The following is a 54,739-nucleotide window of genomic DNA, read 5'->3' on the forward strand; positions in this document are numbered from 1 at the left end:
GTCCATCCAGGCCTTCCAGCTGCCTGCGTGGGCGGCCTGGGAGGAGCTGTTGTCGACCACGCCGCTGGAGGTGGTCCACGGGGCGGCGGTGCCGGTCTCGAAGCCGCCGTTGCCGACCAGCTGGGTGGCGGTGCAGCCGCCGGGCGGGGTGGTGGTGCCGCCGCCGCCGAGCAGGGCGGTGGTCAGCGCGTCGGCGACCGGGGAGCCCCAGCCGGTGACCTGGTCGTAGCCGGCCTTGGCGGGGAAGTCCTGGTTGGAGCCGGTGGACACGTCGTGGAAGACGCTGCCGGAGCTGCTGCTGTTCGCGACCGTGTACAGCCGCGGGCTCGCCTCGCCGAGGGCCGGCTGCCCGGCGGCCTTGGCCTTCTGGTTGAACTGGGCCGCGTAGCCCGACCAGAGCGGCGCGGCCGCGCTGGTGCCGCCGTAGACCTGCCAGCCGCCGGCCGTGTAGATCGCGAAGCCGCTCTGCGGGTCGGCGTTGGACGCGACGTCCGGGACGGTGCGCATGGTGCCGCTGACGCCGGTGCCGGTCTGCCAGCTCGGCTTGCTGAACACGGTGGAGACGCCGCCGCCGGCGGTGCTCCAGGCGCTCTCCGAGGAGTAGGTGTTGCTGCTGCTCACCTTGAGGTTGGTGCCGCCGACACCGGTCTGGTGCGGGCTGGACGCCGGGAAGTCGACCGCCTTGACGGTCGAGCCGCTGGTGGAGCGGGTGCAGTCGCGCGAGCCGTCGTCACCGGAGGCGGAGAAGATCGAGATGCCCTGGGCGGCGGCCTGCTTGAAGGCGTTGTCGACGGCCGTCATCGAGGCGGCGGTGGTGTCCGGCTCGCAGGAGCCCCAGGAGATCGAGATGACCGAGGCGCGGTTGTCGGCCACGATCTTGTTGGCCATGTCGATCTCGCCCTGGTCGCTGTTCGGGGCCTCGTAGACCAGCTGGGTGGCCTTGGGCGCCGCGCCGCGGACGATCTCGCTGTCCAGCTCGACCTCGCCCTGGCCCTGGCCGGGCTTCGAGTCGTAGTTGGCGCCGTCGACCGAGACCGTCGAGACGGCCGGGCCGGTCAGGCCGTACTGCGAGTCGTAGGTGGTCAGGTTGGTCTTGCTGTAGCCGTCGAACTCCCAGAGGGCGACGGTCGTGCCGGTGCCGTCGGCGCCGGTCTTGTTCAGGTTGTACGCGCCGGTGTACTGCGCCGGGGCCATGCCGTTCGGGGTGGCGGTGGCGGCGTTCGGGGCGATCGCGTTCGGCGTGGCCAGGCGGTTCTTGCGCACCGCGTGGTTGTCCAGGCCGCTGACGCCCTGCACCACGCCGGCCAGGTCGGCCGGGATCGAGGCGGCGGCGTCGTTGGCGAAGAAGGCGCGCTGCAGCTGCGGGTCGACGTAGGAGCTCTCGTGCGTGCCGAAGGCCTGCGAGACCTGCGCGGCGGTGCCGTGGGCGTTGACGACCTGGCGGTTGGCGCTCACGTCGGAGACGGTCAGGCCCTGGGCGGCCAGGTAGGTCTTGACCTGGGCGACGTCGGCCTGGGTCGGGCCGAACTGGGCGGTGAACTGCTCCGGCGTCAGGTACTTGCCGAACTCCGGGGTTCCCGGGGTGGCCACCGCGGTGAGGAAGCGGTCCAGGGCGTCGGCGTTGCGCAGCTTCAGGCTGACGGCCACCGAGATCTGCTGCTCGGCCGGGACGTCGCCCTTCTTGTCCGAGTGGGCCACCGCCGGGTTGACGGTGTTCGGCAGGGCGACGCGCGGGGCGGCGTTGGGGGTGGCGGCCTGCGCGGCGGAGACGCCGAGCGAGACGGCGGTCAGCGGAAGCACGGCTATCGCGGCGGCGAGAGCAAGGGAACGGGGGCGCAACGGATCCTCCTCTGGCCGGCTGTGGGGGCCGGCAAGGGGCCAGGCGTTCCGGGGTCGAGAACGCTGGCTCGAACATGACAGAACCGGTGTGCGAAGTGGTTCATGATCAAGCAATTCGTTGCTAAAAAACAGTCAAGTGTGGAGGGCCGGAAACTCCGGGAGTCCATACAGTGAATGACCGGAATTCACGGGACGGTCCATACCAATTCCCGGTGCACGGCACGGACGTAGAATCGGGTGGAGCCGAGGGAGAACGATGACTGACGTGATGGCAGACCCGAGGGACCCGCGACCGCTGATCGGCGAGCCGCTCGCGCTCGACCTGCTCAACACGCGCTGGGCCGGGATACCCGTCAACGACCTGCTCGCCGGGGTCGAAGGGTACGGGATCTGGCTCTCCTCCGCCGGACTGGGCGGCCGCTGCGAGGCCGACGACGCGGGCCTGGCGGCGATCCGGCAGGCCCGCGAGGCGATCCTGGTGGCAGCCCAGGACGCCCGTGAGCAAGGCGAGTTGAGCACCGGGGCGCGGGACGGGCTGGACGCGGTGCTGGCGCACGGGCGGATCCGGCGGACGGCCGGACCGGGCGGGGCCGAGGACCGGGTCGAGGCCGACCGGCCGGAGTGGCTGGCGCCCTGGCTGGCCGCGGACGACTTCCTCACGCTGCTCGGGCAGGGGGCGCCGCGGGTGAAGCAGTGCGCGCACGAGGCGTGCATTCTGCATTTCTTCGACGCCTCACAGAACGGGCGTCGGCGGTGGTGCCGGATGGCGGTGTGCGGGAATCGCGCGAAGGCGGCGCGGCACTATGTGAAGGCCCGGGGTTAACGGACGACCGAACGAATGGTCGGGGCGGCGGGGTTCGGGCGGCGGGGCCCCGGCGTTCGAACGGCGTGGTCCGGGCGGGCGCGCGGAGGAAGGTGCGCGCCCGCCCGGACCGGGGGTCAGGCCGGGGTGCCGAGCCAGGTGGTGAGGGCGGCGCGCAGTTCGCCCTGGCCGGGGTCGACGGCGCCCCAGGCGACGTAGCCGTCCGGGCGGATCAGCAGGACGGTGTCGCGCAGCTTGCCGTGCGGGTCGGCGGGGGCGGCGGAGACCATGCGGTCGGCCCAGGGCTCGGCGGCGGCCAGCTCGTCGTTGCTGACGAGGACGAACCTTCCGGCGCGCAGCGCCTCGTAGAGCCGCTCGGGCGCGGCCGGGCCGCCCTCGACGGGCTGGCTGAGGGCGGTCAGCCGCAGGTCCGGGACGCGCTTGCCGACCTGCGGGTGGGCGTCCTTGGGCGCGGGGTAGGAGATGCCGATGCCGGAGACCAGCCGGGCGCCGCGCTCGCTGACCAGGTCGAGGTGGCCGCCCAGCGCGGTGAGCGCCCCGCGCAGGGCGCGGGTGGGGGCGGACTCGGCGAGGGCGAGCCGGATCAGCGCGCCGGAGGTGCGCAGGACCGTCTTGCCGACCGGGTGCCGCTCGGTCTGGTAGGTGTCCAGCAGGGCGTCGGTGGCCTGCCCGCGGAGGGCGGCGGCGAGCTTCCAGGAGAGGTTGGCGGCGTCCTGGAGGCCGGTGTTCATGCCCTGGCCGCCGGCCGGGGAGTGGCAGTGGGCGGCGTCGCCGGCCAGGAAGACCCGGCCGGAGCGGTAGTTGGGGGCCTGGCGCTCGTCGCTGTGGAAGGTCGAGCTCCAGCGCACGTCCTGCAGGCCGTAGTCCTCGCCGAGGATGGCCCGGGCGAGGGCGGTGAGCTGCTCGGACGTGGGGGCGGTGCCGTCCGGGAAGCGCTCGTTGCGGTCCCAGGCGATCATCCGGAACCAGCCGTCGCCGAACGGGGCGAGGAAGGCGAATCCGGTCTCGTTGGCGCCGACGGTGATCGCCTCGGCGGGTTCGCGGTCCAGCCGGACGTCGGCCAGCACCACGGAGTCGACCACCGATTCGCCGGGGAACGGGATGCCGAGCAGGTCGCGGACAGCGGAGTGGACGCCGTCGGTGCCGACCGCGTACGCGGCGCGGTGGGTCCGGCCGTCGGCGGTCTCCAGGGTCACGCCGTCGGCGTCCTGGCGCAGTCCGGTGACCTCGGCGCCGCGCAGCAGGGTGGCGCCGGCCTTCTCCGCGCGCTCCAGGAGCAGCCGTTCGACGTTGTACTGCGGGGTGATCAGGACGAACGGGAAGCGGGTCTGCAGCGAGCCGAGGTCGACGGTGAAGCGGTCGAACATCTTCAGCGAGCCGAGCGGGCGGCCGGTGGCGATGAGGTCCTCGGCGAGGCCCCGGGCGTCCAGCAGCTCCAGGCTGCGGGCGTGCACGGCGAAGGCCCGGGTGAGGTTGGACTCGGCGGCCCGCTTCTCCAGCACGGTGACGCCGACGCCGGCGGCGGCGAGGTCGCCGGCGAGCAGCAGCCCGGTGGGTCCGGCACCGACGATCAGGACGTCGGTTTCGGTCGTCGGCTTCACGGCCATGTATCAGCTCCCGTTGTTCGGAGGGCGGTTGGACGCCGTTCCCGGCGTTCTCCCAGCCTCCATCATCGCTGGCCCGGCGGGAGCTGTGAACCGCCGGGCCCCGGCGGTGGGTGACCGCCGGGGCCCGGCGGGTGCCGGTGCGAACGCTCAGCTGTGCCGGCGGATCTCCACCGTGCGGAACCGGTTGGCGACGAACGCGCCGTCGCAGTAGGCGGAGTTGGCGGCCGGGTTGGCGCCGGTGCCGTGCAGGTCGGAGAAGGCGGCGGTCTGGTTGGGGTAGACGCCGCCGGTCAGGTTGAGGGAGAGCGAGACACCGGAGTCCAGCGCGGCCTCGACCAGCAGCGCCTCCACCTCGGGGGAGGTGGTGTAGCCGGAGGCCGTCATGGCGCCCTTCTCGCGGACGGTGGTGCGCAGCAGTTCGATGCCGGCGGCGGTGGACTCGACGGCGACCGCGAAGGAGACCGGGCCGAAGCACTCGCTGCGGAAGACCGAGCGGTCGTCCGGCTTGTCGGCGTTCAGCTTGACCAGGGCGGGGGTGCGGAGGGTCGCGCCGGGGAACTCCGGCGAGGTCACCGCGCGCGGGGCGAGGGCGAGCTCGCCGTACTCGCCGCCGGCCGCGGCGGCCGAGCGCTGCAGCACGCCCGGGTTGACCACGGCGCCGAGGATGGCGGCGGCGCGGGCGTCGTCGGAGAGCAGGCCCTCGATCGCGCCGGCCAGGTCGGCGACCACCTCGTCGTAGGTCTTGTCGCCCTGGTCGGTGCCGATGCCACCGCGCGGGATCAGGACGTTCTGCGGGGTGGTGCACATCTGGCCGCTGTAGAGCGAGAGCGCGAAGGCCAGGTTGCCCAGCATGCCCTTGTAGTCGTCGGTGGAGTCGATGACGACCGCGTTGACGCCGGCCTTCTCGGTGTACACCTGGGCCTGCTTGGCGTTCTCCTCCAGCCAGTCGCCGAAGGTGGTCGAGCCGGTGTAGTCGATCATCTTGATCTCGGGGCGGACCGCGAGGGTCGCGGCGACGGTGCCGCCCTCGTGCTCGGCGGCCAGGCAGACCAGGTTGGGGTCGAAGCCGGCCTCGGCGAGCACCTCGCGGGCGGTCCGGACGGTCAGCGCGAGCGGCAGCACGGCCCGCGGGTGCGGCTTGACCAGCACCGGGTTGCCGGTGGCCAGCGAGGCGAACAGGCCGGGGTAGCCGTTCCAGGTGGGGAAGGTGTTGCAGCCGATCAGCAGCGCGAGGCCGCGCGGGACGACGGTGAACTCCTTGGTCATCACCAGCGGCTCGCGCTTGCCCTGGGGCTTGGTCCAGCCGGCCTGCCGGGGCAGCCGGGTCTGCTCGGCGTACGCGTAGGTGACGGCCTCCAGACCGCGGTCCTGGGCGTGCGGGCCGCCGGCCTGGAAGGCCATGCCGTAGGCCTGGCCGGTGGTGTGCATGACGGCCTGGGCGAACTCGTGGGAGCGGGCGTTGATCCGGTGCAGGATCTCCAGGCAGACGGCGGCGCGCTCCAGCGGGGAGGCGGCGGCCCAGCCGGGGCGGGCCGCGGAGAGCGCGGCGATCAGCCCGTCCGGGTCGGCGTGCGGGTAGGTGATGCCCAGCTCGACGCCGTACGGGGAGGCCTCGCCGCCGACCTGGTCGCCGTCGGTGGGGTGGCCCTCGAGGGCGAAGGGCTTGCCGAGCAGGGCGTCGAAGGCGGCCTTGCCGTCCGCCGGGCCGCTCTCGCCGTACGCCTTCGGGAACTCGGGGTAGGGCGACCAGTAGTCGCGCTTGGCGGCGGCGGTGAGCGCGGCGTCCAGGGTGGCCTGGTGGCGCTCGACCAGCTCGCTGACGAGGGGGTGGGTGACCGCTGCGGACATCTGTGCGCTCCTCAGAGGGGAGGACGGGACACGTCACAGAGTAACCGAACGATCGGTCGGCTCAAGAGGGTGCAGCGGTGGGAATCCGCCGGAACGGACGGAGGGCGCGTCCGTGGCGGACGCGCCCTCCGTGGGCCCGGACGAACCGGCCTGTCGGTCGGGGCCGGTTTACGGCACACCCAGCTCGAACAGCACGTACCCCCCGTACCAGCCCGAAGCGATCGCGCCGGTACCCAGCACGGCGGCCAGCACCGGCCAGCTCAGCTTGCGCATCCCGATCGCCGGCGCGACGAACAGCGGGAACGCGGGCAGCAGGTAGCGCGAGGTGTTGCCGAAGATGCCGAGGCTGCCCAGCACCGAGACGATCGTGGCCAGCGTGTAGGCGGTCACCACCAGCGGCGGGCGCAGCCGGATCATCAACACGATCAGCACCGGCAGGCTGAGCACGATCAGGGTCGCCAGCAGATCCGGCACCGGGAACGCGAACGGGTAGTCGCCGCGGCCCAGCAGCACGCCGCGGATCGCGTGCCAGGTGCCCTGGCCCCCGTCGAAGTAGTGCAGCCAGGCGTCGTGCTGCAGCCGGAAGTACCCACCCCACTCGCCCATCCGCCAGCCCACCCAGCCGACGTAGCCGAGCAGACCGAGCGGGGCCAGCAGCATCGCGGCCAGCGGGCGCAGCACACCGCTCTCCCGCCGGTACAGCTCGACCAGCGCCGCCAGGCCCACCGCGCCGATCAGCGCCGCCGCGGTCGGCCGGTTCAGCCCCGCGACCAGGGTGACCACCCCGGCCGTGACCCACTGCTTGGTCATCACGAAGTAGCAGGCCCAGGCGGCCAGCGCGACGAACGTGGAGTCCGAGTACACCGCCCACTCGGCCCCCGAGCCCGGGGCGATCGCCCAGATCCCGGCCGCGATCACGCCCGCCCGGACGTCCCCGGACAGCTTCTCCACCACGGCGTAGATCCCGGCGGCGGCGAACAGCGAGGCCACCACCGACACCAGCATCCCGGCGCCGTACAGGCCGAGGCCGGTGACGTCCGAGGTCAGCCGCATCAGGCCCGGGTAGAGCGGGAAGAAGGCGGCCGAGTTCTGCTCGACGTTGAAGCCCTCGGGCCCCGGGATCGCGACCAGCGCCGGGTGGTAGCCGAACTGGGCCACCTGCTGGTACCACCAGCCGTCCCAGCTGGCCAGCACGTCCCACGGGTTGGCGCCGCCGCCGAACCGGGCGGGCTTCTTGGCGTAGTCACCGGCGAAGGAGAGCAGCTTCATGAACACGGTGAAGCCGATCAGCTTCAGCACCGCGTAGCACCACACGGCCGGGCCGAAGCGGATCACCAGGGCGCGGCCGCGCTCCTGCCAGGTGCGCGGGTCCTCCGGCTCCCCGCTGCGCTGCTCGGGCACGTCGGAGGCGACTGCCGGTATTACGTTCATCAGCCGTGGACCCCAGCCTGCTGGACGTGGACGGATCGTCCGCAGAGTCTAGGGCCTGCCTTCGAACCCCCGCCTGCGTGGCGACGCTCCCCCAACCTCCGGCCGGGGCCAGTGCGGAGCGGGACGACCCGATCGCGTACCGCGCGGGGCGGCCGGGGATACTCGGAGGATGGCCGATCACACCACGCGCACCGCCTACACCGTGGAGTCACTGCTCGCGGTGACCGTCGACGTCTTCAACGAGCGCGGTTACGACGGCACCTCGATGGAGGACCTGTCCCGGGCGGCCGGGATCTCCAAGTCCTCCATCTACCACCACGTCCGCGGCAAGGAGGAGCTGCTGCGGCTGGCCGTCGGGCGGGCGCTGGACGGGCTGTTCGCGATCCTGGCCGAGCCGGCGGCGGTCGAGGGCCCGGCGGTGGAGCGGCTGGAGCACGTGGTGCGGCGCACCGCCGAGGTGCTGCTGGCGGAGCTGCCGTACGTGACGCTGCTGCTGCGGGTGCGCGGCAACACGGCCACCGAGCTGTGGGCGCTGGAGCGGCGGCGGGACTTCGACCACCAGGTCGCGGAGCTGCTGCGGGCGGCGGTCGCGGACGGCTCGCTGCGCGCGGACGTGGAGCCGCGGCTGGCCACCCGGCTGCTGTTCGGGATGATCAACTCGATCGTGGAGTGGTACCGGCCGGGGCTGAAGTCCGCCGACGGGGTCGCGGACGCGGTGGTGCACCTGGCCTTCGACGGGCTGCGGGCGCGGTAGCCCCTGCCCCCCGACCTCGGCCCCTACCCCTGCCCACGCTCCAGCTCCCCGCCCCAGCCCCCGCCCGCGAGCCGAAGGGGCGCGCCGGTGCCGAAAGGGAGAAGCGAGGAAGCCCTGAGGAACGAAGGGCATTGGAGCGCCGACCGTCGGCACCGGGCCCGAGCGCCCCGGAGGCGAGTGGGCGCAGAAATCAGAGCGCCGGATCCGGGGGGACCTGGTCGGTCTCCTCGAAGACCAGCATGGTGCGGGTGCCGAGCACCTGGGGGATGGACTGGATGCGGTTGAGCACGAGCTCCCGCAGGGCCCGGTTGTCGGCGGTGTGCACCAGCAGCAGGACGTCGAAGTCCCCGCCGACCAGCGCGATGTGTGCCACCCCGGGCAGCTCCAGCAGCTGCTCGCGGACCGTGCGCCAGGAGTTCTGGACGATCTTCAGGGTGAGGTACGCGGACGCGGCCTGGCCGGCCCGTTCGTGGTCCACCCTGGCCGTGAAGCCGCGAATGATGCCGTCCTCGACCATCCTGGAGATCCGGGCGTACGCATTGGCCCGGGACACGTGCACCCGCTCGGCCACCGAGCGGATCGAGGCGCGACCGTCCTGCTGCAGTAGCCGCAGGATCGACCGGTCGACCCGGTCGAGCCTGGACATCTGTTCAGCCGACATGACCCCCCACCCTCACCGTTTGGACGTACTGCCACCAGTCGACCGCCACTCAGGCCGAATGTCCACCACCTTGTCACGCTTCTGGTCAAGATGAACAGACGACCGAACAATCGGTAGGGAGCCCCGCAACCCCTGGAGGTGCCCCGAGATGACCGTTCTCGACCACAGACACCACACAGGCGTGCCCGGCTGGTCGCCCGGGGCCACCGCCCCGCGCACCGACCCGGCCCCCCTACTCCCGGACCTCTCCCCCGTCCGGGTGCTCGGCACCCCCGCGCTGGAGAAGTACGAGCCGGCGCTGCTGCGCGAGCTCTACCGACGTCTGGTCGTCGGCCGCCGCTACAACCAGCAGGCGACCACCCTGACCAAGCAGGGCCGTCTCGCCGTCTACCCGGCGTCCACCGGCCAGGAGGCCTGCCAGGTCGCCGCCGCGCTGGTGCTCGGCGAGCGCGACTGGCTGTTCCCCAGCTACCGCGACACCCTCGCCGTGGTCTCCCGGGGCGTCGACCCGCTGGAGGCGCTGACCCTGCTGCGCGGCAACGCCCACACCGGCTACGACCCGCGCGCCACCCGCACCGCCCCGCTCTGCACCCCGCTCGCCACCCAGGCCCCGCACGCCGTCGGGCTGGCGCACGCCGCCCGGCTGAGTGGCGAGCCGGCCGTCGCGCTGGCGATGCTCGGCGACGGCGGCACCAGCGAGGGCGACTTCCACGAGGCGCTGAACTTCGCGGCCGTGCTCAACGCGCCGGTGGTCTTCCTGGTGCAGAACAACGGCTACGCGATCTCCGTCCCGCTCAGCGCGCAGTCCGCCGCGCCCAGCCTGGCCCACAAGGCCGTCGGCTACGGCATGCCGGGCCGGCTGGTGGACGGCAACGACGCCCCTGCCGTGCACTCCGTGCTGGCCGAGGCCGTCGAGCGGGCCCGCACCGGCGGCGGCCCGACCCTGGTCGAGGCGCTGACCTACCGGATCGAGGCGCACACCAACGCCGACGACGCCACCCGCTACCGCACCGAGCCCGAGGTCGCCGCCTGGCGGGAGCACGACCCGATCCTGCTGATGGAGCGCGCGCTGCGCGAACTCGGCGCACTGGACGACCGGCTGGTGCAGGACGCGGCGGACGAGGCGGAGGCCCTGGCGGCCCGGATGCGGGCCGAGTTCCACGCGGACCCGGAACTCGACCCGATGTCGCTGTTCGCCCACGTCTACGCCGAGCCGACCCCGCAGCTGCGGGAGCAGGCCGCCCAGTTGTCCGCCGAGCTGGCCGCCGAGGCCGAGGTGCAGCACTGATGTCCACAGCTGTCTCTTCCCGTACCGCCTCCATGGCGCAGGCGCTGAACTCCGCGCTGCGGGACGCCATGCGCGAGGACCCGGCGGTGCACGTCCTCGGCGAGGACGTCGGCGCGCTCGGCGGCGTCTTCCGGATCACCGACGGCCTGACCGCCGAGTTCGGCCCGGACCGCTGCCTGGACACCCCGCTGGCCGAGGCCGGCATCCTCGGCACCGCGATCGGCATGGCGATGTACGGGCTGCGCCCGGTGGTCGAGATGCAGTTCGACGCCTTCGCCTACCCGGCGCTGGAGCAGCTGTTCTCGCACGTCGCCAAGATGCGCAACCGCACGGCGGGCCGGCTCCCGCTGCCGATCACCGTCCGCGTCCCGTACGGCGGCGGCATCGGCGGGGTCGAGCACCACAGCGACGCCTCCGAGGCGTACTACACCAGCACCCCCGGCCTGCACGTGGTCACGCCCGCGACGGTGGCCGACGCGTACGGGCTGCTGCGCGCCTCGATCGCCTCCGACGACCCGGTGATCTTCCTGGAGCCCAAGCGGCTCTACTGGGGCAAGACCGAGTTCGACCCGGCGGCGCCGGTCGAACCGGTCGGCCGAGCAGTGCTGCGGCGCACCGGGACGTCCGCCGTGCTGATCACCTACGGACCCTCGCTGCCGGTCTGCCTGGAGGCGGCCGAGACGGCGAAGGCCGAGGGCTGGGACCTCGCGGTGCTCGACCTGCGCACCCTGGTGCCGTTCGACGACGAGACGGTCTGCCGGGTGGTGCGCTCGATCGGCCGGGCCGTGGTGGTGCACGAGGCGAGCGGCTTCGGCGGCACCGGCGCGGAGATCGCCGCGCGGGTCACCGAGCGCTGCTTCCACCACCTGGCCGCGCCCGTGCTGCGGGTCACCGGCTTCGACATCCCGTACCCGCCGCCGATGCTGGAGCACCACCACCTGCCCGGGGTGGACCGGATCCTGGACGCGGTCGCCCGGCTGCAGTGGGAGGACTGAGCATGATGCCCGTCGTGCGGGAGTTCCGGTTGCCCGACCTCGGTGAGGGACTCACCGGGGCCGAGGTGGTGCGCTGGATGGTCGAGGTCGGCGAGGTCATCGCGGTCGACCAGCCGGTGGTGGAGGTGGAGACCGCCAAGGCCGTGGTGGAGGTGCCCTGCCCGTACGGCGGGGTGGTCACCGCGCGGTACGGCGAGGAGGGCGAGGAGATCGCCGTGGGCGCGCCGCTGGTGACGGTCGCGGTGGCGTCGGCGGGCGGGGACTCGGAGGTGCCTGCTGTCGAGTCGCCTGCCAGGTCGACTGCCGGGTCCTCCGCCGGGTCCTCAGCCGGGCTTTCCGCCGAGGTCGAGCGGCCGCTGGTCGGGTACGGCGTCGCGGAGACCGGGAAGGGCGGTCGCCGGCGCCGGGTCGGCGTGGGTTCGGCGGTAGCCGCTCCGGTTGCTCCCGTTGCTCCGGCTGCTCCGGTCGTGGTCGCGGCGGTCCCCGCCGGTCCGGTCGTGGTGCCGGTGATCTCGCCGCTGGTGCGGCGGCTGGCCCGGGAGCAGGGGGTCGACCTGGCCGCGCTCACCGGGAGCGGGCCGGACGGGCTGATCATGCGGTCGGACGTCGAACGGGCGGTCGCCGCCAAGGTGGCCGCGCCGGCGGCTCCCGCCGCGGTGCTCCCGGCGGCCGTCCAGGAGGGTGTCGTCCCGCTGCGCGGGCTGCGCAAGGCGGTGGCCGAGAAGCTCAGCCGCAGCCACCGGGAGATCCCGGCCGCGACCTGCTGGGTGGACGCCGATGCCACCGAACTGATGGCTCTGCGGCGGCAGTTGAACGCGACGCCGGGACCGAAGGTGAGCGTGCTGGCGCTGCTGGCGCGGATCTGCACGGTCGCGCTGGCGCGCTTCCCCGAACTCAACTCCTCGGTGACCGAGGACGGTTCGGGGATCGTCCGGCACTCGGCGGTGCACCTGGGCTTCGCCGCGCAGGGCGAGCGCGGCCTGGTCGTCCCGGTGGTGCGGGACGCGCAGGCCCGCAGCACCGAGCAACTCGGCGAGGAGCTGGGCCGGTTGACCGAGGCGGCGCGCAGTGGCTCGGCCACGCTGGCCGAACTGACCGGCGGTACCTTCACGTTGAACAACTACGGGGTGTTCGGCGTGGACGGCTCCACCCCGATCCTCAACCACCCCGAGGCGGCGATGCTCGGGGTCGGCCGGATCGTCGCCAAGCCCTGGGTCCACAACGGGGAGTTGGCGGTGCGCGAGGTGACGCAGCTGTCGTTCACCTTCGATCACCGGGTCTGCGACGGCGGAACGGCGGGCGGCTTCCTGCGGTTCGTCGCGGACTGCGTGGAGCAGCCGGGGATGCTGCTGCGGCAGCTCTGAGGGCGCCCGCCGCGAGCAGACGGCGGTTGCCCAGGGTGGACGGGGGGCCACCCAGGGCAACCGCGATCGAGTGAGAGTAGCGCGTTCCCGGACCGGGTGTCCGGGCTTCGCGTGATTTGTCGGATGAGCAGTTCGGGCGTGCCACGCTGCCTAGGCGTCAGCAGAGACAAGCCAGGTGGTGGCGCAGGCCGGCCGGAGGCGAAACGATTCTCTTGGGTACTCGAAACGTAGCGGTGAAGTCCCGCAGAACACTTCTGGTCCGCACCGGGCACGGCTCGGCGGGGGTCGCCTCCGTCCCGGGCCTGCCGGAGCTCCCGCCCGAGGGAGTGATGGTGACGGACGCGCCGTCGACGGAGGCGCTGTCGACGGAGGGAACCGTACGGCCGCCGATGCCGCTGGACCCGCCGGACCTGCCGCCGGTGGCGGAACCGGTGGGAAACCTGGAGGCCGTCCGCCCGCTGAACCCGGCGATCCCGGCGATCCCGGCCATGCCCTCCGTGCCGCCGGCCGTGCCGTTCGAACCGCCGGCCGTCCCGTTCCAGCAGTCGGCCGTGCCGTTCGAACCGTCGGCCGTCCCGGCGCCGACCTACCCGGAGGCGGTCTCGACCACCGGCACCTCGCCCGCCTTCCGTCCCTTGTTCGCCGATGCGCCCGGGCTCAACTGGTCAGGTCCGGGCGATAGTTGGAGCGACGCCTGGGGGGCGGTGCCGACGTCCGCCGAGCACCGACCGCCCGCCGTCCCCGCGTTCGGGCACTCCGTCCCCGCCGTCGAAGTCCCCGCCGTCGAACTGCCGCTCACCGCCCGGGACATCGAGCTGATCAGGGCCAGCCTCGCCGCCGTCGAGCCGGTCGCCGACCGGGCCACCGCGCACTTCTACGCGCTGCTCTTCCTGCACCACCCCGAGGTCCGCTCGCTCTTCCCCGCCGCCATGGACGTCCAGCGCGACCGGCTGTTCCGTGCCCTGCTGGCCGCCGCGCGCGGCGCCGAGGACCCGGTGGCCCTGCGCGCCAGGCTGGGCGGGCTCGGCCGTGGCCACCGCCGGTACGGCACGCTGACCGGCCACTACGCCCCGGTGGGGGAGTGCCTGGTGCAGGCGCTGGCCCGGTACGCGGGCGGCCGCTGGGACGCCGACACCGAGCTGGCCTGGCGCCGCGCCTACCGGCTGATCTCCTCGATCATGATCGAGGCCGCTGAGGAGGCCGCCCGCACCTCGCCGCCCTGGTGGCAGGGCGAGGTGGTCCGGCACGAGCGCCGCACCCGGGACATCGCGGTGATCACCGTGTGCCCGGACCAGGCGTACCCGTTCCGCGCCGGGCAGTACACCAGCCTGGAGACGCCCTGGTGGCCCCGGGTCTGGCGGCACTACTCCTTCGCCTCCGCCCCCCGCCCGGACGGGCTGCTGACCTTCCACGTCAAGGCCGTCCAGGCGGGCTGGGTGAGCAACGCGCTGGTCCACCGGGCCGCGCCCGGGGACGTCCTGCGGCTGGGACCGGCGGCCGGCTCGATGACCGTCGACCACACCGCTGGCGCGGACCTGCTCTGCCTCGGCGGCGGCACCGGCATCGCGCCGATCCGCGCACTGGTCGAGGAGGTCGCCGAGCGCGGCGCGTCCGGCCGCCGGGTCGAGGTGTTCTACGGCGCCCGCCGCGCCGCCGAGCTGTACGAGCTGGACGGGCTGCGCGAGCTGGCCCGGGCCCACCCCTGGCTGACGGTGCGCCCGGTGCTGTCCGGCACCGGTCCGGCCGAGGGCGCGCTGACCGGTGAACTGCCCGAGGTGGTGAGCCGGTTCGGCCCGTGGACGGGCCGGGACGCGCTGCTCAGCGGACCGCCCGCGATGGTGCGCCGGGGCGTCGGGGTGCTGCTGCGGTCGGGCGTGCCGGCCGAGCGGATCCGGCACGACCTGGTCGGCGACCTGGCGGCGGGCTGAGGACCCGGGTGATCACCCGAGATCGGGTGCGAGGAGCGCGCGGATGCCCTCGATGTTGGCCGCCAGGTACGACCGCAGCCGGGGTGGGACGACGTTGACCGAGGTGACCCCCTCGCGGGTGAACGGCAGCCGGACCACCTCGTACTCGCCGTTCGGCTCCGTCACCTCCGGCCCGTGCCGCCGGCTGAGGTCCATCGAGGCGAGCCGGCAGACGAAGAAGTGCTGCACCTTGACCCCGTGCGGGTGCAGGAGCGTGCCGTCGTCGTGGTGGGTGTGGCTGATGGTGTCGACGAAGGCGGGCACCACGTCCACGATCTTGCCGCCGAGTTCCTCGTCCACCTCGCGGTGCAGCGCCTCGACCACCGTCCGGTCGCCGCGCTCGACCCCGCCGCCGGGGGTGATCCAGTACGGGTGCGGCGCGCCCGGCCGGACCCGCCGGATCAGCACGATCGAGGCCGGGCCGTACGGATCGTCCGGGTCCAGCTCCAGCAGGATCGCCCGCGCGGTGCGCTTCACGACCGGGCGCGGTGGCGGGGTGCGGTTCTCGGGGTCCATGGCCACCTCCGGGGCAGGAGCGTTGTGCGGAAGTCTCCCGCGCCGGGAATGCGTCGAAACCCGGGGAATGGGTCGAAACGCCGTCGCGAAACCGTCGTAAAACCGTCGAACCGTGTCCGGCCGCCATCGGACCCGGCGTACCGGCCGTCCGGGCAGAACGAGAGGTACTGGCGCCATGCAGCACAGCACAGTCCAGGGTCACCTGGTGATGAACCTCGTGGTCTCGCACGAGCTCTCCGTCCGCATCCCGGCGGAGGTGACGTACCGGGCCGACGATCCGTACGCGGTCCGGTTCGCCTTCCACCTGCCCGGTGACGCGCCGGTCACCTGGTTCTTCGCGCGGGAGCTGCTGCTCGACGGGATCGGCGGCCCGGCGGGCGAGGGCGACGTGCACGTCCACCCGGTCGGCGAGGAGCTCTCGGAGGTCCGCATCGTGCTGAGCTCCCCCCACGGCGAGGCGGTGCTGCGGACCCCGTCGGCGCCGCTGACCGCCTTCCTGGCGCGCACCGACCGGCTGGTGCCGATGGGGCAGGAGCTCACCGGGCGGGAGCTCGACGCCGAGCTCGCGGAGATCCTCAGAGGGCGCGAGAACGCGGGGTGAGCGGCCGAGGGTGCGGTCGCCGCAACGACGGAGGGGCCCGTACCCGGTCGGTCCACCGGGTGCGGGCCCCTCGCGCGTACGCGCACGACGGCGGTCAGTCGTCGTCCAGGGCCAGGTGCAGGCCCCAGGCCACCAGGCTGATGATCAGCGAACCGACCAGTGCGGCCCCGAAGTTGGTCACATGGAAGTCCAGCTCCAGCCGCCCTGACGCCCACGAGGTCAGCATCAGCATCAGAGCGTTGATCACGAAGGTGATCAGGCCCAGCGTGAGGATGAACAGCGGGAACGAGAACAGCTTGACCACCGGCTTGATCAGCCAGTTGACGACGCCGAAAACGACGGCGACGCCGAGCACCGTGAGTGCCTTGTGCTGCCAGTCGGCCTTGCCCTGGGCGAGTTGGATGCCGCTGACGATCCAGGCGGCGACCCAGATGGCCGCCGCGTTGATCAGTGTCTTGATGACGAAACCCTTCATGCCGCCCAAGCCTGGCAGGCACCACCCTCCCGGGGGAACCACCCCACGGCGGGTTGGTGTTGAATGCCCCTGGTTCCGGAGGTGGACGAACGAGGAAGGACGGCGCCGGTGAAGCTGTTCCGGCTGGACGAACTGGACGCCGAACGGGCGGCCAACGACGGCGCGTACCTGCGGTTCCTGCGCGAACCACAGATGTCCGCCGGGCTGTACGCGCTCTCCCCCGGCGACACCGACCCGCAGACCGCGCACGACCAGGACGAGATCTACCAGGTGATCAGCGGCCGGGCCGAGCTGACCGTCGGCACCGAGACCGCGACCGTCGCGCGCGGCACCGTGGCGTACGTCCCGGCCGGCACCCCGCACCGGTTCCACCACATCACCGAGGAACTGCGGGTCCTGGTCGTGTTCTCGCCGCCCGAGGCCTGAACCCCGGGGACTGAACACCGGGGCCTGGGCTTCGGCCCGGCCGTCTAGGGTCGTTCGTATGACCCGCAGCCTCACCGAAGAACTCTGGGCGGCCATCGAGCCGGTCTACGCCGAGATCCTGGCCCACCCCTTCCTCGCCGGCCTCACCGACGGCACCCTGCCGCGCGAGGCCTTCCGCCACTTCGTCGTCCAGGACTCGCACTACCTGCGCGACTACGCCCGCGCCCTCGCCGTCTGCGCCGCCAAGGCGCCCGGCGAGGAGGACGTCCGGGCCTTCGCCGACGACGCGGTCGGCGCGCTGGCCGCCGAGCAGGGCATGCACGCCGAGTTCCTGACCGCCTTCGGCGGCACCGCCGCGCAGGCCGCCGCCGAACCGGTGCTGCCCACCACCCGGGCCTACACCAGTTACCTGCTGGCCACCGTCTACGGCGGCTCCTTCGCCGAGGCCGTCGGCGCGGTACTGCCCTGCTACTGGATCTACGCCCGGGTCGGCGAGGCGCTGCTCGCCCAGGGCTCCCCCGACCCGCTCTACGCCCAGTGGATCGCCACCTACGGCGACGAGGCGTTCCAGTCGGTGGTCCGCCGGGTGCTGGCGCTCACCGACCGGCTCGGCGAGGAGCTCTCCCCGGTCGAACGCCGCAAGGTGGTCGAGCACTTCGTGACCACCTCGCGCTACGAGTGGATGTTCTGGGACGCCGCCTGGCGCGGCGAGCGCTGGCCGGTCTGACCGGCGTCCGACCGGCGTCTGACCGGCCGCCGACCAGCGGCGGACCGGCGGTGGACCGGTTCCCGGCCGGTGCGGCGCGGGCCACCTCGGGGGCCTTCTAGGGGATCTCCCCGGAGGTCGGCGGAGGGTGTCCCCGGGGGTCGGGGTCGGGGTGATCTCGGGGTTCTCTCCGGGCCGTTGGGCCTCGTTCCGGCACTCGGGCCCCCGTACGATCGAAGTATCGAAAGCAAGCGGGATGCGGCACCGGACGGCGGCCGACCCAAGGGGAGAAGAGGAACGGACATGGCTGAGCTCTGGAAGTCGCTGCCCTCGTGGGTGCGCAACATCGTCATCCCGGTGCTGGTCCTGGTGCTGGCCTGGAACGTCGTCGCCTTCGTCTTCGGCGTCGTCGGGGCGCTGCTGAGCATCGCGATCAAGCTGCTGGTGGTGGTCGGCATCGCGGCCGCCGTGGTGATCCTGGTGAAGAAGGCCGCCAAGAGCTGACCCCGCTCCTCCATCGCCGCCCTGAGGCCCGGTCCCCGTCACGGGGAGCCGGGCCTCGGGCGTTCCCCGAGCCGAGGGGATCCGCCGGTGGGCGTGCCCGTCGCTCCGCCCGTGGCGTCACCCGTGGACCCCCTCTGGACCTGCGGCGATCGGCTCGCTACGGTGTTGGGCGTCATGTGCAGGCAACACCGCCTGCGACGCGGGAGCTCGGAGCACCGGGCTGAGAGGACGCTGACCGGACCGTCGACGGACGGACCGACGGCTGCGTCGACCGCAGGAACCTGGACCGGGTAATGCCGGCGTAGGGAGTAGAGGTCAGATGACCACGTTCGAAGCACAGCCGCAGCCTGCCCAGAGCACCCCCAGCAGTGAGCGCACCGGCTACCCGACCCCGGCCTGGCGCAAGGCCTACCGCGAGGGATCCCGCCCCGACCTGCGGGTCCCCTACCGCGAGGTGCGGCTCACCAACGGCAAGGCCGTCCCGCTGTACGACACCTCCGGCCCGTACACCGACGCGTCGTACGAGCCCGACGTCCGACGCGGCCTGCCCGCGCTGCGCGACGCCTGGATCCGCCAGCGCGGCGACGTCGAGGAGTACGACGGCCGCGAGGCGCGCCCCGAGGACGACGGGATCAAGCACACCGCGCCGCGCGGCGGAAACCTGCGCAACCTGGACGCCGTCTTCCCCGGCCGCCCGCGCCGCCCGCTGCGTGGCCGCGGCGGTGTCGCCGTCACCCAACTCGCCTACGCCAAGGGGGGCGTGGTGACCCCCGAGATGGAATACGTGGCACTGCGCGAGGGCCTGGCGCCCGAGTTCGTGCGCGCCGAGGTGGCCCGCGGCCGGGCCGTCATCCCGGTCAACGTGAACCACCCGGAGGTGGAGCCGGCCATCATCGGCACCAACTTCCTGGTGAAGATCAACGCCAACATCGGCAACTCCGCCGTCACCTCCTCGATCGAGGAGGAGGTGGAGAAGATGACCTGGGCCACCCGCTGGGGTGCCGACACCGTCATGGACCTCTCCACCGGCCGCAACATCCACACCACCCGCGAGTGGATCCTGCGCAACTCCCCCGTGCCGATCGGCACCGTGCCGCTCTACCAGGCCCTGGAGAAGGTGGACGGCAAGGCCGAGGAGCTGAGCTGGGAGGTCTACCGGGACACCATCATCGAGCAGTGCGAGCAGGGCGTCGACTACATGACCGTCCACGCCGGCGTGCTGCTGCGCTACGTCCCCCTCACCGCCCGCCGCAAGACCGGCATCGTCTCCCGCGGCGGCTCGATCATGGCCGCCTGGTGCCTGGCGCACCACCAGGAGAACTTCCTCTACACCAACTTCGAGGAACTCTGCGACATCCTGGCCACCTACGACGTCACCTTCTCGCTCGGTGACGGCCTGCGCCCCGGCTCGATCGCCGACGCCAACGACGAGGCGCAGTTCGCCGAGCTGCAGACCCTCGGCGAGCTCGGCCGGATCGCCCGCGAGCGCGACGTCCAGGTCATGATCGAGGGCCCGGGCCACGTCCCGATGCACAAGATCAAGGAGAACATGGATCTCCAGAAGGAGATCTGCGACGAGGCGCCGTTCTACACCCTCGGCCCGCTCACCACCGACGTCGCCCCCGGCTACGACCACATCACCTCCGGCATCGGCGCCGCGATGATCGCCTGGTGGGGCACCGCCATGCTCTGCTACGTCACGCCCAAGGAGCACCTGGGCCTGCCCAACCGGGACGACGTCAAGACCGGCGTGATCACCTACAAGATCGCCGCCCACGCCGCCGACCTGGCCAAGGGCCACCCCGGTGCCCAGGAATGGGACGACGCCCTCTCCGACGCCCGCTTCGAATTCCGCTGGGAGGACCAGTTCAACCTGGCCCTCGACCCGGAGACCGCCCGCGCCTTCCACGACGAGACCCTCCCCGCCGAACCCGCCAAGACGGCCCACTTCTGCTCCATGTGCGGCCCGAAGTTCTGCTCGATGAAGATCAGCAAAACCATCAATGAGAAGTTCGGCAACGGCCAGGCCTCGCCGGAGTACGACGAGACGGCTGTCGAGGGCATGAAGGCCATGTCCGAGGAGTTCAAGGCCCACGGCAACAAGGTCTACCTGCCGATGGCCGACTGACCCAGGACACCTGAGCGCCGCCCCGATCACCTCGGGGCGGCGCTCCGCTGTTTCCGGGGCTGCCTCCGGGCACCCGAAATCCCGTGGACGAGGCGGGCGGCCGGGTGCTGCCATGGTGGGACGGTTCTCCGTGCTGGAAATGGGAAACCTGTCGTACCGTCATAGTGGCTGCGCAGAGCTGGTTTTGGGGGAAGCGCATGGTCGGATCAGTGGCGAAGGCGGGAGCGTTCGTGACGCTCGCGGCACTCTCACTCACCGCGTGTGGAGGTTCGTCGGGTCCAGGTGATCCCAAGGAGTCCCGGACGCAGACCTCGGCTGCCGTGCCGTCCCAGTCTGCCGTGCCGTCCCGGTCTGCCGCGCCGGCCCGGTCTGCCGCGCCGGCCAAACCGATTCCGGCGGCGTTCGACAGTACAAGGGGATGGGAGGTCGAGGCGGGCAAGGACGGGAACCTGCGTGGTCCGGCTGTCGCATCCGACGCGGGACTGATCCTGTTCCGTTCGATCTCCGAGGACAAGAAGACCGCGAGCGTCCTCGCCTACGACGCGAAGACCGGCGCGATCCGCTGGCGGAGCAAGCCGGTCGCGAATCCCACGCGCGACAGCCTGGACGCCGACGCCATGGTGTTCGTCACGCACAAGGCCGGTAAGGAATACGTGGTCCTCGCGGTCACGGGTACCGAAGGCGGGGACGGTGTGAACCGGGCGAGCGGCGTCACACGGCTTGCCGCGTACGACACGGCGTCCAGCGGTGAGGCGGCGCCGGTCAAGGAGACCACGGTCCCGGACAAGGCCACCGGTTACGGCGTTCAGCGCGACGGCGGCCTCACCGCGGTGCAACTGGGCCGGTCCACGGCCGTGGTGGACGTGCTCTCGGGCCAGGTCACCACGTACGACCGGAACAACGCCGCCCTGAACGCCCCCAAGCCCTGCGAGCTGGCCTTCGGCTCCTGCAACACCAGTACGGGCGTCACAGCGCTGACCCCGGCCGGCCCGCTGGTTCAGGGCCGGGGCGCCTTCTGGGCGCTCGGCGGCTGGTTCAGCGGCGACGTGGTACCCGCAGGGGCGAGCGCCATCGTGGGCTCCAGCACAGTGACGGCCTACGGATCACCCGATGGCCATGTCGTGGCCGCGTGGCCGTCCACCGGGCACGACAACGACAGGTCCGTCTGGGCCGTGCACGACGGCGGGACCGGCCAAGTGCTCGCCACGGTCGAGTGCACGGGGAAGAAGGCCACGCCCCGACTGTCGTCCGACGGCCGCTACCTGATCGCCGACTTCGCGGTCTTCGACCTTCAGGCGAAGAAGGGCTACTGCTTCGAGGCGACCGGCGCCCGCAACCCCGTTCAACTGACCACGGTGGACAAGGACGGAACGGCGTACGGCAACGCCAAGACACCCGACCAGAACACCGGCGGCCTGAGCGATACACCGACCTCGGTCGTCCTGGCCACCGGCCAGGCATCCGCGCTCCCGGCCGGGACACTCGTCCCGGACCTGATCGGTGCGGACGCCGCGGTCTTCGGCACCGACACCGGCATCGGCCCCGTCCTCGTCTACCCGCGGCGCTGACCCTGCCACGGCACGCCGAGCCGTCCCCGAGTCGCGCCCCGATGCCGCCCAGAAGGCATCACGTCGGCGCATTCAGACGCGATGTGCTGGTTTCGGACTGAAGTTGTCGTCGATGAAGATCTCGCAGAAGATCCGCGACGAGCACGGCGACGGCGCGACGGCCGTCGGCACCGAGTTCGACGCCGAGGCGCTGGCCGGCATGCAGGCCATGTCCGAGGAGTTCAAGGCCCACGGCAACAAGGTCTACCTGCCGATGGCGGACTGACCGCAGGTACCGAGGCGCTGCGCTGGGATCCCGGAAGGGGCGTCCGGCGCAGCGCCTCGAACATGCGGGTGCGCAGGTGGAGTCGGCCGGCGGACTTCTCGGGTGTGCGTCAGAGTCCGAGGATTTCGCGGATGAGGCCGAGCTTGTGCTCCGGGGAGAGGTCCTGGGGACGGCCGACGAGCAGGCCGTTCATGACGGTGGGGACGTCGGAGCCGTCGGGGGCCTGGATGGCGTCGATGACCTGGCAGCGCAGGCCGCCGTCCCGGAGGAATACCCATACGTCGTGTTCCTGCCGCGGCTCCCTGTTCTCTCCCGGGGAGAGCCGCCAGGTCGGGAACCAGCCGAGCCCCTCCTCGGTAAGACTCTCGGCCAGTTCCTCCAGGACGTACTTGCCGAGTCTTCGGCAGCCGAGTTCCTCGCGCAGTTCGCCGAGTGTGACCCTGAGCAGACCGCCTGCGGCGCGGCAGCGCCTGGCCACGGTGCTGGCGCCATTGTCGGCGGACGCGAGCACTTCGTCGTGCGAATTCGTTAGGTCGTTCATGATCGGGCCAACGATTGGGATGACGGGGCGATACGTGATTCACCGGCCCGGACGCGCCCAAGAGGAAAAACGGTACTGCTATGGCGCCGGTGGCGACCTGGGCAGCGGACGCGAAGTATGCCCCCGTCGCTCGGTCACAGGCGAACGACATGCCGGGGCGGGGGGAATCTCCCCGATCGGCGCTGGTGCGTCACTCCGTTGCATCTTTATCGGTCTCTTCTTTCTATGTTGTTGTTGCACGGTGTAGTTAGTCGGTGACTCCTCATCACCTCGCCTGGCCGGCAGCCGCTCTTCGTGGCGCCTCCGGCGCGAGTGCGAGGGGTGGGGCCGGACCGAAAGCTCACCAGCGGCGCTCCGAATCCCCCCTTCGGGTGACGGAGTTCAGCGGCGACAAGAAAGGTCTTTGTCCTATGGCAGTCGATGCCATGTTGTCCGCTCCACCAGAACGAGGGCGTAGACGATCTCGACTCGCGGGAACGTTCGTCCTGCTGTCCGGATTGACGTTGCTTGCGTCGGCCGGTCTGGCCACGATTCCCGCGAATGCCGCAACGGCACAAGTGGGGTTGGGGACCGACACCAGCTATGCGGTCCTCGCGGGCTCAACCGTCACCAACACCGGCTCCAGCGTCATCAACGGCGACCTGGGGCTCTTCCCGGGCACCAGCGTGACGGGCTTCCCCCCTGGAGCCGTGAACGGGGTTCAGCACGTCAACGATGCGCAGGCGGCGCAGGCCCAGTCCGACCTTGTCATCGCCTACAACGACGCCGCCGGTCGGGCCCCCACGGCCATCCTGACCTCTCCCGGCGACATCGGCGGACTGACGCTGACGCCTGGCGTCTACAAGGCGAGCTCGTCGCTCAACCTCACCGGAACCGTCACTCTCGACGCCATGGGCGACCCGAATGCCGTCTTCATCTTCCAGATCGGCTCCACCCTCATCACGGCTCCGTCGAGTGTCGTCAGCCTGGTCAACGGAGCACAGCCCTGCAATGTGTTCTGGCAGGTCGGTAGCTCCGCCACCATCGACGTCAACTCCTTCTTCAAGGGCAACATCCTGGCCCTCACGTCCATCAGCGTGAACCACGCCTCGGTGATCGAAGGCCGCGCCCTGGCGCGCAACGGCGCCGTCACTCTGGACGACAACACCATCACGAGGGCGGCCTGCACTGTCGGCCCCCCTGGGCCGAGTGGCCCGGCTGGGCCGAGTGGCCCGGCTGGGCCTCCTGGTGCTGCCGGTTCTCCGGGTGCGCCTGGTCCCAACGGTGCGCCTGGTCCTAACGGTTCGCCGGGTGCTCCGGGTGCTCCCGGTCCCAATGGCGCGCCTGGTCCTAACGGTTCGCCGGGTGCTCCGGGTGCTCCCGGTCCCAACGGTGCGCCTGGTCCTAACGGTTTGCCGGGTGCTGCGGGTGCTCCGGGTGCTCCGGGTGCTCCCGGTCCCAATGGCGCGCCTGGTCCTAACGGTTCGCCGGGTGCTCCGGGTGCTCCCGGTCCCAACGGCGCGCCTGGTCCTAACGGTTCGCCGGGTGCTCCGGGTGCTCCCGGTCCCAACGGCGCGCCTGGTGCTCCGGGTGCCAATGGTTCGCCTGGCGCCAACGGTTTGCCCGGCGCCAATGGTTCGCCTGGCGCCAACGGTTTGCCCGGCGCCAATGGTTCGCCTGGCGCCAATGGTTCGCCCGGTGCCAACGGTTTGCCCGGCGCCAATGGTTCGCCCGGTCCTGCCGGTCCTGCCGGCCCTGCCGGTCCTGCCGGCCCTCCTGGCCCCGCCGGGCCCACCGGCCCCGTCGCTCCCGTTGGTCCGGCTGGGCCGCCTCATCATCCAGGTGGTCACGGCGGTCAGGAGCACGGCGGCCACGAGCAAGGTGATCACGGCAACGGCCAGGGCGGTCACGAGCAGGGTGGACCGGCCGAACACCCGAAGGGGGCGGGACAAGCACTGGCCGCCACTGGCTCCGGCAAATCGATTGGCATCGCGGTTGGCTCGGCGGCCGCCATCGCCCTCGGAGGCTCGGTCCTCATCCTCGTGAGGCGTAGCGGACGAGCCGCAGCCCGCCGCCGGCACTAGCCCTCGCAGGGAAGCCGACAGGTCTCCCGGAGCGGCGCCCCGGCGGCGCGACGTTCAGGCGGGCTCGGCGGCCGTTGACGGCGTGCTCCGGGAGGCTGACAGGTCTCCCGGAGCGGCGCCCCGGCGGCGCGACGTTCAGGCGGGCTCGGCGGCGAGCAGGCGGTTGGCGGCGAGCAGGTGGTTGGCTCGGTCCGCGGTGAGGACGCCGAGGATGTAACCGTCCTCGTCGATCACGGGCCAGACGGCCAGGCGCTTGATCCGCATCGCGAGCGCGGCCAGGGTCAGACCCATGGTCGGCCACGTGAACGGGCCGCGCTGGTGCGTGGTGGCGCTGATCACGGTCCGCTCGGTGCACCGGGAGCGCGTCAGGAACGGGTGAAGCCCGGCGCGGGTGACCAGTCCCTCGCACCGGCCGTTGTGGTCGCGGACGAGCAGGAAGTCGATGCGGGCGCTGTGGAGGATGTCGTCGGCCTGGTCGACGGTGCTGTCGTCGGCTATCTGGTAGGCGCAGGGGTCCATGGCGTCGGCGACCGTGAGGCCGTGGCCCGGCCGTGCCGACTGCGGGGAGTGAGTGGTCACGGCGTACACCGGTCCCGCCTCCGGGCCGGCCTGGGGCTGCCCGGAACGTCCTTCACCCAGAACGAAGCCGGAACGGGTACCGGAATGCGCGATGCCCTGGATGCCTTCGAGCGTACTCCTGCGGGCCGGACGGCACCTGGGAGACCTCCGCGGAGTACCGTGGGAGACAGCCGAGGACATTCCGAATATCGGCATTCGCGCTGGTGTCGCCCTGGGTCATGATTGGTCCCTCGTGGACCAGACGGGCGGCCTCACATGATGCCGGTCCCTCTCCCCACGCCTTCCTCCCCCGGGCCGTGGTCCGTGCCCGGTGCTCCGCTCCTGCCACGCCTGGTGCTGGAGCCGACGATGACTCGGGAGGGGATCTTCGACGGCGCGTGGTGGCCCCGCTCGAACCACATCCTGGCCGAGCTGCCGGACCTGATCACCGCGCTCGGCGCCCACCTCGGGCCGATCGTTCGGGTCGGCCTCGACACCTCGGCTTGGGGCGAGGTACCCCGGTCCCTCATGGTGAACGGCCTCATGGTCAAGATCAACTGGTTCGCCGGCAGTGACGCGACGATCAGTGTCACCCGGGGCTTCCAGGACCACTTCCTCCTCCTGGTGGTACCGCCCCGCACCGATCCGGAGAACGCTTCCTCGGCGATGGCAGGTGCCTCGGCAACCGGAAACCACACCCCGGCGGCCGAACTCCTGCGTTGAGCCGGCTGCCTGTGGCTTTCCCTGTGCTGGTTCAAGGCCCAGGGCAACCGGATCTGCCTCCCGCCGGCGGACTGACGACGCACCAACGCGGGCGCTGCTCCGGGAGGACTTCCCGGAGCAGCGCTTCGGCTGCGCAGAAATCTGCTCGGTGACCTGGGGCCGTGCCTGGGATGATCCATGCCATGCAGCCTTGGAACGCTTTGAGCCCGACCGTTCGGTTGATCTGCCCTTGACGGCTGTTCGGCTGTTGGCGGGTTGAAGTGCCGCCCCGGCCCTCCCCTGTGGGGTCGGGGCGGCACCCGTCACCGGGGGTACCAGCGGAGTTCGACGGTGTTGCCGTCGGGGTCCTGGACGTAGACGGAGGTGGCGGTGCCGCGGGCGCCGTAGCGGGAGACGGGTCCTTCGAGGACGGTGAAGGTGCCGGAGTCGATGACCTCCTGCCAGTCGAGGGGTTCGACGGTGAGGCAGATGTGGTCGACGTTGGACTCGTTCCGGGGGCGGCTGGTCAGGTCGATGATGGTCTCGGCGGTGACGCGGACGGACGGGAAGGGCGCCTTCCCGGCGCGCCATTCGTCGACGCGGACGGGCTCCAGGCCCAGGAGGCCCGAGTAGAAGGCCAGGGAGCGTTCGACGTCCGAGACGTTGAGGACGAGGTGGTCGAAGGCGACGACGCGCATGGGTGGGTTCCTTCGGTGGGTGGGGGAGGGGAGGGTGGGGGTCAGGCCTGCTGGTAGTGCAGGTGGACCACGCCGGTGCTGAAGGTGGCCGAGTGGGCGAGTCGCAGGGGGATCCGGTCCTGCTCGGTGAACAGGCGGATGCCGGGGCCCAGGACGATCGGGTGGACGAGCAGGTGGAGGTCGTCGATCAGCCCGGCGCGCAGCAGGGTGCGGGTGAGCATGATGCTGCCGGAGAGGCTGATGTTACGGCCCGGCTGCCGCTTGAGCTCGGTCAGTTCGGCGACGAGGTCGCCGCCGAGGACGGTGGAGTTGTTCCACTCGGCCTTGCCGAGCGTGGTGGAGACGACCAGCTTGGGGATCGCGTTGAGGGCGTCCGCCATGTCGCCGCTCTGGAGCGGCCAGGTGGCGGCGAAGGCCTCGTAGGTGCGGCGGCCGAGCAGCAGGGTGTCGGCCGCGGCGGCGAGGCCGCCGACGACGGCGCCCATCTCCTCGTTGAGATAGGGGAAGTGCCAGGTCTCGGGGGCCTCGACGACGCCGTCGAGGGACATGAAGAGGCCTGCGGTGATCCGACGGCCGGTGGCGGCAGTGGCGGCAGTGGCGGCGGCGGTGTCGGCGGGGGTGCTGGGGGCGGTGCTGGTCATGGGGGCCTTCGGGTTCGGCGGTGGTACTGCCGCGGGCGGTTCGGCGCGGCTGGTGACGGGTTCTACGATCCTCCGGGCCGGACCAGCCATCAATGTCTGATGAACGTACGATCGTTGAGCCGGATTCAACGATCGAGGGGTGGCGCGGGATGCTGGAACGGTTGGAGATCGATGTCCTCCTCGCGCTCGCCGAGGAGCTGCACTTCGGCCGGACCGCCGAGCGCTTGCACCTGACCACCGGGCGGGTCAGTCAGGTGGTGAAGAAGCTGGAGCGCCGGATCGGCGGCCAGCTGTTCGAGCGCACCAGTCGGTCGGTCCGACTCACCGCCGTGGGTCGGCAGTTGGTCGATGACCTGGTCCCGGTGGTGGAGGCGACGGCGGCGGCCCTGCGTCGGGCGGAGGACGCCAGCCGGGGGGTCACCGGGCGGCTGCGGGTGGCGTTCCTCGGCGAGTGGACGGCGCCGCTGCTGCTCAAGGCGGCCGCGCTGTTCGGCGAGCGGCACCCCGACTGCCGGGTCGACGTCTGCGAGGTCCAGCTCTCCAACTCCCGGGCGAGTCTGGTGGACGGTTCGGTGGACGTGCTGATCGCCTCCTACCCGTTCGACGGCATGGCCCGCGGCCCGGTCCTGCTGACCGAGCAGCGGGTCCTCGCGGTGGCCGCCGGGCATCCGCTGGCCGGGGAACGGTCGGTGTCGATCGAGGTGCTCGCCGACCACCCCGTGGTGCAGTACCCGGCGGTCACCTCGGTGGGCTTCAAGCGGGACCGCACCCCTGGCCACACCCCGGCCGGCCGCCCGGTGCCCAAGGGACCGGCCGGCGGCACGTTCTCCGAGATGCTCAGCCTGGTCGCCATGGGCCGCGGCGTCCTGCCGGTCGGCGAGCACTCGCGCCGCTACTACCCCCGCCCGGACGTCGCCTACGTGCCGATCCACGACGCGCCCCCGATCGAGCGCGGCCCGGTGTGGCGGGAGGGGAACACGACGGCGCGGGTGCTGGCGTTCGTGCGGGCGGCGGCGGACGCCGCCGGGGTGGCGGGGGCCGGGTGACGGAGGGTGCGCCGGCCCTCAGGAGATGCCGGTCCTCACGAGATGCCGCTCCTCAGGAGATGGCGCGCAGGCGGGGCGGGGCCGGGGTGAGGAGGCGGTCGAGGTGGGCGGCGGTCTCGTCGTCGGCGGGGAGGAGGACCAGGAGCTGCTGGGAGTCGGCGGGGAGGTCCAGGGTCTCCCGGTGGAGGCGGAGTTCGGGGCCGGCGGGGTGGTGGAGGCGGAGCGGGCCGCGGCGGGGGACGAGGTGGTTGCCGAGACGGCGGGTGAACTCGGGGCCGGCGACGGGGGCGAGTTCGGTGCTGAGCCATTCGGAGGCCTCGGCGGAGGGGCCGAGCCAGAGGTCGAAGGCCTGCTCGTCGGCGATGTCGTGCCAGTCGGCGAAGAGGTCGTGGGCGCGCGGGTCGGTGAAGACGTAGCGGGTGAGGTTGGGGGCCGGGTCGTCGAGCAGGCCGGCCGCGCCGAGGACGGCCGCGTAGCCGCTGGTGTGGCCGAGGACGTCGCCGAGCCGGTTGGTGACGGCGGCGATGCCGGGTTCGAGCAGCCGTAGGGTTTCGCGGACGGTGGAGCGGATCTCGCGGGGCGCGGGGGCGGGCCGGGTGCGTCCGGCGCACGCGCCGCCGGTGATCTTCGTGAGGTAGCGCAGGTGGTTGCGTTCGGCGTGGTCGAGGCTGAGGGCGTCGGCCAGCGCGTTGACGACGGCGGTGGACGGGTTGCGGTCGCGGCCCTGTTCCAGCCTCGTCAGGTACTCGACGCTGATGCCGGCGCGGATGGCGAGGTCGGAGCGGCGCAGCCCGGGTGAGCGGCGGCGGCCGTGGTCGGGCAGGCCCAGTGTCTCCGGCTGGATGCTGTCGCGCTTGGCGCGGATGAAGTCCCCCAGTGGTGTGCCCATATGACGAGCGTAGGTCGCGTGGCGGCGCGGAGCCTGGCCCTGCTGGGGCCAGCCTGAGCGCAGCCTGGGCGGGGACTCGCCCGCTCGCCTGAGTCTCCGTCAGGAAAGCAGGAGTCCCCAGGACAGGGCCGGATGGTTGAGCCGTACGGGTGAGCCTGGGGAAGATCGGGGCGGTGTCGGCGGTTGGGGCCGGGGACAGGGCAGGACTCGACGGACGGGGGCGGAATGACCGAGCGGATCACGGCGATCGCGAGGCTGCGGGCGAAGGCCGGGCGCGAGGCGGAGATGCGGGAGCAGGCAGGGACGATGGTGGGGGCGAGCCTGGCGGAGCCGGGCTGTCTGTCGTACCGGAACTACGTGGACCCGGAGGATCCGGCGGTGCTGGTGGTCGTGGAGGAGTGGGAGTCCCGGGAGGCGTTCGACGCGCACCTGGCCAGCCCGCATCTGGCGCGGTCGCTGGACCGCACGGCGGAGCTGCTGGACGGCCCACCGCAGTTGCGGGTGCTGACGGACGTGCCGGAGCCGACGCCGTAGTGCCGGGGGCGGCGGCGGATCCGGCTCCTCGGTGTGAGGACCGGGCGGGCGAGGTTGTCGCCCGGGTGGCGCCGTCGGAGGGGAGTTCGGCGGCCGACGGCTCAGGTGACGTCGTCGGGGCCGGTGAAGGCGGGCGGGGTGTAGCCGGGGCCGGTGAAGTCGGGGGTGGTGAACGCGGCGGGGCGGGACGTGCGGCCCTCGGGGTCGGTGAGGCCGTCGGGGCCGGGGCTGGTGAAGGCGGGGGAGGTGTAGCCCGGGCTGCTGAAGTCGGGGCTGCTGAAGTCGGGCCCTTCGCCGGTGTCGGGCCCTTCGCCGGTGCCGGGATCAGGAGCGGGTTCGGAGGCGGGTTCGGAAGCGGGTTCGCGCCCGGGTACCGGCGGGAGTGCGGCGTGCAGGTAGGGCAGGAGGCCGCGGTCGCGCAGGGCGGTGCGCCATTCGGTGCGGGCGGCGGCGAGTTCGGCGGCGAGTTCCGGGTCGGTGCCGGCCGGGGCGGCGGTGCCGTCGCGTATGGCGGTGAGGAGGAGTCCGACGATGCCGATGGCCATCGCGGCGACCCCGGCGGCGAGGGCGACCCAGCCGGCGGTGACGAGGGACCGGGCGAGGGCGAGGTCCGGCTCGGCGGCGCGCAGCAGGTAGCCGACCAGCAGCAGGAAGAGGGCGGCGGCCCAGGCGAGGATCGGGGTGAGCACGGTGAGGACGGGGAAGAGTCCGGCGCCGCCGTTCGCGGAGCGCAGTTGGGTGAGCAGGCCGGGGGCGGTGGGTTCGGTGCCGGGTGGGGGTGGGGGTGTGGCGCGCAGGCTGTCGCGCAGCCGGGTGTAGTGCGCGTATTCGGTGGCGGCTGCGGCGTTGATGCCGTCGGCGTCGCGCAGCGCGCGGATGCGCAGTTGGTCGGTGGTGTGCGCGCCGGGCGCGCGCAGGGCGGCGAGGACGGTGCGGTCGCGCAGGGCTTCGGCGAGGAGGCGCTCGTACTCCGGGCGGTCCTCGGCGAGCAGCGGCGGGGGGTTGGACATGGGGACCCCGTTCGTGCGGACTCCGGTTCGCTCCGCCCCGGGGGCGCGGGCGCCCTCAGGACGCCGAAACGGGCGCGGAGGCGGGCCGCCGGACGGGCGGCCGGGTGTGGTGTGCCTCATGGTAGGGGCGGGTGTGCCCGGGCTGACAGTCGGTTTCCGGAATTTCGCGCCCCGGGCCGCGCGCGTGCGACGGCCCGAGCGCTGGGAACAACTGCTCGATGACGGCTGTCAGTTGATGGGCAGTCGGGCGACCAGCAGGCGCCCCTCCATGGTGACGCCGCCGTCCATCGCCACCGCGAGGTCGTCCGCGTACACGTACGGTCCGGGGATGTGCGGGGGCTGGCCGTCGTCCGCGTGCACCGCGCCGGTGAGGTACGGGATGGGGCTGTGCCCGTGCACGATCCGGGTGCCGCCGTAGGTGTCCAGCAGTTCGTGGACGGCCGTGGGCCCGGCGTCGCCGCGGAAGGCGAAGCGCTTGGTGAAGCGGCGGAAGCAGTCCCACCACTCGTCGACGCTGCCGTCGGCGAGCAGGCTGTGCACGGCGTCGTTGACGTCGGGGATGGACTCGCCGTACTCCAGGTACGCGGTGGTGTCGGAGTGCAGCAGCAGGTGGTCGTCCTCCAGCGCGACGGCGGGGAGCCGGGACAGCCAGCTGATGTGGTGCGCCTCCAGGCGGTCCAGGTCGTTCTGCTGGCCGCCGTTGAGCCGCCAGGCGGCCAGGAAGGAGGCGGTGCCGGCGGTGGACTGGACCGGCTCGTCGCCGTACTTGGCGGCGCCGAGGAAGAGCAGTTCGTGATTGCCCATCAGGGCGCGGCAGTAGCCGCCGGCCGCGGCGGCCTCGGCGGCGAGCTGCATGACCAGGTCGATGACGCCGATGCCGTCGGGGCCGCGGTCGGTGAAGTCGCCGAGGAACCAGATCCGGGCACGGCCGGCCGACCAGTGGCCGTCGGCGTCGATCAGGCCCTGGTGGTGCAGCTCGGCGCGCAGCTCCTCGAGGTAGCCGTGCACGTCGCCGACGACGTACACCGGGCCGGGGGGCTCGCCGGGGCCGGGGGCCGGGTACGGGTAGGTCGGGGCGGCGGGGTCGGGCAGCGGCGGGCCGAGTTCGATGGTCGGCGGGTCGTCGCGGCCGGCGAGCTGGAGGGCCGGGGAGGGCTGGTCGGGGAGGGTCGGCTCGTAGCCGGCGCGGTCGTCGTAGCCGCTGTTGTCCTGGCTGTCGTACGCGGCGTGCTCCTGACCTTCGTAGGCCGTGTGCTCCTGGCCGTCGTAGGCCGGGCGCTCCTCGTATCCGGTTCGTTCCTCGTATCCGGGCCGGTCGTCGTAGCCCGCGTGGTCCTGGTGCGAGAACGCCGCGGACTGGTCCACCGCGTTGCCCTGGGCGTCCACCGCGTTGCTCTGGGCGTGCACGGTGTGGCCCTGGCCGTCGGTGGTCCAGTGCTGTTCGAGGTAGCGGGCGCCGCCGTAGCCGCTGTAGGTCTCGGCGTCGTACGGGGTGCTCGGGTAGCCCTGGGCGGGGTCGGGTTCGTAATAGGTGCCGTACGGCAGCACGTCGAGGTCCGGCTGGTGGCGGGGGCCCGAGTGGGGGTACTCGGGCCCGGGGAAGCGGTCCTCGGGTGTCATTCGCCCATCATAGGAAGACCACTCTCCCGCCGTCGTCACCTGGTGGGCATCCAATCCTCCGGAGCGTCAGCCGGGCGGCCCCTGGGGGTCCGTTTTGTCCTGGCTCGGTATGGTCTCATCAGCTCTGGCCGGGCTTCCTTCGTGCTCGCCCGGCTCCGGTCGGTACCCGTTCGGGGGCTGTTCGGCGTGCCGGGGCGGCGTCTTGTGGACGCCCCGACCGAGGCCCTGATCGACGCCCCGACGGACACCCCGATCGACGCCCCGCCGACGTCGATCGTGTCGGCGGTCTAGACCTCGCCCGGCGGTCGGGGCGGGCTGACGGTGGTGCGCGGACTCCGGCGTTGGGAGGACGCGCGGACGATCAGTTCGGTCGGCATCAGGGTGCCCGGCGGCGGTCCGGTGCCGGCGGTGCGGAACCGGGGCGGGAAGAGCCGGGCGATGTCGACGCCCGTGCCGGAGTCCACGCCCTCGATGGCGTCGATGAGCAGGTTGACGACGGTGGTGCCGATCTTGCGCGGTTTGAGCGAGAGGGTGGTGATCGGCGGCTCGGTGGTCGCGTAGACGTCGCTCTCGCTGCAGCAGACCAGCAGCAGGTCGTCCGGGACCCGCAGGCCGTACCGGCGGGCGGCGGCGAGCAGGTCGGTCCCGTTGGGGTCGAACAGTCCGTAGACGGCGTCCGGCCGGTCGGGGCGGGCGAGCAGCCGGTCGGCGGCGACCGCGCCGGCTGCCGGGTCGTGCGCCGGGTAGGTCTCGTAGACCGGTTCCTGTCCGACCTTGGCGCACCAGCCGAGGTAGGCCTCGGTGGAGAGCCGGGTGTAGGTGTCGGTGCTGGTGCCGGTGAGCAGGCCGATCCGGCGGGCGCCGGCTTCGGAGAGGTGGTCGAGGATGCCGAGCACGGCGGCCTCGTGGTCGTTGTCGACCCAGGCGGTGACCGGGCAGTTGCCCGGTTTGCCGTCGCTGACCACCGGGACGCCGGACCGGTACAGCTCGCTGACCAGGGGGTCCTGGTCGGGCGGGTCGATCACCACGGTGCCGTCCAGGGCGATGTTGCCCCAGACGTCGTGGCGTGAGGAGGCGGGCAGGACCACCAGCGCGTAGCCGCGGCCGAGGGCGGCGCTGGTGGCGGCCCGGGCCATCTCGGCGAAGTACGCGAACTCGGTGAAGGTGAAGGGTTCTTCGCCGTAGGTCGTGACGGTCAGCCCGATCAGGCCGGAGCGTCCGGTCCGTAGGGTGCGGGCGGCCGCCGAGGGGCGGTAGCCGAGGCGCTCGGCGACTTCGCGCACCCGGCTGCGGGTCTCGTCGGGCAGGCGGCCCTTACCGTTCAGCGCGTCGGAGACGGTGGTGATCGACACTCCGGCGGCTGCCGCCACGTCCCGGATGCCGGCCCGCTCCAAGCGACGTGAGGTGGTGGGGCGCCGACCGCTCTGGTTGGCTGCTGCTGTCATGGCGGACCGATCGTATGGCTCCTGACAAGGTGCTGTGACCGGCGCATCGGGAGCCTTCGGAGATACGTTTCTCCAAGAGTGAGCCGGGGTGCGCCCCTTCGATACCCGCCCGAAACCTGGCTTCTTACCTCTGACATGTGCCAAAGGAACCGGGCAGAATGGCTGATCTGCGCCTGTAACCCGACCGGGCATCTCACTCCTACGGGTGAGAGGCGGTCGGTATCGTGCAAGGCACCCGACCGGGGTGGTCCGGGCGCGTCAGGAGATCCCGGGCACGGCGGCGAACCCGTCCGTGGCGGGCGAGCGCACCGGACAGTGTTGCAACTTCTGGAAACGGAGTACGACCGTGAGCAGTGGTACGTCAGCGCAGGGCCCGCGGCTGCGGCCGACCCTGGACGGCATCCCCACCTACAAGCCCGGCAAGCCGGCCGGCGCCGACGCCTACAAGCTGTCCTCGAACGAGAACCCCTACGACCCGCTGCCCGGCGTGCTGGAGGCGGCGGTCCAGGCGGCCGGCTCGCTCAACCGCTACCCCGACATGGGGGTCAGCGAGCTGACCGAGGTGCTCGCCGAGCGCTTCGGCGTGCCCGCCGAGCACATCGCCACCGGCACCGGCTCGGTCGGCGTCGCCCAGTCGCTGATCCTCGCCACGGCCGGCCCGGGCGACGAGGTGATCTTCGCCTGGCGCTCCTTCGAGGCCTACCCGATCATCACCCAGATCGCCGGCGCCACGCCCGTCCCGGTGCCGATCACCGCGACCGGCGACCACGATCTGGACGCGATGCTCGCCGCGATCACCCCGAACACCCGGCTGATCTTCGTCTGCAACCCCAACAACCCCACCGGCAACGTGATCCACCGCGCCGAGCTGGAGCGCTTCCTGGACGCCGTCCCCGCCGACGTCCTGGTGGTCGTCGACGAGGCCTACATCGAGTTCATCCGCGACGCCGAGGTGCCCAACGGCATCGACCTCTACCGCGACCGCCCCAACGTCTGCGTGCTGCGCACCTTCTCCAAGGCGTACGGCCTGGCCGGCATGCGGGTCGGCTTCGCGATCGCGCACGAGCCGGTCGCGGCCGCGCTGCGCAAGACCGCCGTCCCGTTCGGTGTGAACCAGCTCGCCCAGAACGCCGCCGTCGCCTCCCTGCGCGCCGAGGAGGCGCTGCTGGAGCGGGTCGACGCGCTGGTCGAGGAGCGCAACCGGGTGGTGGCCGGGCTGCGCGCCCAGGGCTGGGAGATCCCGGACTCGCAGGCCAACTTCGTCTGGCTGTGGCTCGGCGAGCGCTCGGCGGAGTTCGCCGCGGCCTGCACCGAGGCGGGCGTGATCGTCCGGCCGTTCCCGGAGGGCGTGCGGGTGTCGATCGGGGAGGCCGAGGGCAACTCGATCTTCTTGGCGGTGGCGGAGGCGTTCCGCAAGTCGCTCTGACGTTCCGACGCTCTGCCTTTCACCGCAGCCGCAGGGGCGCGCCGGTCGTCGGCGCGCCCCTGCGGCGTTCCGGGCCGGCCTCCGTCAGTTCCCGCCCTGTTCCCGGCCTGTTCCCGGCCCGTTCCCGGCCTGTTCCCGGCTCGCTCCCGGATGGCTGTGGATCGCTGGGAGTGCGCTGGGAGTTCGGCCAACGCTTGGCCACGGACCGGCCAAGCAGGACGCGCAGGTCGGCTGTTCTGTCCGCAATGCCCGGATCCGACCGGTCAGGCTTCTCCCAGCGGGCGCTCAGGGCTCCGCAAGAGCTCCCCGCGAAGCTGTCCGGCATGAAGGTGCTACCACGGCGGCGCGGTGCCGTCCTCCTCAACTCCGCGCTCGGTGTGGCCCTGCTGGGCGGCGTGGCCCTGGTGTACACCACGGTCAGTGGCAGCTCCGGCCCGGCCGCGGCCAAGCCGGCGGCCCGGACCGCGACGGTCGCCAAGGGCACGGTCCTGGCCACCGTGTCCGGAACCGGCACGCTGGTGTCTCCCACCGACGCGGCCCAGGATTTCACCACGGGCGGCCGACTCACCGCGGTCAAGGTCGCGGTCGGGGACGCCGTGAAGAAGGGCCAGGTGCTCGCCACCGTCGACACCACGGCGGCCCAGCAGCAGGTGGACGCGGCCCGGGTGGCCCTCACCACGGCCAACGCCAACCTCACCAAGGCGCAGGCCGGGGTCACCACCACGACCACCGAGCCGCTGCCCGGTGCGACCGTCGGGGGGTCCGGCGGAGGTACCGGTAGCGGCAGTGGTGGACGCGGGGCGGGCGAGAGCAGTACGCCCGCCCCGCAGACCACCACCATCACCACCACCAAGGTCGACGACGCGGCCGTGGCCCAGGCCCAGCAGCAGGTCTCCACCGCGCAGACCACCCTCTCCAACGCCCAGGCGGCGCTGGCCGGGACCACCCTGACCGCCTCGGTGGACGGGACGGTCGCCTCGATCACGGGCAAGGTCGGCGACACCGTGGGGGCGAGCGCCGCGGGCTCCTCGACCTCCTCCTCGGCCGGCAAGACCTCCGGCACGAGCGCGAGTTCGGGCACCCCGAGCGGCTTCATCGTGCTCACCAACCCGTCCGGCATGCAGGTCACCGCGAACTTCTCCGAGCTCGACTCGCTCAAGCTGAAGAAGGGCGAGGCGGCCACCGTCACGCTGAACGCGCAGTCCGACACCAAGCTCAACGCGACCGTCCTGTCGGTCAGTTCGCTGCCGAGCAGCAGCGGCTCCGGTGGTGCGGCCGGCTCCTCCGCCGTCCAGTACGCGGCCACGCTGCAGCTGTCCGGCGACACCAGCACGCTGCGCACCGGCCTCAGCGCCACCGTCCAGGTGATCACCGGCGAGGCCGACAACGCGCTCTCGCTGCCCACCTCCGCCCTGTCGGGCACCGGCACCTCCCGGACCGCGTCCGTGGTGCACGAGGACGGTGCCACCGAGCGGGTCACCGTCGGGGTCGGCGTCGAGGGCGACAGCACGGTGCAGGTCGTCTCCGGGCTGAAGGAGGGCGACAAGGTCGAACTCCCCACCACCAGCGGCAGCAACGGCTTCCCGAACGGCTCCTTCCCGGGTGCGGGCGGGGGCCGGGGCGGCAGCGGCGGCGCGGGCGGTGCGGTCTTCCCGGGCGGCGGTGCCGGCGGTGCCGGTGGCGGCGGTGGCGGCGGCCGCGGCGGCAGGGGCTGATCGTGCGTCACGTCATCGACAAGCGCGTCCCCGCGACGCCCGTGCCGGTGATCCGGATCCGCCGGCTCACCAAGGCGTACGGGCACGGCGACGCCACCGTGCACGCGCTGCGCGGCCCGGACGACCCGGAGACCGGCGAACCGCAGGGCGTCAGCCTGGACATCGAGCAGGGCGACTTCGTCGCCGTGATGGGCAGCTCGGGCTCCGGCAAGTCGACCCTGATGAACATCCTCGGCTGCCTCGACGTCCCGACCGCCGGCCGCTACCTGCTGGACGGCGTCGACGTCGGCCACCTGGACGAGGGGCAGCTCTCGCTGGTGCGCAACCGCAAGATCGGCTTCGTCTTCCAGTCCTTCAACCTGATCCCGCGCACCACCGCCCTCGCCCAGGTCGAGCTGCCGCTCGCCTACGCGGGTGTCGGGGCGGCGGAGCGGCGGCGCCGGGCGCTGGCCGCGCTCTCCCTGGTCGGCCTCGGCGAGCGGTCCGGGCACAAGCCCAACCAGCTCTCCGGCGGCCAGCAGCAGCGCGTCGCGGTGGCGCGGGCGCTGGTCACCGCGCCGGCGATGCTGCTCGCCGACGAGCCGACCGGGAACCTGGACAGCCGGTCGACGGAGGAGGTGTTGGCCCTGATCGACGGGCTCAACGCCACCGGCCGCACGGTCGTGCTGATCACCCACGAGGACGAGGTCGCCCGGCACGCCAAGCGGGTGCTGCGGCTGGTCGACGGCCAGATCGTGAGCGACGTCCGGCAGGCCCCGGTCGACGGACCGCCGCCGGCCCTGCGAGACCTCGAGGTACTGGCATGATCCTCTGGCAGACGCTCCGCTTCGCGGTCGGCGGCCTCGCCGCCAACAAGGTGCGCTCGGCGCTGACCATGCTCGGCGTGCTGATCGGGGTCGCCTCGGTGATCCTGCTGCTGGCGGTCGGCAACGGCTCGTCGGTCGCGGTCAAGGACTCGATCACCTCGCTCGGCACCAACTCGCTCACCGTCAGCGCCGGTTCGGCGGCCGGTGGCGCGCGGGCGGCCTCCTCGGTGAAGAAGCTGACGGTGGCGGACGCCAAGGCGCTCGCGAGCGACGCCGGCGCCTCCGCCGTGATCAAGTCGGTGGCCCCGATCGTCACGACCAGCGGCACGGCGCTGTACGGGAACATCTCGTACAGCCCGGGCTCGGTCGTCGGCACCTACCCGGCGTACTTCGAGACCTCCAACCAGAAGGTCGCGCACGGCGAGTACTTCACCAACGACGACGTGCTCGGCTCGCGCAAGGTCGTGGTGCTCGGCGCCACGACGGCGAAGCAGCTGTTCGACACGGTGGACCCGGTCGGCAAGCAGATCGTCCTCGGCGGCACGCCGTTCACGGTGGTCGGTGTGCTGCAGGCCAAGGGCGGCACCGGCTTCACCGACCCGGACGACGTCGTGATCGCCCCGCTGCCGACGGTGCAGAACGCCTTCACGGGATTCGGCCCCGTCAACCAGATCCTGGTGCAGGCCGCCTCGGCGGACACCACCACGGCGGCCCAGGCCGAGATCACCCGGGTGCTGCTCGGCACCCACGCGATCGCCGACCCGACCAAGGCCGACTTCCGGATCACCAACCAGGCCTCGCTGCTCACGGCGAGGGAGAGCACGACGAAGACCTTCACGGTCCTGCTCGGCGCGGTGGCGGCGATCTCGCTGCTGGTCGGCGGGATCGGGATCACCAACATCATGCTGGTGACGGTCACCGAGCGAACCCGGGAGATCGGCATCCGCAAGGCGCTCGGCGCGCCGCGTGCGGTGATCCTCGGGCAGTTCCTGACCGAGTCGACGCTGCTGTCGGTGATCGGCGCGGGGTTGGGCGTCGCGGCCGGGATGGCCGGCTCGCACTTCAGCATCGTCGGCATCAAGCCGGTGGTGATCCCCGAATCGGTGCTCGGCGCGTTCGGCATCGCCGTCGCCATCGGGCTGTTCTTCGGCAGCTACCCCGCCAACCGGGCCGCCTCGCTGCGGCCGATCGACGCCCTCCGCCACGAGTAGGACTCCACCCATGAGCAAAGAGATCGCCACGGTCAGCAGTACCCCGGCCGAGCAGGTCGCCCTGCTCTCCACCCCGCCGGACGCCCGCGACGTTTCGGCCGAGCTGGCCGCGCCGCCGCGTCGGAAGCTGCCCTGGATCAGCCTGGTGCTGGCGGGTGGCGTGATCGCCACCGGTGCCTTCGCGGGCGGGGTCTGGTACCAGCAGAACAACGGCTCCTCCAACGGCAAGTCCGCCCGGCCTGCGGCCGCTGCGGGTGCCTCCGCCGGTCAGCAGCGTGGCGCCGGTGCCGCCGGTGGCTACGGGCAGAACGGCGGCGGACAGGGCGGGGGCGGCCAGAACGGCTCCCGCCGTGGGGGCCAGGGAGCCGGCCAGGGCGCCGGTCAGGGGCAGGGCGGCGGGCAGGGCGGACAGCCCGGTTTCGCCCGTGGCACCGTAAAGGCCGTGGACGGCAACGTCGTGTACCTGACAGACTCCAATGGCAACACGGTCAAGGTCACCACCGGCGACGCGACGAAGGTCCAGCTCAACAAGGAGGGCAAGGTCACCGACCTGCAGCCCGGCCAGAGCGTGACCGTCGTCGGCACCCCCGACGCCAACGGTGGCTACACCGCGAACCAGCTCGTCGAAGGAGCCGCAGCAGGCGGCTTCGGCGGCGGAGCCGGCGGCGGTAACCGGAACCCGTCCGGCGGCTGACCCGGCACGAGTCGGACGACCGCGAGGCCCTCGCCCCTTCCCTGGGCGAGGGCCTTCGCGTGTGCTCAGCGCGGTTCGCGGTCGTCGGGACGCGGCATCCTCGGGGTCGCGACGACACCGGGGGCCATGGTGGCGAGCGCGAGGGCCAGAAGGGCGACGAGCACGGCGCCGACGAAGAACCTCACCGCTCCCACGCCTCGTTCCGGTCCAGATCGCGGAGGAGGTGGAGGAGGTTCAGGAGAGTACTCACCGGCGCGTTGCCGAAGTCGACCAGGAGACGCCCGTCGAGGGTGGCCTCCCCGGCCGAGGCGGAACCCCAGAGGAGCCCGTACGGAAGCCCCCGCCGGTGCAACTCGCCGAGGAGCGCCGTGATCTGCGGCGTGGTGTAGTCGAGCATCCGGGGGTCGTCCGGGGCGACGGGCGGGCGGGTCATGCGGCGGAGTCCAGCTCGTACCAGACCGTTTTGCCACGCTTCTGCGGATCGACACCCCACCGGTGGGTGAGGCCGGAGACCAGCTGGAGGCCGCGCCCGGTCTCGGCGAGACGGTCGAGGGACTGCTCTTGGGGGAGCGCGTCGCTCTCGTCCGAGACGCAGACCCGGAGGGTGCAGTTCAGGAGGGAGAACCAGACGACGGGCGCGGGGGTCGCGCCGTGCCGCCAGGCGTTGACGATGAGTTCGGCGAGGGCGAGTTCGGCGTTGAAGATGGTCTCCGGGTCCCAGTCGGACCGGGTCAGGGCGTCCCGGAGAGCCTGCCGGCTGAGGGTGAGCGAGGGGGTGTTACGGGTGCACACGGGAACCTCCGCGAGGCTGTGGTGTGGGGAGAGGGAAAGCCGTGAGCCAGGCCGGTTGCCGGTTGCTCTTCGGCGTACGGGCAGCAGGCGCCTACTGCCCGGAACGAAGGCATTGCTGACGATCCGTAGGATTCATCTGAGAGTGACCATAGCGCGGCCCGCCACAGATTTGTGGCAGACAGCGAGAAGTTCCCCCGAACGTGGTGGCAGCACTGAGGCAGACTGGTCCCCATGGCTCTTCGATCGAACCCAACTCTCCGCCAGCTGCGGTTGGGTGCCGAACTGCGCAGGATGCGGGAGCAGGCCGGCCTCGGCGGCAGCCAGCTCGCCCGTGCGCTGGGCATCAACCCCGCCCACGTGACCCAGATGGAGAGCGGGAAGACCGGCATCAGCGTCGAACGCCTCCGCACGATCGCCGCGCTGTGCATGTGCGTCAACGAGCCCCTGATCGATGCGCTGGCGGACATCATCACGGATCGCGATCGAGGCGGCTGGTGGGAGGAGTATCGAGGAAGCCTCTCATCGGACTTCCTTGAGGTGGCTGAGATCGAGGGGCGTGCGAGTGGACTCTCGACGTACACGATGGCCTTCATTCCTGGATTGCTCCAGACCGGCGCCTACGCCTCCGCCATCTTCGCGCGAAACCTTCCGCCTCTCCCGCACCATGAGGTCGACTTGAGGACGGCTTTCCGCATGCAGCGGCAGCGCGTCGTACGATCTGGTGAAACGCCGTACGTTGCGTACATCCATGAGGCGGCGCTGCGCATGCAGTTCAGCGGTCCCAAGGTTCAAGCTGAACAACTCGGCAGCCTCATCGAGGATTCAGAGCGGCCGACCATCTCGATCCGAGCCGTGCTGTTCGATGTCGACACGCTTCCACTCACGCACGAGAACTTCACGTACGCCGAAGGTCCGATCCCTGAACTGGACACGGCGCAGTTGGATTCAGGACTCGGCAACGTGCTCTTCGATGCACCGGCCCACATGGCGCGGTTCCGCACCCTAATCGCCCGGATCGACGCGGCGGCCCTCTCAGAGGACGAATCCCGAGAGTTCATTCGATCCATTATGAAGGATATGGAAAGCAAGTATGCGTAACTCCTCCTGGCAGAAGTCAAGTTACTCAGGCGCGAACTCCGAGTGCGTCGAGGTGCGCGTCGTTGAGGGGGCGATCGAACTCCGGGAGTCGGACGAGGGCGACGTCATCGTCCGCACTTCCTCCCTCAAGTTCGCGGCCTTCCTCCAGGGTGTGAAGGCCGGCGAGTTCGACCACCTCGTCACCTCTGTCTAGCAAATCGTGCCGGCGGCCTCTTGCTTCCAGCAAGAGGCCGCCGGCACCTAGACAGTGAGTTCTCCTTCGATTGCCTCACCACCACCTCCTAGCGCACCCGCTTTGCTGGGCGGTCGTCATGCTGTACATCTGACGATCATGAAAAAAGACCAGGTCGGCAGACTCATCGGTGCCAGCTTCGGGCTCGTCTTCGTCCAGGCGAATGCCGGGGCCTTGCCGACCGCCCTCGGTGCTCCCCTGCGGGTGCTCGCCCTCCTCGCGTTCCTCCGGGTCCTGTTCGCCGGTCGAGGGGCCGCCGCTCCCGCGACCAACGGCACGGCCGCGCCGAGCAGCATGGGCTTCGGGCGGGGCTACTGGTACGTGGTGGCAGCCGAAGTGGTCGCGGTCGCGGTCGGCCTGATGGTGGTCAACAAGGTGCTGCACACCGGGACCGTCGCCTGGATCACCTTCGTGGTCGGCGTCCACTTCTTCGGTCTCGCAGTCGTGTGGAAGCGGCCCGACCTGCACGTCCTCGCCGGGTCGATGGCGGCCTGCGGTGTGGGCGGCCTGGTGCTGGCCGCCCTCGGTGCCTCCACCGCCGTGATCGCGGTGGTCGCCGGAATCGTTCCCGGCGCGCTCCTGCTCGGTTCGGTGCTGTGGTCCGGCCGGGCAGTCGCCGCACACTGAGCAATCGCTTGCAGACAGGCAGACGGCCCCTTGCAGACACGCAAGGGGCCGTCGGCGTTGCCCGGTCAGAAGCTCACAGGCCGGGCACGTGGTAGTCGTTGAGGCGCCAGAGCGCGGCGCTGTACCAGAGCAGGGCGATCAGGACGATCAGTGCTCCCCCGGCGGCGGGCAGGGCCCAGCCGGGCAGCCGGCGGTGCCGGACCACGATGACCTTCGCGACGAACGCGCCGTAGAGGAAGCACCCGGCGAGCGAGTGCAGCGCGATCCGGCTGTCCGTCAGCTGCACGCCGTAGGCGGTGAGGCAGTGGTAGGCGATCGGGAGGGAGAGCAGGAGCGCGCCCAGGCCGACCAGCCGGTGCCCGGTCCGGACCGACCGGGGCGCGGCGCGTAGACCGGGCAGCCGGCCGTACATCCACAGCGCCAGCAGGAGCTGGACCAGCGCGAGGCCCAGCAGGGCGGTGCCGAGCTGGGCCTTGAGCTGGTTGGCGTCGTCGAAGCGGCGGCCGAAGAGACTGCTCGCGTAGTCGGGGGTGTGTGCCCGGCCGTACCAGAAGAGGCCGGCCGTCACCGCCACCGGCAGGAGTGCCCACAGGAGGCCGGTGGCCCGCCGGGGGCGGGGCGGCCGTTCGACGGCGTGCATCGGATCAGCTGCCCTCGACCTTGTCCCCTGCGGCGTTGACCACGTACCACTTGGCACCGAAGGCGCTGGACTCCTCGCCGTTGGTGTCGCCCTGCGCCTTGTCGCCCTCGAAGTAGTAGAGCGGGTGGCCGTTGTAGACGATCTGGGTCTTGCCGTCCTTGCGGGTGGCGGTGGTGATCTTGGCCTGGTCGGCGCCGTTCGCGGCGGTGGGGGCGCCGGTGGTCAGGACGGGCGGCCAGGCGGCGGCGCATGCGTCGTAGCAGGTCGGGGTGGGCGAGGTGTCCGCCTCGAACAGGTAGAGCGTCTTGCCCTGGGAGTCGACCAGGATGTTCTGGTACTTGCCGATGGTGGCCGCCGCGACCACGGTGCCGCCGCCGGTTGCTCCGGCGGAGGGGCTCGCGCTCTCCGTCGACGTCGCCGCAGCGGTCGGGCTTCCGGAGGAGCCCGCCATGGTCGTCGTCGCAGGTGAGGAGCCGGCGGCAGACGTCGTGCTCTTGCTGCTGGAGCAGCCGCTGCACAGCACGGTGATCAGGGCGGCGGCGGCCAGGGCGGTCACCGTGCGGGAAGTTCTCATGGGATTGTCTCTCCGGCCAGGGTGGGAATGGGTGCCACCACTTCAGCCTGAAGGAGCCTGCCGCCTCACCAGGCACGCCAGCGGGTGGGCAAGGCGGGACGGCCGTTAACCCTGATGGCCGACAGCAACACGCCGTTCCGGCGGCGAGGGTGGGCCCAGACCCACCCACCTGTACGGCTGGACCCGTAGGTGGCGGGGCTCGCGCTCCGTAGCGTCGTTTCCACCACGACACGGAGGAGAAGGACCATGGCGACCACGACCACCCGGGACGGCTTCACCACGGTGAAGACGTGCGTCACGCTCTTCGGCGCCGTCAGCGCGATCGTTCTCGGCACGGTCGCCGTGATGGCGTTCACCGGCCACGAGGCGACCCCGTTCATGTGGATCCGTGGCGCCGTCCTCCTCGGGGCCGCCCCGCTGATCCACCGGCTGGTGAGCCGGGCCGCCGCCGGCTCGGCCAAGGCCTTCGACCGCGTCCGCACCCTCGTCACGATCATGCCGATCGCCATCGTCGGTGTGGATCTGATCCCGGGCCTCTGCCCCGTCTGGTACGCCGTCCTCCAGGGCCTCTCCGCCCTCGCCCTGGTTTCTGCCGCCGTCCTCGCCCGCACCTCCCCGCTGAGCGCCGCCTTCCCCGAGGAGGGGTGAACCCTCAGCGGGGTCCCGACGAATTTCCCACGTCATCGATTCACAAGCCTTGACCGTGTGTTCACACCTTTCGGGAGCATCGGGGGCGCCGGTCGCGGGGGGAAATAAGACGACCGGACGGTCCTTGGTGCGTTCACCGCGTAGGCGACCGGTCTGCCCCGATGCCTGTGACCAGCCGGGAAAGGGCAGATCGGGCATGGCGAACGTTCTCCACAGCGACGAGCAACTCCTGTGCGCCAGAGCCGACTTGGCCTCGATATCGAGCGCGGACCCGGCGAATTGTCCGCGCGGGAAGTCGGCCCGTCCGACTTCCTGCGCGGCAATCACCGACGGCCACCGGGTTCCGGGGCAGGATCGCGGCATGAAGTACATGGTGCTGATGTACGCCGATCCCGCAGCGACCGCGGCGATGTCCGACGAGCAGCGCGCCGACGTGTTCCGCCGGCACGAAGCGCTCCACCAGGACCTCGAAGGCACCGGCGAGATGCTCAACGGAGCCGGGCTGGCCTACCCGAAGGACACGACCACCCTCCGGTGGCACAGCGACGGAACCACCCCGGCGGACGGGCCGCTCAAGGAGGCGGCCGAACACCTGACCGCCTACTACGTGATCGACTGCGCGACCCCGGAACGGGCCCGGGAGATCGCCGCACGCGTCCTCGACTTCCACGTCGTAGCGGTCGAGGTGCGGCCGGTCCACGACTGGTTCGGCATGGGCTGAGACCCGGCGGCGGCCCGCCCCGGATATTCGATGGCGGGCCCGGCGGCGCCTGGTGAGGATCGCAGGATGCATCCCTTCCCGGATCCTTTCTTGCAGACCGAACGGCTCGTGCTGCGCCCGTTCACCGAGGCCGACGCCGACCACCTCTTCGCGCTGGACAACGACCCCGAGGTCATGCGCTTCATCAACGGCGGCAAGCCGGCCGACCCCGAGGCGATCCGGACGCGGACCCTTCCCCGGCTCCTCCACGACCACCCCTGTTCGGGGACCCGGGGCTTCTGGGCCACCGAGGAGAAGGCCACCGGAACCTTCCTGGGCTGGTTCGAACTCCGCCCCCTCGACGACCACGACCCCGCCGTGGTCGAACTCGGCTACCGCCTGAACCGGGCGGCCTGGGGCAAGGGCTACGCCACCGAGGGATCGCGCGCCCTGATCGACAAGGGATTCACCGACCTGGCGGTCCGGCGGATCACCGCGAACACCATGGCCGTGAACACCCCCTCCCGGCGCGTGATGGAGAAGTGCGGCCTGTCCTTCCTCCGGAGCTTCCACGGCGACTGGCCGGAGTCCATCCCGGGATCGGAACACGGCGAGGTCGAGTACGAACTCCTCAAGTCGGTCTGGGAACAGCAGCAGCCTCGGTAGCCCCCCCGGCGATCCGCTCGGTCGGCTCCTTGCTCCCCGCAAGGAGCCGACAGGGAGAAATGTGCGCGACGCGGTGGAGCGTGATCCTCTACGGTGAGCGCGTCCCCCGGGCGGCCGTTTACCGCCCGTCGTCGGCGCGACCAACGCGCCCGCAACCCAGGGAGTTGCCGCCATGACGCGCACCCTTGTCGCAGACCTCCACGCACGGATCGGCGAGACGGTCACCGTCTACGGCTGGGTGAACACGCTCCGGCTGCAGCGGCGCCTCCAGTTCGTCCTGGTCCGGGACCACACCGGCCTCGTCCAGGTCACCCATCCGCGCGGTGGTGAGGACGACGTCATCGAGGCCTCCTTCGAACGGGTGACGGTCGAGTCCGCCGTGAAGGTCACCGGCAAGGTGGTCGCGAACCCGCAGGTCAAGCTGGGTGGTCTGGAGATCGTCCCGTCGCAGGTGGAGATCGTCTCGCTCGCCGAGCCGAAGCTGCCGATCGACGAGAAGACCGGCATCGACCAGCGCCTGGACTGGCGCTTCCTCGACATCCGGCGCCCCGCCCAGCACCTCGTCTTCGACGTCCAGACCACCGTCGAGCGGGCGATGCGCGAGCTGACCGTCGAGGAGGGGTTCACCGAGCTGCACACGCCCAAGCTCATGGGGACCGCGTCGGAGTCCGGCGCGGAGGTGTTCGAGGTCGGCTACTTCGGCCGCACCGCCTACCTCGCCCAATCGCCGCAGTTCTACAAGCAGATGGCGATCGCCGGCGGCATCGACCGGGTCTTCGAGATCGGGCCGGTGTTCCGGGCCGAGCCGTCCTTCACCTCCCGGCACGCCACCGAGTTCACCGGCGTCGACGTCGAGATCGCCTGGATCGACGGCGTCGAGGACGTGATGGCCTTCGAGGAACGGATGCTGCACCGCGTCCTCGCCGCGGTGGCCGAGCGCCACGGCGAGGCGATCGCCGAGCACTTCGGGACGCCGGTCGTCGTCCCGGAGCTGCCGTTCCCCCGCATCACGATGGCCGACGCCCTGGCCCGGCTGCGCGCCACCGGCTGGGACCCGGAGGGCGTGAAGGACGACCTCGACCCCGAGGGCGAGCGTGCGCTGTGCGCGCTGATCGAGCAGGAGACCGGGCACGAGTTCGTCTTCGTCACCCGATTCCCCGCCTCCGTAAGGCCGTTCTACCACCTGCGGCCGGAGGACGACCCGACCGTCACCGAGTCCTTCGACCTGCTGTGGAAGGGCGTGGAGATCACCACCGGCGCCCAGCGCGAGCACCGGTACGACCGGCTGGTCGCCCAGGCCCGCGAGAAGGGCATGGACACCGGGCCCCTCTCCGGCTACCTGGACTGCTTCCGCTACGGCACCCCGCCGCACGGCGGCCTGGGCCTCGGGCTCGGCCGGCTGCTGATGCTCGCGCTCGGGCTGCCCTCGATCCGCGAGGCGACCTTCCTGTTCCGGGGGCCGCACCGCCTCGAACCGTAGCTGGGAACGTGGAGCACCCGAGGCGCCCCACGGCGCAGGAAGTCGGCCCGGTCGACTTCCTGCGCCGAGGCGTTCCTCAGTAGCCGACGGCCTCGCGCAGCAGCAGGACGGTTCCCGGGGTCATCCGGGCCGGGGCGGTCAGGACCAGCAACTGGTTGACGGCGCTGGGCTGCCCGTAGGCGGCCTCGGAGCGGACCGTCTCCAAGGGGAGCGCGTGCTCCTCCACCCGCCGCAGGGCGGTGGGCAGATCGGGGACCACCTTCTGCGCGCCGACCACCCAGATCGCCCGGCCGGCGCCCCCGACGAAGGACGGCAGCTGGCTGCCGCTGGCGGAGGCGACCACAAGCGAGCCGGTCTCGGTGACGGCGGTGACGCTGCCCACCACGACGTCCGGAACGGCGATCATCCGCCGGAGGTCGTCGGCCTCGGTGACCCGGTCCATGGTCGACACACGCGGCTTGACCGCCCGGTAGCGGTCCCCGCCGTTGACGGCCTCCTCGATGCCGGACAGCCGCAGGGTCTCGCTGGCCGAGGTGAAGACGGTGGCGTCCGCCGGGATCAGCTCCTCGACCCGGGCGCGCGCGGCGGCGGTGCCGTCGAGGATCTCGACGGTGAAGCCGTTCGCCGTCAGGGCCGCGGCCACCCGCTCCAGGCACTCGGCGGGCGCCGGGTCGGTGAACGAGGCCCGGGCCGACCGGGGCGCGGAGCCCGTCAGCGGGGTGGTGTCGAGGTACAGCAGCTCGTAGACCCGCTCGGTGAACCGCCAGCCGTCCGCCGTGCGCCGGTAGCTGTCGTGGTACATGGCGTGGTTGAAGCCCTGGAAACCGTTCTTCAGGCGCGCCAGCTCGTACATGTGGGCGCGGCCGGTGGCGGTGTCGCCGTCGATCCGGATCGCTCCGGGGTGGGTGTTCTGGATGAAGAAGTCCCACTGCTCCTGCAGCTTCTGGCGACCCGCCCGGATCTGCTCCGGGCCGACCAGCTCGATGGGGACGTTGGGCATCCGCAGCGCGCCGTCCGGAGTGAACAGCCCGGCGAGGCGGTCGCCGTCGCGCATCGTCACGGCGTCGGTGAACTCGCTCTGCAGGGCCTGGATCTCGACCCGGTCGGCGATCGTCTGGAAGTCGTTCATCAGGTTCCTCGGTCTCTGGTGTGTTCCTGGTTTCCCTCTGACCGGTACGACAAAGCGGCGGGTCGGAATGTGAGGCGCCGGGTCGGAACGCGAGACGGCGGGTCGAACGTCACATCCATCGGCCGTCACGATCCGCTGTCCTGTGCTGTCGTAAGAGTGAGCGGGACCGACGATCCGAAGGGGCGGGGACGGATGCGAGACGACGAAGCGGTGGAGCGGCCCGATCCGGGGCCGGGCGCGATCATGGGCGAGCGGCGCCAGTTGATCAATCTGGCGTACCGGCTGCTCGGTTCGCTGGCGGACGCCGAGGACGTGGTGCAGGAGACCTACGCCCGCTGGTACGCGATGCCCCGGCGGGAACGGGAGACGATCGGCTCGCCCGGCGGCTGGCTGACGACGGTCGCCAGCCGCATCTGCCTCAACGTCCTCGGCTCGGCCCGGATGCGGCGGGAGCGCTACGTGGGCGAGTGGATTCCCGAGCCGCTGCCCGAGCACCGGGAGTGGTCGTCCTCCGCGACGGCGACGGCGGCGGACCCGGCGGACCGGATCACCCTGGACGAGTCGGTCAGCATGGCCTTCCTGGTCGTCCTGGAGGCCATGACGCCGGCCGAGCGGGTCGCGTTCATCCTGCACGACGTCTTCCGGTACCCGTTCGCCGAGGTGGCCGCGATCGTCGGCCGGTCGCCGGCGGCCTGCCGGCAGTTGGCCTCCTCCGCCCGCCGCCGGGTCCGTGCCGCGCAGGCCCCGGTGGCGCCGACGAGCGCGCAGGCGGGTGTGGTCCGGGAGTTCAAGCGGGCCTGGGAGGCGCGGGACCTCAAGTCGCTGATGGGCGTGTTCGATCCCGATGCCATCGTGGTCGCCGACGGCGGCGGCCTGGCGGGCGCCCTGCTGAAGCCGCTGACCGGGAGCGAGCGGATCGCCCGCGCCTACCTGGACTCCTCGCGCGTCGCGCCGGAGACGACGCTGCTGGAGTGCACCGTCAACGGCCGGCCCGGACTGGTCGCCCAGCGGGGCGGCGTCACCGACACCGTGATCGCGTTCCGGATCGTCGAGGCCCGGATCACCCACATCTGGGTGGTGCGCAACCCGGAGAAGCTCCGGCCGTGGACGGATCCGCACCGGGTGGACGGAGTCCCGTCCGCGCGGAAGTGAGGTGGGTCATACCGGTGGTGGCGCGGGAGCGGGCACTGTTTGCCGGGGGCGCACTGGGCGTGTTCACGCCCGTGCGCACACCACCGAGCGCCCGTCTATGGGCTTGTCGTCGTAAAACCGACCGATAAGGTGTTAATCCAACATTCATCCATGCCGCGTAGCCTCCGGGGGCTAGCCTCATGCTGAACGTCATCGTCCGACCGGGAGGCGAAAGCCCCGTGCAAGGCACTGTCACCACACCAGGCGCCCCTTCGGCGGCCGGGAGCCAGGGCGAGGCGTTCCTGCTCGTCGTGGACGACGAGCCCAACATCCGCGAACTGCTCGCCGCCTCGCTGCGCTTCTCCGGCTTCCGGGTCGCCTCGGCCGCCAGCGGCACCGAAGCGCTCGACCTCATCGCCGCCGAGCGCCCCGACCTCGTCGTGCTCGACGTGATGCTCCCCGACCTCGACGGCTTCACCGTCGTCGAGAAGCTGCGCGAGCGCACCAGCCGCGGCCAGATAGCCGGACCGGCCCACGGGCACCCCGGCGACCACCTGCCGGTGCTCTTCCTCACCGCCAAGGACGGCGTCGGCGACAAGGTCCAGGGCCTCGCCGCGGGCGCGGACGACTACGTCACCAAGCCCTTCAGCCTGGAGGAGCTGATCGCCCGGATCCGCGCCATCCTGCGCCGGGCCGGCGGACCCGCCGAGGACGGCCGGCTGGTCGTCGCCGACCTCAGCCTCGACCCGGTCGCCCACGAGGTCACCCGCGCCGGCACCCCGGTCGCGCTCTCCCCGACCGAGTTCAAACTGCTCCACTACCTGATGGCCAACGTCGGCCGGGTGGTCTCCAAGGCGCAGATCCTCGACCACGTCTGGGCCTACGACTTCGGCGGCGACCTCTCCATCGTCGAGTCGTACATCTCCTACCTGCGCCGCAAACTCGACTCCGGCCCCGCGCACGGCCCCAAGCTGATCCACACCGTGCGCGGCATCGGCTACGCCCTGCGCCGCCCCCCGCAGGGCTGACCCGGTACCGACGAACGTGTTCGCCCGCTTCTCCTCCCGGCTGTCGCTGCGCGCCCGGCTCCTGGTCCTCGCCCTCGTCCTGGTCACCACCGGCCTCGCGGTCAGCGACACCTTCGTGCTCGGCACCGTCCGGGCCCAGTTGGTGGAGCAACTCGACGAACAGCTCCAGCGGTACGGGCTGCCGCTGTCCCGCAAGCCCCCGGCCCAGGTGACCGCGCCGACGCCCGGCCGGCCCGCCCCCACCGGCCGACGCACCAGCCTGCCCAGCCAGTACCTGGTCCAGTTCCTGTCCTCGGACGGCAAGGTCCAGGCGGTCATGCGCCAGCCCGTCTCCGACACCGACCCGGCGCCCCAACTCGTCGGCCTGGACCCGGCCCGGACCGCCCCCGACACCCCCTTCGACCTGCCCGACCAGCGCGGCCACCACCGATGGCGGGTCCTCGTGCTGCCGCTCCAGACCCCCCGCGGGCAGGCCGCCGGCCCCAGCACCTTCGCCTCGCCGGCCGTCACCCCGACCCACGTCATGGTGGCCGTCTCCCGCGAGGACACCGACGCCACCCTCGGCAAACTGCGCACCTCCTTCCTGGCCATCGGCGGCGCCGTCCTGCTCCTGATCGCCGCCCTCGGCTTCTTCGCGGTACGGGCCGGACTGCGGCCGCTGCAGCGGATCGAAGCCGGCGCCGAACTGATCGCGGCCGGCGAACTGTCCCACCGGATGCCCGAACTCTCCCCGGGCACCGAAGTCGGACGACTGTCGATCGCCCTCAACGGGATGCTCACCCAGATCGAGGCGGCCTTCGCCGCCCGCGCCGAGTCCGAGGCCCGCATGCGGCGCTTCGTCGCCGACGCCTCGCACGAACTGCGCACCCCGCTCGCCGGAATCCGCGGCTTCGCCGAGCTGTACCGGATGGGCGCCCTGCCCACCGAGGCCGACGTCAAACGCACCATGACCCGCATCGAGAGCGAAGCCGACCGGATGGGCGCCCTGGTCGAGGACCTGCTGGTGCTGGCCCGGCTGGACGAGGAACGCCCCCTCGACCTCGCCCCGATGGACCTGCGCACCCTCGCCGCCGACGCCCTGCACGACCTCACCGCGCTCGACCCCAGCCGCCCCGTCGCACTCACCGGTCCCGCCGGCACGGGCGCGCCCGGCGCCGCGCCCGTCCTCGGCGACGAGGCACGGCTGCGACAGGTGGTGACCAACCTCGTCGGCAACGCGGTCAAGCACACCCCGGCCGGCACCCCGGTACGGATCGGCGTGGGCGCCAGGCCCGACGGGACCTGCCTGCTCGAGGTCGCCGACGCGGGCCCCGGCCTGACCGCGGAGCAGGCCCAGCGGGTCTTCGACCGCTTCTTCCGCGTCGACGCCTCCCGCAGCCGCGACAACGGCGGTGGCGCCGGACTCGGCCTCGCCATCGCCACCGCCCTCACCCACGCCCACGGCGGAACCCTCAGCCTGGAGACCGCGCCGGGCGCGGGCGCGACATTCCGGGTCGAACTGCCCGACAACGGCGACCGGGCCTTCTGAGCCCGGATTTCGGGTTCTTTGTCGACACGTCAATTCTCCGGTGGACCAGGCAATTCGGCGGCGCGTTCATTGCCGGAAACCGGCATGGAGCGTAAAGAAAGCGTGTGCCTATGATCAGCCCTGCCTGGCCGTCACAACCTGTCCGGACCAAGGCTTTTGCTTTCTTTCCGACCCGAAAGAGGTCATTGTGAAACTCCGCCGTTCGCTGGTCTCGGCCGCCGTCATCGCCGCCGTGATCTCGCCCGCAGCCATGCTCTCCGCGGCACCCGCCTTCGCGGAGTCGGCTCCGACGGCGCAGTCCCAGAACGGCAGCGGCTCCATCGCCGAACTGGAGAAGGCCGCCGCCGACGCCGCCAAGGCCTACGAGGCGGCGAAGGCCCACGAGGCCGACCTCAAGGCCAAGTTCGACGCCTACACCTTCCCGGAGGCCCTCCGCGCCGACTACGAGAAGGCCAAGGCCGCCGCCGCGAAGGCCACCGCGACCAGGGAGGCCCTCGACAAGGCTGCCAGGGAAGCCGCCGACGCGTACGGCCGGGCCAAGGAAGAGGACCTGGCCAAGGCCAGGGAGACGATGCTGAAGGCGTTCGACGCCGCCAACGCCTCCCACACCGCGGAGACCGAGGCCAAGGCCGCCGTGGAGGCGGCCAAGAGGGCACTGGACGACGACCGCATCGCCGAGCTCCGCAAGGTCATCGCCGCCCAGGACGCCACCGAGGCCGCGGCCACCGCCAAGGCCGCCGCCGACAAGGCGCTCGCGGACGCGAAGGCGGCTGCCGAGAAGCCGGTGGAGAAGCCGGTGGAGCAGCCCGTCGAGAAGCCGGTGGAGAAGCCGGTGGAGCAGCCCGTCGAGCAGCCCGTCGAGAAGCCGGTCGAGCAGCCGACCACCGTCACCCCGGCCGCGGACACCACCAAGGCCTCGACCGCCACCACCGTCTCGACCGGGTCGACCACATCGACCACCGAGCTCGCCGCGACCACCTCGCAGGCCGTGACCACGTCGCAGGCGGTCACCACCACCGGCTCGACCACCGAGCTCGCCGCGACCGGCTCCAACCCGGCCACCCCGTACCTCGCCCTGGGCTCGGGCCTCGCCATCAGCCTCGGCGCCGCCGCCCTGTACGTCTCCCGCCGCAAGCCGGCCGCCCGCTCGACCTCCTGACCCACCCGGTTCGCGCCCGTTCGGGAGGAGGCCGCGAACCACCACAGCACCCCACCCGAACCGCAGGGACAGGCCCCGGGCCCGCCCTGCGGTTCGGCGTTTCCGGCCCCGAAACTCCTCGATCGAGTGAACCCGCCCCATTCACCCGGTCAGCCCCCCCGGTCGTATGCGACCGTGCAGCCGTTGCTTGTGCGGACTCGCACGGGCTGATCAGGCTGGACGGGAAAAGAGGTGTCTCAATGAGCGCGCTCGTTGCTGAGGGGACCGTCGTGAACCTGGACCAGGTGCTGTGGGACATGTGGAAGTCCTCGGACGTTCCCGAGGGCTATCGCGTGGAGATCATCGAGGAGAACCTCACGGTGTCACCCACCAGCGGCAGCCGCCATGGCCCCGACTCGGAATGCCGTGAGTACACCTCCGCGACTCGTATCCCCTACGGCAAGGAGGCCGTGATTCCGGAGGGCCCTGCCAAGGGGTTCGTGATCGGCCCCGGGACCACCGGTGAGCGTCGTGGCTGATCGGGGGGTGTCGTTCAGGCGGGACCTGTCCGAGTGGCGGATCGGGCTGGTGGCGTGGCGGTTGTTGGCGTTGCAGGCGGCGGATCCGGTGGTGGGGGCCGGGATGGCGGAGCACTCGACGTACCGGGCGCATCCGTGGCGGCGGGTGGAGCACACGCTGGAGAGCGGGCGGCGGCTGTTCTACCAGGACGCGGAGGCGCTGCGGCGGGAGATCGCGCGGCTGGACCGGGCGCACAAGCGGATCCGGGGGACGACGCCGGACGGGCGGTCGTACGACGCGCGGGACGCGGCGACCAGGGCGTGGGTGCTTCTGACGCTCTTCGAGTGCGTGGTGGCGATGCGGCGCCTCGGTGGCGATCCGTACGACGCGGCCCAACTGGAGCAGGTGTACGGCGAGTTCCGGGAGGCGGTCGCCGCCTTCGGCCTGCCGGAGGGCGAACTGCCCGCCACGGCCGAGGACTTGCCCGCCTACTTCGCCCGGTACGCCCGGGAGAAGCTGGAGTTCACCGAGGCGGCCCGCTACTTGATGGGTGGCCTGCTGCGGGAGGCGCCCCGGCCGCGCCGGCTGTGGTTCCTCGGGGATGCCGGCTGGCGGGTGGTTCGCCGTCTCGTGGCCCGGGCGATCACCGAGCTGACGGTGGCGGACCTGCCGCCGGTGGTGCGGGAACGGTTCGGGCTGGCCGCGACCCGGCGCGGCGCGGTGCTGTCCGTCGTGCTGCACCGCGGTGTCGGGGCGCTGGTGCCGCGCCTGCCGGACCGCCTGCGCTACCGCTCCCCGGAGCCGGAGCGGGCCGACCCGGGCAAGCGCCGTTACCGTCCGCGGCGCGACGCCCGCGGGCCCCGGGTGGACCGGTTCTTCCGGGAGGTGCTGGACCAGACCGGCGACGGCTTCATCACCGCGCACGACCTGCGGGCGATGGCACACAACGTGTGCTGGCAACTGGAGTTGGACGAGGCGGCCGAGGCCCGGGTGTACGAGGCCTTCGAGGGCTGGTGGGAGCAGCTGCGCGCGGTGATGGACGCCAACGGCGACGGGAAGGTCAGCCGGGAGGAGTTCGTGGCCGCCACGGTGGCCGGTTGCGACCGGGACGGGGCGTACCTGGAGGAGGGGCTGCTGCCGGCGCTGCGGGCGGTGTTCACCGCGGCCGACACGGACGGCAGCGGGTTCCTGGAGTTCGACGAGTACCGCGTGGTGTTCGGCGGCGAGCGGGTGCATCCGGCCGAGCTGTCGCACGGTTTCCGCCAGCTGGACACGGACGGGGACGGGCGGATCACCCGGGAGGAGTTCCTGCACGGCTTCACCGAGTTCTTCACGGCCCGCGCCGACTCCACCTCGGGCGCCCAGCTCCTCGGCCGCGCCTGACCGCAGTCGCACGCAGGACGGCCGCGCCCGACCGCTGCCGCACGCAGGACGGCGGCGCCTG

55 protein-coding genes (1 of these 55 only partly in view) are annotated in these 54,739 nt (G+C 71.8%); 35 read left to right on the top strand and 20 right to left on the bottom strand.

The window, feature by feature from the left end:
• Positions 1–1,839, bottom strand: the 5' portion of a protein-coding gene (locus ACZ51D_RS08255) for a S53 family peptidase (protein ID WP_465615482.1). 321 nt of this gene lie to the left of the window's left edge; only the first 1,839 of its 2,160 coding nucleotides appear in the window; its start codon is at positions 1,837–1,839; its stop codon lies beyond the left edge, outside the window.
• Between the two features lie 256 nt (positions 1,840–2,095).
• On the opposite strand from ACZ51D_RS08255, the gene ACZ51D_RS08260 reads away from it, so the two are divergent.
• Positions 2,096–2,662 (top strand): CGNR zinc finger domain-containing protein, encoded by a 567-nt coding sequence (locus ACZ51D_RS08260; protein ID WP_465615484.1) that lies wholly within the window; start codon positions 2,096–2,098, stop codon positions 2,660–2,662.
• A gap of 116 nt (positions 2,663–2,778) precedes the next feature.
• On the opposite strand, the gene ACZ51D_RS08265 is transcribed toward ACZ51D_RS08260, so the two are convergent.
• The 3 genes from ACZ51D_RS08265 to ACZ51D_RS08275 form a co-directional block, all read right to left on the bottom strand.
• Positions 2,779–4,269, bottom strand: a complete 1,491-nt coding sequence (locus ACZ51D_RS08265) for an FAD-dependent monooxygenase (RefSeq protein WP_465615486.1) — start codon at positions 4,267–4,269, stop codon at positions 2,779–2,781.
• A gap of 147 nt (positions 4,270–4,416) precedes the next feature.
• Positions 4,417–6,117, bottom strand: a complete 1,701-nt coding sequence (gene paaN, locus ACZ51D_RS08270) for a phenylacetic acid degradation protein PaaN (RefSeq protein ID WP_465615488.1) — start codon at positions 6,115–6,117, stop codon at positions 4,417–4,419.
• Between the two features lie 168 nt (positions 6,118–6,285).
• Positions 6,286–7,548: a hypothetical protein gene (locus ACZ51D_RS08275; RefSeq protein ID WP_465615490.1), complete on the bottom strand. Its 1,263-nt coding sequence runs from the start codon at positions 7,546–7,548 to the stop codon at positions 6,286–6,288.
• A gap of 169 nt (positions 7,549–7,717) precedes the next feature.
• Between ACZ51D_RS08275 and ACZ51D_RS08280 the strand changes: the two genes are divergently transcribed.
• Positions 7,718–8,302: a TetR/AcrR family transcriptional regulator gene (locus ACZ51D_RS08280; RefSeq protein ID WP_360498112.1), complete on the top strand. Its 585-nt coding sequence runs from the start codon at positions 7,718–7,720 to the stop codon at positions 8,300–8,302.
• A gap of 190 nt (positions 8,303–8,492) precedes the next feature.
• Here ACZ51D_RS08280 and ACZ51D_RS08285 read toward each other — a convergent pair whose 3' ends face one another.
• Positions 8,493–8,963 carry an Lrp/AsnC family transcriptional regulator gene (locus ACZ51D_RS08285; RefSeq protein ID WP_360498110.1) on the bottom strand — a complete coding sequence of 157 codons (471 nt, stop codon included), beginning with the start codon at positions 8,961–8,963 and terminating at the stop codon, positions 8,493–8,495.
• Between the two features lie 148 nt (positions 8,964–9,111).
• Between ACZ51D_RS08285 and pdhA the strand changes: the two genes are divergently transcribed.
• The 4 genes from pdhA (at position 9,112) to ACZ51D_RS08305 (ending at position 14,538) form a co-directional block, all read left to right on the top strand.
• Positions 9,112–10,251, top strand: a complete 1,140-nt coding sequence (gene pdhA / locus ACZ51D_RS08290; RefSeq protein WP_360498108.1) for a pyruvate dehydrogenase (acetyl-transferring) E1 component subunit alpha — start codon at positions 9,112–9,114, stop codon at positions 10,249–10,251.
• The gene (locus tag ACZ51D_RS08295; protein ID WP_360498106.1) at positions 10,251–11,246 is read left to right on the top strand and encodes an alpha-ketoacid dehydrogenase subunit beta; all 996 of its coding nucleotides are present in this window, start codon (positions 10,251–10,253) and stop codon (positions 11,244–11,246) included. Before pdhA ends, ACZ51D_RS08295 begins: the two co-directional genes overlap by 1 nt.
• A 5-nt stretch (positions 11,247–11,251) precedes the next feature.
• Positions 11,252–12,610, top strand: coding sequence for a dihydrolipoamide acetyltransferase family protein (locus tag ACZ51D_RS08300; RefSeq protein WP_465661763.1), 1,359 nt, complete (start codon positions 11,252–11,254; stop codon positions 12,608–12,610).
• Between the two features lie 233 nt (positions 12,611–12,843).
• Complete coding sequence (locus tag ACZ51D_RS08305) at positions 12,844–14,538, top strand: globin domain-containing protein (protein WP_465661614.1); 1,695 nt, start codon at positions 12,844–12,846, stop codon at positions 14,536–14,538.
• Positions 14,539–14,550: 12 nt separating this feature from the next.
• On the opposite strand, the gene ACZ51D_RS08310 is transcribed toward ACZ51D_RS08305, so the two are convergent.
• Positions 14,551–15,093, bottom strand: coding sequence for an NUDIX domain-containing protein (locus tag ACZ51D_RS08310; RefSeq protein ID WP_465615497.1), 543 nt, complete (start codon positions 15,091–15,093; stop codon positions 14,551–14,553).
• A 175-nt stretch (positions 15,094–15,268) separates the two neighbouring features.
• Between ACZ51D_RS08310 and ACZ51D_RS08315 the strand changes: the two genes are divergently transcribed.
• Complete coding sequence (locus tag ACZ51D_RS08315; RefSeq protein WP_465615499.1) at positions 15,269–15,694, top strand: SsgA family sporulation/cell division regulator; 426 nt, start codon at positions 15,269–15,271, stop codon at positions 15,692–15,694.
• Positions 15,695–15,788: 94 nt separating this feature from the next.
• Here ACZ51D_RS08315 and ACZ51D_RS08320 read toward each other — a convergent pair whose 3' ends face one another.
• Entirely contained in the window at positions 15,789–16,169 is a 381-nt protein-coding gene (locus tag ACZ51D_RS08320; protein WP_465615501.1) for a phage holin family protein, read from the bottom strand.
• Positions 16,170–16,277: 108 nt separating this feature from the next.
• On the opposite strand from ACZ51D_RS08320, the gene ACZ51D_RS08325 reads away from it, so the two are divergent.
• The 6 genes from ACZ51D_RS08325 (at position 16,278) to ACZ51D_RS08350 (ending at position 21,766) form a co-directional block, all read left to right on the top strand.
• Positions 16,278–16,595 carry a cupin domain-containing protein gene (locus tag ACZ51D_RS08325; protein ID WP_465661616.1) on the top strand — a complete coding sequence of 106 codons (318 nt, stop codon included), beginning with the start codon at positions 16,278–16,280 and terminating at the stop codon, positions 16,593–16,595.
• 58 nt (positions 16,596–16,653) lie between these two features.
• Positions 16,654–17,322 (top strand): thiaminase II, encoded by a 669-nt coding sequence (tenA, locus tag ACZ51D_RS08330; protein ID WP_465661618.1) that lies wholly within the window; start codon positions 16,654–16,656, stop codon positions 17,320–17,322.
• A 282-nt stretch (positions 17,323–17,604) separates the two neighbouring features.
• Positions 17,605–17,805, top strand: coding sequence for a DUF5326 family protein (locus ACZ51D_RS08335; RefSeq protein ID WP_360498092.1), 201 nt, complete (start codon positions 17,605–17,607; stop codon positions 17,803–17,805).
• 319 nt (positions 17,806–18,124) lie between these two features.
• The gene (gene thiC / locus ACZ51D_RS08340; RefSeq protein WP_465615505.1) at positions 18,125–19,933 is read left to right on the top strand and encodes a phosphomethylpyrimidine synthase ThiC; all 1,809 of its coding nucleotides are present in this window, start codon (positions 18,125–18,127) and stop codon (positions 19,931–19,933) included.
• Between the two features lie 83 nt (positions 19,934–20,016).
• On the top strand, positions 20,017–21,501 hold the full coding sequence (locus ACZ51D_RS08345; protein ID WP_465661620.1) for a hypothetical protein: 1,485 nt from the start codon (positions 20,017–20,019) through the stop codon (positions 21,499–21,501).
• Between the two features lie 112 nt (positions 21,502–21,613).
• Positions 21,614–21,766 (top strand): thiamine biosynthesis protein ThiC, encoded by a 153-nt coding sequence (locus ACZ51D_RS08350; protein ID WP_465615509.1) that lies wholly within the window; start codon positions 21,614–21,616, stop codon positions 21,764–21,766.
• 109 nt (positions 21,767–21,875) lie between these two features.
• Here ACZ51D_RS08350 and ACZ51D_RS08355 read toward each other — a convergent pair whose 3' ends face one another.
• Complete coding sequence (locus ACZ51D_RS08355) at positions 21,876–22,307, bottom strand: hypothetical protein (RefSeq protein ID WP_465661622.1); 432 nt, start codon at positions 22,305–22,307, stop codon at positions 21,876–21,878.
• Positions 22,308–22,732: 425 nt separating this feature from the next.
• On the opposite strand from ACZ51D_RS08355, the gene ACZ51D_RS08360 reads away from it, so the two are divergent.
• The gene (locus ACZ51D_RS08360) at positions 22,733–24,370 is read left to right on the top strand and encodes an ice-binding family protein (RefSeq protein WP_465661764.1); all 1,638 of its coding nucleotides are present in this window, start codon (positions 22,733–22,735) and stop codon (positions 24,368–24,370) included.
• Positions 24,371–24,505: 135 nt separating this feature from the next.
• Here the strand turns inward: ACZ51D_RS08360 and ACZ51D_RS08365 are convergent, their stop codons facing one another.
• Entirely contained in the window at positions 24,506–24,949 is a 444-nt protein-coding gene (locus ACZ51D_RS08365) for a CBS domain-containing protein (protein ID WP_465661624.1), read from the bottom strand.
• A gap of 258 nt (positions 24,950–25,207) precedes the next feature.
• Between ACZ51D_RS08365 and ACZ51D_RS08370 the strand changes: the two genes are divergently transcribed.
• Positions 25,208–25,651, top strand: a complete 444-nt coding sequence (locus ACZ51D_RS08370) for a DUF5994 family protein (RefSeq protein WP_465615867.1) — start codon at positions 25,208–25,210, stop codon at positions 25,649–25,651.
• Between the two features lie 302 nt (positions 25,652–25,953).
• On the opposite strand, the gene ACZ51D_RS08375 is transcribed toward ACZ51D_RS08370, so the two are convergent.
• A complete protein-coding gene (locus ACZ51D_RS08375) occupies positions 25,954–26,328 on the bottom strand; it encodes a VOC family protein (protein WP_360498082.1) in 375 nt (124 codons plus the stop codon).
• A 41-nt stretch (positions 26,329–26,369) separates the two neighbouring features.
• On the bottom strand, positions 26,370–26,969 hold the full coding sequence (locus ACZ51D_RS08380) for a dihydrofolate reductase family protein (protein WP_465661626.1): 600 nt from the start codon (positions 26,967–26,969) through the stop codon (positions 26,370–26,372).
• 149 nt (positions 26,970–27,118) lie between these two features.
• Between ACZ51D_RS08380 and ACZ51D_RS08385 the strand changes: the two genes are divergently transcribed.
• Positions 27,119–28,015, top strand: coding sequence for a LysR family transcriptional regulator (locus ACZ51D_RS08385; RefSeq protein WP_465661627.1), 897 nt, complete (start codon positions 27,119–27,121; stop codon positions 28,013–28,015).
• Positions 28,016–28,067: 52 nt separating this feature from the next.
• On the opposite strand, the gene ACZ51D_RS08390 is transcribed toward ACZ51D_RS08385, so the two are convergent.
• Positions 28,068–28,904 carry a helix-turn-helix domain-containing protein gene (locus tag ACZ51D_RS08390; RefSeq protein WP_465615519.1) on the bottom strand — a complete coding sequence of 279 codons (837 nt, stop codon included), beginning with the start codon at positions 28,902–28,904 and terminating at the stop codon, positions 28,068–28,070.
• A gap of 225 nt (positions 28,905–29,129) precedes the next feature.
• On the opposite strand from ACZ51D_RS08390, the gene ACZ51D_RS08395 reads away from it, so the two are divergent.
• Positions 29,130–29,438 carry a putative quinol monooxygenase gene (locus tag ACZ51D_RS08395; protein ID WP_465615521.1) on the top strand — a complete coding sequence of 103 codons (309 nt, stop codon included), beginning with the start codon at positions 29,130–29,132 and terminating at the stop codon, positions 29,436–29,438.
• A gap of 101 nt (positions 29,439–29,539) precedes the next feature.
• On the opposite strand, the gene ACZ51D_RS08400 is transcribed toward ACZ51D_RS08395, so the two are convergent.
• From ACZ51D_RS08400 to ACZ51D_RS08410, 3 genes are all read right to left on the bottom strand, one after another.
• A complete protein-coding gene (locus ACZ51D_RS08400) occupies positions 29,540–30,448 on the bottom strand; it encodes a hypothetical protein (protein ID WP_465661629.1) in 909 nt (302 codons plus the stop codon).
• A gap of 228 nt (positions 30,449–30,676) precedes the next feature.
• Complete coding sequence (locus ACZ51D_RS08405; RefSeq protein ID WP_465615869.1) at positions 30,677–31,813, bottom strand: metallophosphoesterase; 1,137 nt, start codon at positions 31,811–31,813, stop codon at positions 30,677–30,679.
• A 542-nt stretch (positions 31,814–32,355) separates the two neighbouring features.
• Positions 32,356–33,513 (bottom strand): LacI family DNA-binding transcriptional regulator, encoded by a 1,158-nt coding sequence (locus ACZ51D_RS08410; protein WP_188296553.1) that lies wholly within the window; start codon positions 33,511–33,513, stop codon positions 32,356–32,358.
• 346 nt (positions 33,514–33,859) lie between these two features.
• On the opposite strand from ACZ51D_RS08410, the gene hisC reads away from it, so the two are divergent.
• The 5 genes from hisC (at position 33,860) to ACZ51D_RS08435 (ending at position 39,365) form a co-directional block, all read left to right on the top strand.
• Complete coding sequence (gene hisC / locus ACZ51D_RS08415) at positions 33,860–34,939, top strand: histidinol-phosphate transaminase (protein ID WP_360498070.1); 1,080 nt, start codon at positions 33,860–33,862, stop codon at positions 34,937–34,939.
• A 323-nt stretch (positions 34,940–35,262) separates the two neighbouring features.
• Positions 35,263–36,654 carry an efflux RND transporter periplasmic adaptor subunit gene (locus ACZ51D_RS08420; protein WP_465661631.1) on the top strand — a complete coding sequence of 464 codons (1,392 nt, stop codon included), beginning with the start codon at positions 35,263–35,265 and terminating at the stop codon, positions 36,652–36,654.
• Between the two features lie 2 nt (positions 36,655–36,656).
• Positions 36,657–37,460, top strand: coding sequence for an ABC transporter ATP-binding protein (locus tag ACZ51D_RS08425; RefSeq protein ID WP_360498067.1), 804 nt, complete (start codon positions 36,657–36,659; stop codon positions 37,458–37,460).
• Positions 37,457–38,671, top strand: a complete 1,215-nt coding sequence (locus ACZ51D_RS08430; RefSeq protein ID WP_465615527.1) for an ABC transporter permease — start codon at positions 37,457–37,459, stop codon at positions 38,669–38,671. The genes ACZ51D_RS08425 and ACZ51D_RS08430 overlap by 4 nt, the downstream gene beginning before the upstream one ends.
• Positions 38,672–38,681: 10 nt before the next feature.
• Positions 38,682–39,365 carry a hypothetical protein gene (locus ACZ51D_RS08435; RefSeq protein ID WP_465661633.1) on the top strand — a complete coding sequence of 228 codons (684 nt, stop codon included), beginning with the start codon at positions 38,682–38,684 and terminating at the stop codon, positions 39,363–39,365.
• A gap of 181 nt (positions 39,366–39,546) precedes the next feature.
• On the opposite strand, the gene ACZ51D_RS08440 is transcribed toward ACZ51D_RS08435, so the two are convergent.
• Both ACZ51D_RS08440 and ACZ51D_RS08445 read right to left on the bottom strand, forming a co-directional pair.
• Positions 39,547–39,798 carry a hypothetical protein gene (locus ACZ51D_RS08440; RefSeq protein WP_465615531.1) on the bottom strand — a complete coding sequence of 84 codons (252 nt, stop codon included), beginning with the start codon at positions 39,796–39,798 and terminating at the stop codon, positions 39,547–39,549.
• Positions 39,795–40,157 carry an ATP-binding protein gene (locus ACZ51D_RS08445; protein WP_465615533.1) on the bottom strand — a complete coding sequence of 121 codons (363 nt, stop codon included), beginning with the start codon at positions 40,155–40,157 and terminating at the stop codon, positions 39,795–39,797. The genes ACZ51D_RS08440 and ACZ51D_RS08445 overlap by 4 nt, the downstream gene beginning before the upstream one ends.
• Before the next feature lie 231 nt (positions 40,158–40,388).
• On the opposite strand from ACZ51D_RS08445, the gene ACZ51D_RS08450 reads away from it, so the two are divergent.
• The 3 genes from ACZ51D_RS08450 to ACZ51D_RS08460 all read left to right on the top strand — a co-directional run bounded on the left by ACZ51D_RS08450 (position 40,389) and on the right by ACZ51D_RS08460 (position 42,114).
• Entirely contained in the window at positions 40,389–41,255 is an 867-nt protein-coding gene (locus ACZ51D_RS08450) for a helix-turn-helix domain-containing protein (RefSeq protein ID WP_465615535.1), read from the top strand.
• Positions 41,248–41,448, top strand: a complete 201-nt coding sequence (locus ACZ51D_RS08455; RefSeq protein ID WP_465615537.1) for a DUF397 domain-containing protein — start codon at positions 41,248–41,250, stop codon at positions 41,446–41,448. Before ACZ51D_RS08450 ends, ACZ51D_RS08455 begins: the two co-directional genes overlap by 8 nt.
• Positions 41,449–41,586: 138 nt before the next feature.
• Positions 41,587–42,114, top strand: coding sequence for a hypothetical protein (locus tag ACZ51D_RS08460; protein ID WP_465615539.1), 528 nt, complete (start codon positions 41,587–41,589; stop codon positions 42,112–42,114).
• 73 nt (positions 42,115–42,187) lie between these two features.
• On the opposite strand, the gene ACZ51D_RS08465 is transcribed toward ACZ51D_RS08460, so the two are convergent.
• Together ACZ51D_RS08465 and ACZ51D_RS08470 are read right to left on the bottom strand one after the other, a co-directional pair.
• Positions 42,188–42,754, bottom strand: coding sequence for a DUF6529 family protein (locus ACZ51D_RS08465; protein WP_465661635.1), 567 nt, complete (start codon positions 42,752–42,754; stop codon positions 42,188–42,190).
• A 4-nt stretch (positions 42,755–42,758) separates the two neighbouring features.
• Positions 42,759–43,328, bottom strand: a complete 570-nt coding sequence (locus tag ACZ51D_RS08470; RefSeq protein ID WP_465615543.1) for a COG4315 family predicted lipoprotein — start codon at positions 43,326–43,328, stop codon at positions 42,759–42,761.
• Between the two features lie 246 nt (positions 43,329–43,574).
• Between ACZ51D_RS08470 and ACZ51D_RS08475 the strand changes: the two genes are divergently transcribed.
• From ACZ51D_RS08475 to aspS, 4 genes are all read left to right on the top strand, one after another.
• Entirely contained in the window at positions 43,575–43,976 is a 402-nt protein-coding gene (locus ACZ51D_RS08475) for a hypothetical protein (protein ID WP_465661637.1), read from the top strand.
• Positions 43,977–44,337: 361 nt separating this feature from the next.
• On the top strand, positions 44,338–44,697 hold the full coding sequence (locus tag ACZ51D_RS08480) for a YciI family protein (RefSeq protein WP_465661639.1): 360 nt from the start codon (positions 44,338–44,340) through the stop codon (positions 44,695–44,697).
• A 66-nt stretch (positions 44,698–44,763) separates the two neighbouring features.
• A complete protein-coding gene (locus ACZ51D_RS08485; RefSeq protein WP_465661641.1) occupies positions 44,764–45,342 on the top strand; it encodes a GNAT family N-acetyltransferase in 579 nt (192 codons plus the stop codon).
• 172 nt (positions 45,343–45,514) lie between these two features.
• The gene (gene aspS, locus ACZ51D_RS08490) at positions 45,515–46,822 is read left to right on the top strand and encodes an aspartate--tRNA(Asn) ligase (protein ID WP_465615551.1); all 1,308 of its coding nucleotides are present in this window, start codon (positions 45,515–45,517) and stop codon (positions 46,820–46,822) included.
• Positions 46,823–46,898: 76 nt separating this feature from the next.
• Here aspS and ACZ51D_RS08495 read toward each other — a convergent pair whose 3' ends face one another.
• The gene (locus ACZ51D_RS08495) at positions 46,899–47,951 is read right to left on the bottom strand and encodes a nuclear transport factor 2 family protein (protein ID WP_465615553.1); all 1,053 of its coding nucleotides are present in this window, start codon (positions 47,949–47,951) and stop codon (positions 46,899–46,901) included.
• Positions 47,952–48,143: 192 nt separating this feature from the next.
• On the opposite strand from ACZ51D_RS08495, the gene sigJ reads away from it, so the two are divergent.
• From sigJ to ACZ51D_RS08525, 6 genes are all read left to right on the top strand, one after another.
• On the top strand, positions 48,144–49,103 hold the full coding sequence (gene sigJ / locus ACZ51D_RS08500; protein ID WP_465661643.1) for an RNA polymerase sigma factor SigJ: 960 nt from the start codon (positions 48,144–48,146) through the stop codon (positions 49,101–49,103).
• A gap of 218 nt (positions 49,104–49,321) precedes the next feature.
• A complete protein-coding gene (locus tag ACZ51D_RS08505) occupies positions 49,322–50,110 on the top strand; it encodes a response regulator transcription factor (protein WP_465615557.1) in 789 nt (262 codons plus the stop codon).
• A gap of 16 nt (positions 50,111–50,126) precedes the next feature.
• Positions 50,127–51,638 carry a sensor histidine kinase gene (locus ACZ51D_RS08510; protein WP_360498031.1) on the top strand — a complete coding sequence of 504 codons (1,512 nt, stop codon included), beginning with the start codon at positions 50,127–50,129 and terminating at the stop codon, positions 51,636–51,638.
• Positions 51,639–51,825: 187 nt separating this feature from the next.
• Positions 51,826–52,797: an LAETG motif-containing sortase-dependent surface protein gene (locus ACZ51D_RS08515; protein ID WP_465661644.1), complete on the top strand. Its 972-nt coding sequence runs from the start codon at positions 51,826–51,828 to the stop codon at positions 52,795–52,797.
• A 239-nt stretch (positions 52,798–53,036) separates the two neighbouring features.
• A complete protein-coding gene (locus ACZ51D_RS08520) occupies positions 53,037–53,315 on the top strand; it encodes a hypothetical protein (RefSeq protein WP_465661646.1) in 279 nt (92 codons plus the stop codon).
• 7 nt (positions 53,316–53,322) lie between these two features.
• Positions 53,323–54,678 (top strand): oxygenase MpaB family protein, encoded by a 1,356-nt coding sequence (locus tag ACZ51D_RS08525; protein ID WP_465661648.1) that lies wholly within the window; start codon positions 53,323–53,325, stop codon positions 54,676–54,678.
• The last annotated feature ends 61 nt before the right edge of the window (positions 54,679–54,739 follow it).

Source organism: Kitasatospora sp. NPDC033851, from assembly GCF_055576085.1.

Coding starts and splice junctions, on each gene's coding strand:
- ACZ51D_RS08440 (WP_465615531.1), bottom strand. CDS start 39,798: ATGACCCGCCCGCCCGTCGCCCCGGACGACCCCCGGATGCTCGACTAC.
- aspS (WP_465615551.1), top strand. CDS start 45,515: ATGACGCGCACCCTTGTCGCAGACCTCCACGCACGGATCGGCGAGACG.
- ACZ51D_RS08430 (WP_465615527.1), top strand. CDS start 37,457: ATGATCCTCTGGCAGACGCTCCGCTTCGCGGTCGGCGGCCTCGCCGCC.
- ACZ51D_RS08285 (WP_360498110.1), bottom strand. CDS start 8,963: ATGTCGGCTGAACAGATGTCCAGGCTCGACCGGGTCGACCGGTCGATC.
- ACZ51D_RS08520 (WP_465661646.1), top strand. CDS start 53,037: ATGAGCGCGCTCGTTGCTGAGGGGACCGTCGTGAACCTGGACCAGGTG.
- ACZ51D_RS08390 (WP_465615519.1), bottom strand. CDS start 28,904: ATGGGCACACCACTGGGGGACTTCATCCGCGCCAAGCGCGACAGCATC.
- ACZ51D_RS08410 (WP_188296553.1), bottom strand. CDS start 33,513: ATGACAGCAGCAGCCAACCAGAGCGGTCGGCGCCCCACCACCTCACGT.
- ACZ51D_RS08335 (WP_360498092.1), top strand. CDS start 17,605: ATGGCTGAGCTCTGGAAGTCGCTGCCCTCGTGGGTGCGCAACATCGTC.
- ACZ51D_RS08280 (WP_360498112.1), top strand. CDS start 7,718: ATGGCCGATCACACCACGCGCACCGCCTACACCGTGGAGTCACTGCTC.
- ACZ51D_RS08495 (WP_465615553.1), bottom strand. CDS start 47,951: ATGAACGACTTCCAGACGATCGCCGACCGGGTCGAGATCCAGGCCCTG.
- ACZ51D_RS08260 (WP_465615484.1), top strand. CDS start 2,096: ATGACTGACGTGATGGCAGACCCGAGGGACCCGCGACCGCTGATCGGC.
- tenA (WP_465661618.1), top strand. CDS start 16,654: ATGACCCGCAGCCTCACCGAAGAACTCTGGGCGGCCATCGAGCCGGTC.
- ACZ51D_RS08300 (WP_465661763.1), top strand. CDS start 11,252: ATGCCCGTCGTGCGGGAGTTCCGGTTGCCCGACCTCGGTGAGGGACTC.
- paaN (WP_465615488.1), bottom strand. CDS start 6,117: ATGTCCGCAGCGGTCACCCACCCCCTCGTCAGCGAGCTGGTCGAGCGC.
- thiC (WP_465615505.1), top strand. CDS start 18,125: ATGACCACGTTCGAAGCACAGCCGCAGCCTGCCCAGAGCACCCCCAGC.
- ACZ51D_RS08275 (WP_465615490.1), bottom strand. CDS start 7,548: ATGAACGTAATACCGGCAGTCGCCTCCGACGTGCCCGAGCAGCGCAGC.
- ACZ51D_RS08400 (WP_465661629.1), bottom strand. CDS start 30,448: ATGTCCAACCCCCCGCCGCTGCTCGCCGAGGACCGCCCGGAGTACGAG.
- ACZ51D_RS08360 (WP_465661764.1), top strand. CDS start 22,733: ATGTTGTCCGCTCCACCAGAACGAGGGCGTAGACGATCTCGACTCGCG.
- ACZ51D_RS08310 (WP_465615497.1), bottom strand. CDS start 15,093: ATGGACCCCGAGAACCGCACCCCGCCACCGCGCCCGGTCGTGAAGCGC.
- ACZ51D_RS08395 (WP_465615521.1), top strand. CDS start 29,130: ATGACCGAGCGGATCACGGCGATCGCGAGGCTGCGGGCGAAGGCCGGG.
- ACZ51D_RS08355 (WP_465661622.1), bottom strand. CDS start 22,307: ATGAACGACCTAACGAATTCGCACGACGAAGTGCTCGCGTCCGCCGAC.
- ACZ51D_RS08380 (WP_465661626.1), bottom strand. CDS start 26,969: ATGACCAGCACCGCCCCCAGCACCCCCGCCGACACCGCCGCCGCCACT.
- ACZ51D_RS08475 (WP_465661637.1), top strand. CDS start 43,575: ATGGCGACCACGACCACCCGGGACGGCTTCACCACGGTGAAGACGTGC.
- ACZ51D_RS08350 (WP_465615509.1), top strand. CDS start 21,614: ATGAAGATCTCGCAGAAGATCCGCGACGAGCACGGCGACGGCGCGACG.
- ACZ51D_RS08465 (WP_465661635.1), bottom strand. CDS start 42,754: ATGCACGCCGTCGAACGGCCGCCCCGCCCCCGGCGGGCCACCGGCCTC.
- ACZ51D_RS08460 (WP_465615539.1), top strand. CDS start 41,587: ATGAAAAAAGACCAGGTCGGCAGACTCATCGGTGCCAGCTTCGGGCTC.
- ACZ51D_RS08385 (WP_465661627.1), top strand. CDS start 27,119: ATGCTGGAACGGTTGGAGATCGATGTCCTCCTCGCGCTCGCCGAGGAG.
- ACZ51D_RS08485 (WP_465661641.1), top strand. CDS start 44,764: ATGCATCCCTTCCCGGATCCTTTCTTGCAGACCGAACGGCTCGTGCTG.
- ACZ51D_RS08455 (WP_465615537.1), top strand. CDS start 41,248: ATGCGTAACTCCTCCTGGCAGAAGTCAAGTTACTCAGGCGCGAACTCC.
- sigJ (WP_465661643.1), top strand. CDS start 48,144: ATGCGAGACGACGAAGCGGTGGAGCGGCCCGATCCGGGGCCGGGCGCG.
- pdhA (WP_360498108.1), top strand. CDS start 9,112: ATGACCGTTCTCGACCACAGACACCACACAGGCGTGCCCGGCTGGTCG.
- ACZ51D_RS08420 (WP_465661631.1), top strand. CDS start 35,263: ATGAAGGTGCTACCACGGCGGCGCGGTGCCGTCCTCCTCAACTCCGCG.
- ACZ51D_RS08450 (WP_465615535.1), top strand. CDS start 40,389: ATGGCTCTTCGATCGAACCCAACTCTCCGCCAGCTGCGGTTGGGTGCC.
- ACZ51D_RS08435 (WP_465661633.1), top strand. CDS start 38,682: ATGAGCAAAGAGATCGCCACGGTCAGCAGTACCCCGGCCGAGCAGGTC.
- ACZ51D_RS08375 (WP_360498082.1), bottom strand. CDS start 26,328: ATGCGCGTCGTCGCCTTCGACCACCTCGTCCTCAACGTCTCGGACGTC.
- ACZ51D_RS08370 (WP_465615867.1), top strand. CDS start 25,208: ATGCCGGTCCCTCTCCCCACGCCTTCCTCCCCCGGGCCGTGGTCCGTG.
- ACZ51D_RS08480 (WP_465661639.1), top strand. CDS start 44,338: ATGAAGTACATGGTGCTGATGTACGCCGATCCCGCAGCGACCGCGGCG.
- ACZ51D_RS08470 (WP_465615543.1), bottom strand. CDS start 43,328: ATGAGAACTTCCCGCACGGTGACCGCCCTGGCCGCCGCCGCCCTGATC.
- ACZ51D_RS08320 (WP_465615501.1), bottom strand. CDS start 16,169: ATGAAGGGTTTCGTCATCAAGACACTGATCAACGCGGCGGCCATCTGG.
- ACZ51D_RS08315 (WP_465615499.1), top strand. CDS start 15,269: ATGCAGCACAGCACAGTCCAGGGTCACCTGGTGATGAACCTCGTGGTC.
- ACZ51D_RS08265 (WP_465615486.1), bottom strand. CDS start 4,269: ATGGCCGTGAAGCCGACGACCGAAACCGACGTCCTGATCGTCGGTGCC.
- ACZ51D_RS08295 (WP_360498106.1), top strand. CDS start 10,251: ATGTCCACAGCTGTCTCTTCCCGTACCGCCTCCATGGCGCAGGCGCTG.